Genomic DNA, 55,961 nt, shown 5'->3' with positions numbered 1-55,961 from the left:
GTGGACGCTCGCGGTGGGCGTGCTGCTGGCCTGGTTCAGCCGGCGCCAGCTCATCCTCCTGGCCCGGGAGTACGGCGCCAGCCTCGCCCGGGTGCACGCCCAGGCGGACGCCCTGCGCGCCAGCGAGGCCCGGCTGGAGTCGCGCGTGGCCCAGCGCACCCACGAGCTCACCGTCGCCAACAAGGAGCTGGAGTCCTTCAGCTACTCCGTCTCGCACGACCTGCGCTCCCCGCTGCGCGCCATCGACGGCTTCGCCCAGGCGCTGCTCGAGGACGACGGGCCGCGGCTGTCGCCCGAGGGACTGCGGCTGCTCTCGCGCCTGCAGGGGGCCGCCACGCGCATGGGCCAGCTCATCGACGATCTGTTGCTGCTCTCGCGCGTCACCCGCGCCGAGGTGCAGCGCGAGCCGGTGGACTTGAGCGCGCTCGCCACGAGCGTGCTCCAGGAACTGCGCCAGCGCGAGCCCGCGCGTGACGTGACGTGCTCCCTCCAGCCCGGCCTGGTCGCGCGGGGTGACCCGCGGCTGCTCAGGGTGCTGCTGGAGAACCTGCTGGGCAATGCCTGGAAGTTCACCAGCAAGCGCTCCGGGGCCCACATCGAGTTCTTCTCGGAGATGGTCGACGGCGTGCCCCACTACGTTGTGCGCGACAACGGGGTGGGATTCGACATGGCCTACGCGGGCAAGCTCTTCAGCCCCTTCCAGCGGATGCACAAGCCCTCGGACTTCCCGGGCACGGGCATCGGGTTGGCCACGGTGCAGCGCATCGTCCACCGGCACCGCGGGGACATCTCCGCCCAGGCCACCCGCGGCTCGGGCGCCATCTTGCGCTTCACGCTCCAGGAGGCAGAGGCATGAATGGCTCTCGGTCCATCCTCCTCGTCGAGGACAACCCGGATGACGTCGACCTGACGCGGCGCGCGTTCCAGCGCGCGGGCCTCACCCAGCCGCTCGAGGTGGTGGAGGACGGCGTCGAGGCGCTCGACTACCTCTTCGCGCGCGAGGCCCACGCGCACCGGGCCGGCGCGCCCCTGCCCGCGCTGGTGCTGTTGGATCTCAATCTGCCGCGTCTGGACGGACACGAGGTGCTGCGCCAGATTCGCGCCAACCCGCGCACCCGCTTCCTTCCCGTGGTCATCCTCACCTCCTCGGACGAGGAGAAGGACCTGGTGGAGAGCTACAGCCATGGCTGCAACAGCTACGTGCGCAAGCCGGTGAGCTACAACGAGTTCGTCGAGGCGGCACGTCAGCTCGGCGTCTACTGGCTGATGCTCAACCGCTCGCCGCCCGCGGGGGGGCGTGCATGAGGACACCGCTGCGGGTCCTGATGGTGGAGGACAACCCGGACGACCAGGACCTGGTGGAGCGCGAGCTGCGCCATGGTGGCTACGAGGTGCACACCCACCGGGTGCAGTCGGCCGAGGAGCTGCGCGAGGCGCTCGTGCCCGGGCGCTGGGACATCGTCATCTCCGACTACCGCCTGCCCGGCTTCGATGCGCCCTCCGCGCTCGCCCTCGTGCTCGACAGTGGCCTGGACATCCCCTTCATCGTCGTCTCCGGCAGCGTGGGGGAGAACGAGGGCGTGGAGGTGATGAAGGCCGGCGCGCACGACTACTTCCCCAAGACGAACATCACCCGGCTGCCGGCCGCGGTGGCGCGCGAGGTGGAGCAGGCCCGGTTGCGCCAGGAGCGCGCCTGGGCCGCGAGGGATCGGGATCTGCTGGCTCGCGCCGGCGAGGTGCTGGCGGGCTCGCTGGACTTCCAGTCGACGCTGGATCGGGTGGCGCGCGTGCCGGTGCCAGGACTGGCGGACTGGTGCGCCATCTACCTCCCCGAGGAGGGACGCTACCTGCGCACGGTGGCGCTGGCGCACGAGGATCCCGCGTGGGTGACGCGGGCGTACGAGACGGATCGCCTCTTTCCCATGGACCTGGACGCCCCCTCGGGCCCTCCCCGCGTCTTCCGCACCGGCGAGCCCCTGCTGCTGACGGAGGTGCCCGAGGAGCGCCTGGCCCTGCTGGCGCGCTCTCCGGAGCACCTGCGCCGCATTCTCGCCATGGGGCTGCGCTCCGTCATCCACGTGCCGCTGGTGGGACGCATGGGGACGCTGGGGGTGGTGACGCTCGGCACCACCGGGAGCCGGCCGCGCTTCTGCCAGCGGGACATGCCCGTGGTGCAGGAGCTGGTGCGCCGCGCCGCGCTGACGCTGGAGAACGCGCGCCTGTACCACGAGTCCCAGGAGGCCATCCGCCTGCGTGACGAGTTCCTCGCCGTGGCGTCCCACGAGCTGCGCACCCCGCTCACGTCGCTGGGCCTGCAATTGAGCACGCTGGTGCAGCGGGCGCGGCGCGAGTCCGCCCTGGACATGGTGGAGCGGTTGGAGCGGGGCCTGCGCCAGGTGCGGCGCCTGGGCACGCTGGTGGAGACGCTGCTGGACGTGTCGCGCCTGTCCACCGGCGAGCTGTCCCTGTCGCCCGAGCGGATGGACCTGGGCGAGCTGGTGCGCGAGGTGTTGGAGCGCTTCGAGGCGGAGTCCCAGGCCATGGGCTGCGCGCTGCGGGTGGAGGTGGCCCCGGAGCTCGTCGGCGAGTGGGACCGGATGCGGGTGGATCAGGTGGTGTCCGGACTGCTCGCCAATGCGCTCAAGTTCGGGGCGCGCCATCCGGTGGAGGTGCGGGCGTGGGCGGAGTGCGGGGTGGCGCGAGTGGTGGTGGAGGACCGGGGCATCGGGATTCCGGAGGACCAGCTCGAGCACATCTTCGAGCGCTTCGGACGGGCGGTGTCCTCGCGCTCCTACGGAGGGCTGGGGTTGGGACTGTACGTGGCGCGCCGGGCGGCCGAGGCGCATGGGGGCCGCGTGTGGGCCGAGCGGCGCGAGGGCGGCGGAGCCCGCTTCACCCTGGAGCTGCCCCTGCGGCCCGCCCAGGTGGGTTGAGCTGGGCTCGGGAGGCGCGAGCGGCTTCAAAGCCTGGTGGGCGCGCGGGCCAGAAAGACAACTCAGCCAGCGGTTGCCGCGCCGGGAAAAGCCAATACAGGTGGTTCGCGCTCCTCCCGGTTTTTCTCGTATTTTTGGTTTGACAGAGCAGAGTGCATCGCTCAATGTGTGTCACATCACGGGCATTGTGAGAGCGATGGTTCGGGTCCCCCCACCAGGTCCTTTCGCGAGCCATGACTCCAGCATGAACTCTTCCAATCGTTGCCATCACTCCGGCGACAAGTCACCGGGCGCGTTGCCGCGATGGGGCCTCGCGAACGCCTGTTTCTTCACCGCCGTTTTCGTGGTGAGCAGCGTGATCTTCACCGCGGCCGTGTATGGCATCGACAATGAATTGGCCACCCAGGTGCGCCGGGAGTATCTCCGGGAGCTCGTCTGGGCCAACGTGGCCCTCTTGCCGGGGTACGCGGTGCTCTGCGCCGCGCATACGCTCCTGAGCTGGCCGCTCGAGCGCAGGCGCCTGGCGCGTGGCACGCCTCCTGGAGCGGTCCGCCCGTTCTCCCGCTTCCTCCTCGCGGCGCTCTTCTGGAACCTGGCGCTCTGCTTGTCGAGCTTGGGGCCCATTGCGCTCTCGAGCACGGGCAATCTGGATGCGCTCGTGCGGTCGCTCGACGTCGATCTCTACTGGCTCATCGAGCGTGACCTTCATGTCGCCCTCACGGGCGTCATGCTCCTCCTCGTCCTGCTCACGGCCTACGATGCCGGGTGCTGGGTGGCGCGAAAGGCTTGGCGATGGCCTCGTGCGGCTCTCATGACGGGGGGCCTGGCGGTGGGTCTTCTGGCTTTGGGCACCGCGTGGCCGGCGGGGCGCGGCTCGCCGCTACCCCCCGCGCGGCGGGAGCGGCCCCACATCCTCATCCTGGGCTCGGACGCGCTTCGCGCGGATCACCTCGGCACCTATGGCTATCCCCGCCCCACGTCTCCACATCTCGACCGGCTGGCGCGTGAATCGGTCACCTTCGAACAGCATCATTCCGTGACACCCAGTACCACCGAGTCGTGGACGTCCACCCTGACGGGGCTCTATCCCATCCACACCGGTATCCGTTACATGTTCGTGACCCGCGAGCAGGCGGAGCGCACCTCGGCCCATCCACGCACGCTGCCTCGCATCCTGCGCGAGCGCGGATACAAGACGTTCGTGAGCGGAGACGGTTCCGCGAACAACTTCGCGAGCGTTGACCTCGGCTTCGACCAGACCACCGTCCCCGACGACGAGCGGGTCAGCAGTTTGATCGACGAGCTGCTCGCCACCACGCACCCCCTGCTCACCTACTACCTGGCCAATCCGCTCGGTGCGCGTCTGCTGCCCGCGATGAAGGGCTCCTGCGCGGCGCTCCATCCTGGCCGGATCACCGCGGACTTCCTCGAGGAGTTGGATCGCACGGCGGCCTCGGGCCAGCCCTTCCTGGGGCTGCTCTTCTTGCGCTTCACCCATCCGAACTACGACGTCGGCTACCCCTACAACAAGCGTTTCACCGACGCCGGGTACCGAGGCAAGAGCCGTTTCTCCATGCAGTTCGACCCCGATGATCTCATCCAGGGTCGTCTCGAAGGCTTGTTCCCGCCCGCGGAGCGGCGGCATATCGTCGACCTCTACGACGGCGGAGTCTCCCGGTTCGATGACACCGTGGGGCAGGTCGTCGAGCACCTCGAGCGCACCGGGCTGGCCCATGACACGATCCTCGTCATCACCTCGGATCACGGGGAGGCGCTGTTCCAACCCGACACCGCCCTGGCCGTCGAGAGGAACTTCTTCGGGGGTGATCAGCTCACGCACATCCCCCTCGTGATTCGCATGCCGGACGGGCGCTGGGCGGGAGCGCGGGTCCGAGGGCTCTCTCGCTCCATCGATCTGATGCCGACCCTGCTCGAGCTGAGCGGCGGCCCTGGCCCTTCGCCCGCCGTCGATGGCGTCTCGCTCGTTGGCCTCATCCAGGGCACCCGACCGGGACGTCCCGTCTACGCGGAGACGGGGTTCCAGTTCTATCCGCTCAACCTGCCGGGGGTGGAGCTGCCTCTGCCCGAGCGGGTGGATCGGATGGGATTCTTCGATCCGAGTGACCGTGGCCGGCTCGTGCTGCGGCCCTCGTTCCACGACGCCATCCTCGCGGCGAAGCACCGGATGGTGCGAACGGCGCGATGGAAGCTCATCTACCTGCCCGCGCGACCCGCTCCCGTCTACCAACTGTACGATCTCTCCCGGGATCCCAGTCAGCGCGAGGATCTCTCCGGACGTGGCCTGCCCGTGTTCGGCCGTCTCGCGCGGCACCTCGACCACTGGATGGAGACCGGCGAGGAACTGCCCTGGTCGGATGCCGATGATGCCGCCGGGGCACCGCCCTAGAGTGAGCGCCGCGTTCGCTCCAGACTCCCGGGATGCAGGCTACGCTGCGTCTTCGCCCCAGCGCTGGCGCGCCAGTTCCAGCGTCCGGGCATTCTCGGGAACCTGGCTCAGGAAACGCTCGCGGGCCTCGGGCGCGGAGAGGTCCCCGGCACGTGTGCGCACGGCACGCAGTGCCTCGCGCAGCGCGCTCTCGCCCGCCGTGTCATCCCCCCGCGCGAAGCAGGCTTCCGCCAGCGCCAGGTACATGGGCACCGCATGGACTCCCGAGCCGCCCATCCGCTCCAGTGCTTCCACTCCGAGACTCGCCACCCGCCGGGCCTCCTCCGCCCGCCCCCGCGCGAGCAGGAAGGTGACGAAGTCCCTCCCGGCGAAGAGCAGGTAGGGAGGGAACAGTGCGCAGCCGTTCCTCGACGCCGCAGCCCAGGGCCTCCTGCGTGCACCAGAGTGCCCCCTGCAGGTCGTACTGCTCGAAGAGCCGGGTCGCCGCCTGGGGCAGCACCTGGCGGGCCCCGGCCTCCATTCTCATCAAGCGCGCCTGAAGCACCGCCAGCACCGTCTCCGGGATGGCCTCTCCTCGCCCATCGGCCACCATGCGGATGAGCTCCTCCAGGAAGAGCGCGTTGCCATCGGCCATCTCCACGGTCCGCTGCACGACGGCCTCCGGCACTTGCGAGCCCAACACCTCGCGCACCAACCGCGCCCCCGCCTTGCGGCTCAGGCCCGTGAGCGGCAATCCCTGCAGGCGCCGCGACCACAACCCGGGGAGCTTGACGGTGAGCGCATCGCTCCAATGCAAGTCTTCCAGCACCAGCAGTACCGGCTGGTGCGCACACTCCGCGGAGAGGAAGGCCACCAATGCCCGGCTCACCTGCACGCTCATCAGCATCCCCCCTCCACGATACCGCACAGCCGCCGCAGCGCCTGACCTCGAGGGAGGTCGGCGCGGAGCCTGTGGAGGATGGCCGGCTCGAGCACATCTTCGAGCGCTTCGGACGGGCGGTGTCCTCGCGCTCCTACGGAGGGCTGGGGTTGGGGCTGTACGTGGCGCGCCGGGCGGCCGAGGCACACGGGGGCCGCGTGTGGGCCGAGCGGCGCGAGGGCGGCGGAGCTCGCTTCACGCTGGAGCTGCCCCTGCGGCCTGGAAGGGTGTGATCGCAGTGTGCACGAGGCGGCAGACCCTGGCGCCAGACGTCCGCGTCTGGACAGCAGGCGGCCACGCGCTGACACGGCGGTGACCTGCCAGGAGTACGAACAGGTCATGGAATCCCCCGAGCGCGTCGAGGCCCTCCTTATCGAGGAGGAGGAAGTGAAGCCCCTGCTGCGCGGCGTGTCGCATGCGCTCGCGTTCGTGGCGGCGCTCGCCGGGTGGTTCTTCCTGGCCCAGGCCCCGGCCGAGGGCGCGCGGCACGTGGCCGGCCTGGTGTTCGGCGCCAGCCTGGTGCTGATGTTCGGAGTCAGCGCGACGTACCACTGCCCCAACTGGAGCCCCGTCGTCTACCAGCGCCTCCGACGGTGCGACCATGCGGCCATCTACATGCTCATCGCGGGCACCTTCACGCCCATCGCCGTCCTGGACGAGGCGGGGGGCTGGGGCCCTCGGATGCTCTGGGTGATGTGGAGCGCGGCGCTCACGGGGGCGGGGCTCTCGCTGCTGGGCCACTCCGGGCCGCGAGGGCTGCGCTCCGTGCTCTATATCGTGCTGGGGACGGTGTCGGTCCCGGTGATGCTGCGCCTGCCAGGGGTCATTGGCCCGGTGCGGGTCGGGTGGCTCGTCTTCGGCGCCGTCGTCTATGCCCTGGGCGCCGGGGTCTACGCGCGCAGGTGGCCGGACCCCCGTCCCACCCTCTTTGGCTACCACGAGATCTTCCACCTCATGGTCATCACGGGGGCCTTCGTGCACTACGCCGTCATCCTCGACGTGCTGCGGGGCGGGTGATGACTCCAGACACCAGGTGGTGACTGCCGACACCTCACCGCGCGACGCTCGGGGGCCTGGGGGCCGGAGCGCTCATCCCAGGAGACTCGGTTCCCGAGAGGAGGGGAGCCCGGGCCCTCGCGAGTGGCGGGGGGAGGGACGTTGGCATGCGTCCTGCTTTGTTCGCACGCACTCCCCTTCGGCCCCACGGATTCGTCCATGTCCATCTCGGTCAACCGCTCGCCCTACTCCTCTCCCCTTTGGAGCACCTCCAACAGCAAGCAGGTCTCCTCTCCGGCCGAGAGCGTGGCGCGTCCCCCCGAGCAGCAGCCGGTGAACGACGTGTGGCAGAACTTCCTGTCCGACTCCTTCGAGCAGGGCCCGGGCAACATCGAGCAGCTGACGCAGATGCTGGGCGAGCTCACGCAGTTGCTGAATGAGCTGCAGGGGGGCGACTCATTCGAGGCGCCGCCGGACCTGGCCGCCGGACCCGAAGTGGGTGCCCCCGCGCCCCCCGCGCCCCAGGGGTTCACCGCCTCGAACACGCCCAACAGCCCGGCCAACCCGACGCACCCCACCTACGACAGTGACGCGGGCCCGGGGTTTGGCCCGCCCTCCGCCGGGTCCACCGAGCAGGTGGATCCGAGTACGCCGTGGCTGGCCAAGAACAACGTCGGCTCGCCGTACAACAGCAACATGCAGCTCATCGACCCGGGCCAGAAGGACCAGTTCAAGTACACCAACACGTTCACCAACAACACGAACCAGCCGCAGACCGTCACGCTCTGGAACAAGACAGGCGAGGACGGCGGCCCGAACAGCGGGCAGTACTTCGACAAGAGCACGCCGGTGACGTTCACGCTGCAGCCCGGCCAGTCGCAGACCGTGGCGTTCGACAGCAACAGCAGCGTCGCGTGGTGTGTGTCGAAGGACGGCACGGCGAATCCGGGCGCGAACTCCGGTCAGACCTGGGGCGAGGCGACGTTCGCGAACGCCGGCACGGGCTGGAGCGGTTATGACGTCAGCCAGATTGAACCCGCGGGCCACAATGGCCGCATGTCCATCTCGAACGATGCCACGGGCAAGACGGTGACGGAGGCCAACGCCTGGCAGACGCCCTCGGACAATCCCGCGGGCCTCGACGTGGGCGTCCCCGCCGGCCCGCTGAGCCTGACCACGACCTTCAGCTGAGGAAGCGGCCTCGCGGGGGGAGGGAGGTCTCGGTGGTGAGGTCCGATGGTGTGCCCGTGACCTTCCCAAAAGTGTTGTTACGAGTCCTCGGTTACGAGTCCTCTGACACCTTCCCCGGGACACCTTCCCCGGCAATAACTACTCTGCCCGAATGACATACCGTTTCCTCGTTGGAGTTGTGAATGGAGTCCAGACTGGTATGGAACTGATGTCTCGCCGATAAGAATTCGCCAACGCTAACTATAGGCAAGCGCCGCTCTTCTTGGGCGGTGCTCGCCTGCAAGCGCCGTGATCATCAAGCTATCAAGCACATCAAAAAGCCATCATTCGGCGGCTTGCGGTGTTGTCGAATATGCAGCGGTAACTGGTCAGCACTTCTGGTGAGGAAGTACACGCGCGCCCTACGTCCCGCACTTCAGGTCTCCTCCCCGCCAGGTTCCGTACTCTGGACCCTGGAGCCGTTGCTGTCAGAGCGCCCTTCATACTCCGTACAGTTCCGCCTGGACCCTCCAGGTTCTGAATGGATTGGAGGACGTATTCATGCGTTTTCGAGTGTGCTTCGCACTTCTCTTCTGGGTGTCCGCCTGCGCGAGCGCGCCCGCCTCGCCCTCGATGTCACGCTCCTCCGCCTTCGCCTCGACTCCTCCCTCGCACCCTCGCATCCAGTTCGTCTCCGCGCGGACGGACTCGCGGCAGCCGCCTATTGGAAAGGTGGACCTGGAACAGGCCAGGGCGCTGCTCTTTCAGGCGCGCAATGACCTGGCGCCACGTCAATGGGAATCGTTGAAGGGCAAGCTCACCGCGGCGGAACGGGCCTTCGATCGCTTCTCCCAGACCACGAACGCCAGCGGGCAAGCTGCCGAGGTAGTGAGGGGGGCGGAGAGACTTGCACAGGTGGGCCGCGCCAAGACGTGGGTTGACGTCCTCCCGCGGGTAGGCCCGTTGCTCGTGTTCCTCGTGCTGCTCCACCCCTCCAGCACCGCCGGGCCGGAGATCGACCGTCGCCCGGAGTGGGTTGACGCACAAGGGGAGTACGAGGCCCGTTTGCGGGAACTGGCGGAGGAGTCACGGCGGCTCATGGAGAAACTCGTGCCACAGGATGTAGGGGAGGTCGTGCCTGACTTTGATTCGGACCCGGTTGCGGCGGTCACGGCTCCCACCCCTTGGTGGAAGAAGACCAATCCGGCGACGGGTAGGAACTACACCAGCGCGGAAGAGTACGACCGGGTCCCTCGCCACGCGGCTCAGACCTGCAAGAACAGCCGTCTCGACGAGCTTCAGGAGGAGAAGGATCTGCTCAACCGGTCAGTCCCACTCCTCGCTCCGAGGTCGCCCGGATCATGGAACGAGAAGAAGATGGCCAAGGTGCCGTGCTCTAGGATCCGGCAGCGTCTTGAAGCCCAGAAAAAGCTCCTGGAGAAGCGGTGGCAGATTCAGGAAGAATGCTTTGGAGGCAAGCCCGACCCGAGCCATGAGAACGCAATCACCGAAGTAGAAAAGGCCTTCGCGAATACCAGGAAGCTTGAAGACCAGAATTGCGCCCCTGGTCATCCGATGGCGGAGCTGTGAGCTATGTCGAAAGAACTCTTCGCGGCGATCGAACAGCACGATGCGCCTCGGGTCAAGGCGCTGCTGGCCGGTGGTGCCGATCCGAACGAGCCGCAGGCGCAGTGGCCGGGTTTGCGTCCGCTGCATGTGGCCATCAACGAACTCGCAGAGAGAGGCGGGCTCGACGTGCTCATGGCGCTCCTTGAGCACGGCGCGGACGTCAACGCATGGAACGTCGGGCGGGACGTGACCCCCTTGTTGGTAGCGGTCTTCGAAGGCCAGCAGGCGGCAGTCGAAGCGCTCCTGAAGGCGGGGGCTGATCCCAACGTGCGTAGCAGTGAAGGGGACACGCCGTTGCGGGCGTGCGCGGGCGTGGGCGACCTGGGCATCGCTTCTCTTCTCCTGGGCGCGGGGGCCTCGAGGACGATCAACGAATGGGGCGGGCAGGCCGGATACACTGCGCTCGGGCTTGCGGCATCGCGGCTGGACATCCCGATGATGCGGCGGCTTCTCGACGCGGGCGCCGATCCAGAGGCCCCGGATGAGGACGACCGGCCCGCCCGCGACCGCCTGCCGCCGCGCGATGCATCCGATTCCCAAATATGGGACGTCGCGTTCGAACTGCTCCGGGGATCGTGGGGCCGAAATCCGTAGACTGCCTCGTTGAGTCCGCGAAAAAATGGGTAAGGTCGAAATACGAGTCGTTTGACACCTTCCTCGGTGACACCTTCCTCGGTTCACCGTGAGGTGCGCACGTTGTCGACAATCCATTGCAGGTAGGGCGCGTGGCCGGCCGCCACGTCCAGCCGCAGCACTTCCGGGCACTGGTAGGGGTGCAGCGCCACGACGCGCTCGCGCAGCGCCTCGAAGAGGGGCGCGCGGGACTTGAGCACGAGCAGCGCCTCGGGCTCGTCGTGCACCTTGCCCTCCCAGCGGTAGATGGAGCGCAGGCCGGGCACCACGTTGCCGCACGCCGCCAGCCCCTCCTCCACGAGAGCGCGCGCGAGCTCCGCGGCCTTGTCCGCCGTGGGCGCCGTCACCAGCACGAGGATGGCATCGGTGTGGGTTTCGCTCATGCGCCCCTTCCCGGGCTTACTTGATGCGCTCGAGCGCCAGGTCGAACAGCGTCGACTCCAGGCGCTGCTCTTCCTTCTCCGACAGGCCGAGGATGGAGAACGAGACGCGGTGGGTGCCCAGCTTGCGCTGCGCCGACACCTGCTTCGCGCGGCCCACCACCGGCTCCTGGTTGCCGGGCAGGCGCAGCGTGAACCCGGGCTCCTCGGTCTCGGACGGGGGCTTGTGCATCATCACCGAGAAGCCGCCCACCGACACGTCCAGGGTCACGGCCCGTACGGAGCCCGCGGCGAACGTCAGGTCCACCTGCAGTCCCTGGGCGACGCGGAACATCCGGCGCGCCGAGCGGCTCGCGGGCACGCTCAACCCCTGGGCCGCCGTGAGCGCTCGGGCGAACTGCTCGCGCGCGGCCTGGTAGTGCCGCTGCTCGCTCTCCTCCAGCTGTCCCTGGCGTGCCCGGTGGTGCAGGCGCCGGAAGTGTTCCACCCATTGGTTGGGGCTCATTCCGGGGCTCCGTGGCTTGAGTGGGACAGAGACCGCGAGCCACCGCTCACGGAGGGGTGATACCCACGCGCTCGAGGGCGAAGTCGATGAGGAAGCCCTCGAGCAGATCGCTCTCGCGCTCGGTCAGGTCCAGGAAGGCGAACGAGGCGCGGTGCTTGTCGGCCCGCTGGAACTGGGACACCACGCGCACGGTGCCCGCCAGCGTCGTGCCGTCCGGCAGGTAGAGCAGGGCGCTCGGCCGCTCCTTCACGTCCACCGCGTGCGGCAGCATCACCGAGAAGCCACCCGCCGACAGGTCCAGGGTGTTCGTCCACACGTTGCCGTACGCCATCTGCAATTCCACCGGCAGTTGGTGGGCCACGCGGTAGTGGCGCCGGGCCTCGGCCCCGTCGAGCATCAGGCCCTGCGCGTTGAGCAACGCCCGCGCGAACTGCTCTCGCGCCGCCATGTAGGCGGGCCGCTCCAGCTCCGCGAGCTTTCCCTGCCGCGCCTTGGTGTGGAGTTCGCGGAACTCATCGATGAACTGGATCACGCCCATGGTGTCGCTCCTGTCTCCTCGTTCTTACTGGGATTTTCGCTCTGCCGCCATCAGGGAGTGGGTGTGAGTCCGAGGTGGCGCGCCACGTCGCGAAAGGCTTCCACCGCGGGAGTCGTCTGGCGTGCTTGTCCCCCAGTCCAATCGACCCGGAAAAGGCCGAAGCGGGGCTCGTAGCCCTCGGCCCACTCGAAGTTGTCCAGGAGGCTCCAGTGGAAGTATCCGCGCACCGGCACGCCCTCCGCCACCGCCCGCTCCACCGCGTACAGGTGGCTGCGCAGGAAGTAGGGCCGGCGCTCCCCGGTGCGATCATCCATGCCGTTCTCCGTCACCACCAGCGGCACGCCCAGGTTCGCGTAGCGCTTGAGGAACAGGTAGAGGCCCTCGGGGTAGATCTCCCACCCCAGGTCGTTCGTCTCCCGGCCCTCGGGTACGTATTTGTGGGAGAAGGACGGGGAGAAGTCCTGCCGGATGTGGTCGCGCGTGTAGTAGTTGATGCCGAGGTAGTCGATGGAGCCCTTGAGGCCGGGCACGTCGCGCTCGATGGAGATTTCGCCGGGCACGAGGATGGAGATGTGGCCGGTGCGCAGGGCCTCGGTGACGCTCTGGTTGAAGAAGGAGTCGGTGAGGCCGGTGACCACGGTGTCGGTGGTGGAGCCGGTGGCCGGCTGGAAGACGCGCACGTGGTGGACGAGCCCGATGAGGCTGTTCTTGCCATCGCCGTCGGCGTCCCAGGTGTCGTGCTCGCGCACCTGCTGCGCGGAGCGGGCGTGGGCCTCGAGCAGGCGCGCGAGCACCTCGGCCGCGATGCCCGTGCTCTGCTTGCCCGGGGGCCACACGCCGTCCATGTAGCCGAACACGGCGTAGACGTTGGGCTCGTTGATGGTGCCCCACCAGTCCACGTGCTCGCCGAGTTCCTGGGCCACCTTGCCGGAGAATCGCGCGAAGTCCTCCACGGTGGAGGGGTTTTCCCAGCCGCCCTTGGCCGATACCCAACGCGGCAGGGTGAAGTGGTGGAGTGTCACGTTGGGCTCGATGCCGTTGGCGCGCAGGGCCTGGACCCACTGGCGGTAGCGCGCGAAGGCCGCGTCGTTCCACTTGCCCTCTTCGGGCTCCAGACGGCTCCACTCGACGCCGAAGCGGTAGGCGTTGGCGCCCAGTTGCTTCAAGAGCGCGATGTCCTCGTCGAAGCGGTTCCACGAGTCCGCGGCGGGGCCGGACACGGTGCGATCGCGGATGTGGGGTGAGCCGTCCGGGTAGTGGCCCGTCTCCCAGTCGCTCCAGTCGTTCTGGTTGCCGCCCTCTATCTGGTGGCTGGAGGTGGAGGCGCCCAGGAGGAAGCCACGGGGCAGGCCCTGGCCGATGGGCGCGGCGTTGATGGTGGCGGGATCGAACGAGGGCCGCCCGGAGCAACCCGCGAGGAGGGAGAGGCCCAACAGCAGGGCACGGCGGCTCATGGCAACACTCCAGTGGAGGAAGGGGGACGGGCCGAGAGGCCCACGGTGAGGAAGGCGGACTGGGAACCGGTGAGCTGGAAGAAGAATCCCTCGAGCCGCAGGGCCAGCGTGGAGGTGAGGGGGATGGCGGCCCAGGCGCGCGCGCCCACGGGCAGCACGTAGGCCAGGCCCACCCCCTTCCAGGATGCGCCGAGGTGCGCGGGCACGAGGCCGTGCAGATCCAACAGCCCGGCGTGCAGGTCCACCGGGCCCACGCGGCGCAGGGCTCGAATGGAGGGCAGCACCTGGACGGCGGGCCGCGAGCCGTAGCCGAGGTTCACCACGGGGCCGCCGACGAGGCTCCACAGCTCGCCGGTGTAACCCACACGGGCGGTGAGGGTGAGGCTCGCGCCGGTGCGGCCGGACTGCAGGGGCACGAGAGACAGCAGCGAGCCTTCCAGCGTGAGTCCGCCGAAGAGCACGTGGCCCGAGAGGGCCTGGGCGGTGATCGTGTCCGCCCACGCGTCGCCCGTGCCGATGAGGCCGGAGGAGAGCACGCCCACATCGGCGCGCAGCTGCGAGGGGGCGAGGGCGCGGGGCGCGGGGGCGGTGACGTCATCGCCCGCGGATGCGGAGAAGGGGGCGACGAGCGCCAGGAGCAGGGCAAGCGGGGAGCGCATAGGACGCCCCCACTCTAGCCCGGAGCGCCTAACCCGCCGAATAGACACTCGTGCCGCGGGCGGTGCGGTCGGCCAGGGGCAGGGTGAAGGTGAAGACGCTGCCCTTGCCCCACTCGCTCTGGGCCCAGATGCGGCCGCCATGGGCCTCGACGATGCCCTTGGCGATGTAGAGCCCCAGGCCCGTGCCCCGGCTCTCCGCTTCCTTCGCCTGCCAGTAGCGCTCGAAGATGTGCGGCAGCGCCTCGGGGCGGATGCCGGCGCCGGTGTCGCGCACCCACAGCTGCACCTCTCCGCGCTGCACCCGCGCGCCCACCATCAGCTCGCCCCCCTCCGGGGTGAACTTCACCGCGTTGCCCAACAGGTTGCCGAGCACCTGCAGCACCCGCGTCCGGTCGCAGCGCACCCGCACGTCCTCCTCGGCCAGTTGCATCATGACCTTCAGGCCGCGCGCCTCCGCGAGCGGACGCACGCTCTCGAGCGCCTCGCTCGCCAGCGACGCCACGTCCTGCTCGGACGGCTCCAGCGGCAGCCCGCCCGCCTCGATGCGGCCCCAGTCCAGGAGGTCCGAGATGAGCCGCGCCATGCGCTCGCCCGCCGACTGGATGCGGCTGGCCTGCTTCTGCACCTGCTCGCCACCCGGCTTGCCCTGGGCGCCGCGCATGAGCAGCGCCGAGGCGAGCTGCACCACGCCCAGCGGGTTCTTCAGGTCGTGCGACACCACCGCGAGCAGATCCTCGCGCGCGCGCGTGGCCCGCCGCGACTCGCCCACCAGGCGCGCGTTGTCGATGGCGAGGCTGGCGCGCACGCACAGGTCCTCCACCAGCGCCAGGTCGCTCGGGCCATAGCGGCGCCCCGAGGTGCTGGAGATGAACGTCACCGCGCCCAGCGTGTGCCCGCGCGCCTTGAGCGGGACGATCATGTACGAGCACGCCTGCAGGCGCTGGAGCATCTCCGGGTGCTCGGGCTCGGTGGCGGCCGCGCGTAGGAGCGAGTCCGTCACCGCCGACACCAGCTCCGGCTCGCCCGTGTGCAGCACCCGCAGCACGCCCACCTGCGCCGGCCGACGCTCGAAGCGGGCGCTCATCGCGCGGGCCTGCTCGCCCTGGGTGGGATCCAGGTGGGCCACGGCGGCGCGGGTGACCCACGGGCCCTGCTCCACCGCGTCCACGATGCACCAGTCGGCCAGGTCCGGCACCGCCAGGTGCGCCAGGAGCGTGTACATGCCCTGCGGATCCGGCGCGTGGGAGAAGAGCGTCGTCATCGCCTGGTAGAGGAAGGACTGGCGGCGCTCGGCGGCCTCCACCTCGGCGCGCGCGGCCTGCTCCAGGCCCAGGGCGCGCGCGTACACCGTCTCCGCCTCGGTGAGCGGACGCGCCATCACCAGCAGCCGGGGCGGGGCTCCCTCCTGGCGCATCGCGGTGATGTTGAAGCTGTGGGGCCGGGGACCTCCGGAGGGGCTCGGCCAGACGGCCTGCAGGATGGGCGCGCTGCCTTGCGCCAGGGCGGTGCCGCACGCGGCCTCCAGGCGGGCGCCTTCTTCCAGCAGGGGGGCCAGCCGGGCCCAGGGCTGCCCGAGCAGCAACTCGGGGGGCATGCCGACGACGAGCGCCCCCTTGTCACTGCACGCGAGTACCCGCCCCGTTTCGTCCAGGAGATAGGCCGGATCCGGTTGGGACCTGAATGCCAGTTCGAATCCGGAGGGGGGAGGGCTCATGGTGTCGCCACAACCAGCGAGGGGGGGAGTCTCTTCATTTCACGCCCAAGGAAAGCAGTCCAGGGTGAGAGCGGACTGGCGGGCAGGCGCGCGAAGGTACGTAAGAACGGGGTGTGAAATCCGCAACTCCCCCCGGGCTACTCGCCCTCCGGCATGCCCGCCAGTTCACGGAAGCGGCGGGCGAAGTTGTCCAGGGGCAGCACCTCGTCGGTGACGCCGGCGGACACGGCCACGCCCGGCATGCCGTACACCACGCTGGTGGCCTCGTCCTGGGCCATCACCCAGCCCCCCGTCTCGTGCACCTCGCGCAGGCCATCCAGGCCGTCCTGGCCCATGCCGGTGAGGACGGCGGCGGCGATGCCCGCGCCGTAGACGCGCGAGGCCGAGCGGAACAGCCACGTGCCCGAGGGCCGGAAGCCCCCCACGGGCGCGGCATTGGAGACCTCCACGTGCTTGTCCGGCCGGATGCCCAGGTGGCGATCATCCGGCGCGATGTAGACGACGCCCGGGCGCAGGGGCTCGCCGTCGTCGGCCACCTTCACCTCCAGCTTGCACACGCTGTCGAGCCAGGTGGCCATGCCCTTGCCGAAGCCCAGGGCGATGTGCTGCACCACGAGGATGGGCAGGGGGAAGTGCGAGGGCAGCTCGGAGAGGATGCGGTGCAGCGCCGCGGGGCCCCCGGTGGAGGCGGCGATGACGACCACCTCGGGCTTGCGCCGGCGCGCGGTGACGAGGGGCGCGCGGGTCGTGGGGATGCCATCGCGGCTGGGCCAGTGGCGGATGACCTTCACCTCGGCCATGGCCTTCACCGTGTCGCGCAGCCGCCGCGCCTCGGCCTCGAAGTCCGGCGCCTGGGGTCCCACGAGCTTCTGCAACACCGCGAGCGCCCCGGAGCGCAGCGCCGTCATGGACGTCTGGATGTCGCGCTCCACCAGGGTGCTCACCACCACCACGGGCGTGGGCACCTCCGTCATGATGCGCTTGGTGGCCTCCAGTCCATCCATGTTCGGCATCTGGATGTCCATGGTGACCAGGTCCGGGCGCAGGCGGCGCGTGAGCTCCAGCGCCTCCACGCCATCCTTCGCCTCGCCCACCACGTCGAAGGTGGGGTCCGCGCGCAGGATTTCCACCAGCAGGCGCCGGGCGGTGGGCGAGTCCTCGGCGACGACGACACGGAGCTTGTCGGGCTTCATAGGAGCTGTCTCAGGGTCTCCAGCAGATGGGATTGATCGAACGCGCTCTTGACGAGGTAGGCGCTGGCGCCCACCTGGAGCCCGCGGGTCTTGTCCTCGGGAGAGGAGCGCGCGGTGACGAGTACCACGGGCAGCCGGCCAAAGCGCGGGGAGCCGCGAACCGCCTCGGTGAGGGTGAAGCCGTCCATGCGCGGCATCTCCACGTCGGAGACGAGCGCGTCGGCGCCCTCCGTCTGGAGCCGCTCCCACGCCTCCTGGCCGTCCGAGCACACGAGGACCTCGTAGCCGGCCGCCTCGAGGATGCTCTGCTCCAGGGCGCGCGTGGTCATGGAGTCGTCGGCGAGCAGCACGCGGCGGCGGGCGGTGGGCGCCACGGTGGCGGGGAAGAGGCCCGCGGTGGCGGTGCGGCCCTCGGCGGCGCGCACGAGCGAGGGCGCGTTGAGCAGGGGGGCCAGGCGTCCATCGGGCAGCACGGCGACGCCGGACACGTGGCGCGCGCGGCGGATGCGCGGGCCGAGGCCGCGGATGAGCACCTCCTGCTCGGCCACCACCTCGTCCACGCCCAGCACGGCGTGCACCTCGCCCGAGGAGAGCAGCAGGGCACTGGGGTGCGCGCGCGGCGTGCCCGCGGGCAGGCCCAGCACCTGGGCGAGCGTGGACAGGGGGATGAGCGCCTCGGGTCCGGCCCACAGTTGCCGGCCTTCCACGCGGCGCACGTCCCCGGGCGCCAGGCGCAACAGGCGCTCCACGCTCTCGCCCGCCACGGCGAACGTCTGGCCACTCACCAGCACCAGCAGCACCCGCAGGGTGCTCAGCGTGAGGGGCACGTCCATCACGAAGCGCGTTCCCTGGCCGGGGACGAAGGACACGTCCACGCTGCCGCGCAGCGCCTCCACCTGCGAGCGCACCACGTCCAGTCCCACCCCGCGCCCGGACACCGCCGTCACCGCCTCGGTCGTGGTCAGGCCGGGCATGAAGATGAGCCGCGCGTCGCCCGCGTCGTCCAACACCGGCAGCCCGCGCGCGCGCGCCTTCTCCCGGATGGCGCCCAGGTCCAGTCCCCGCCCGTCGTCCTCCACCACCACCTGCACCCGTCCGCCGCGCAGCCGGGCCGTCAGCTTCACCACGCCTTCCTCGGGCTTGCCCGCCTCGCGCCGCGCGGCCGGGGCTTCCACGCCGTGCGCCACCGCGTTGCGCATCAGGTGCAACAGGGGCTCGCGCAGCCCTTGCAGGAGCGAGCGATCCAGCTCCAGCGCGCCGCCCTGCACCTCCAGCCGCACCTGCTTGCCCGCCGCGCGCGCCAGGTCCCTCGCGCTGCGCTCCAGGCCCGCGCACCCCTCGGCGAAGGGCAGGGTGCGCGCGCGCCGCACCTCCTCGTCCAGTCCACTCGCGGCCTGCATGAGCGTGCGCCGGTCCGCCGCGAGCGCCCGGCCGAGCTGCGCCAGTCGCATCTCCAGCCGCCGCGCCGCCAGGGCCTCCGCGCCGGTGAGGCGCTGGCGCAAATGGGTCAGCTCCTCGCCCACCGCCTCCAGCGTCTCCACCCGGCCCTCGAGCCGCAGGCCCGCCACGCGCAGCTCGCCACTGCGCGCCAGGAGCGCGTCCAGCTTCTGCGCCGACACGCGCACCGGCAGCCCCTCCGCGGCCGGAGCGGAGGACTCCGGCGGGGGTGGCGCCGCGGCGGGGGAAGACGGAGGCGCGGCGGGGGAGGGCGTGGCCGGGGCGGGCGTCGGGAGAGCGGGCTCCGGCGGAGGGGGCACGAGCGCCCGGGCGCGCAGGGACTCGGGGGACTGGGCCGCTGCCTCCAGCCGGGGCAGCAGCTCCTCGAGCGGCGTGCCCTTCAAGTCCTGCTTGGTGGCGAGCCGGCGCCCCGCGTCGTCCAGCGCGTCCGCGGTGGCGAAGCACAGCTCCATCAGCTCCGGGTGGGCCGGGCCCTGGTTGTCCACCGCGGCCAGCACTTCCTCCAGCCGGTGGCACGCCGTCTCGATGAGGCCCACGCTCACCGCGCGCGAGGCGCCCTTCACGCTGTGCACCGTGCGCAACAGGGAGTTCATCAGCTCGCCGGCCCGCGCGGGGGTCGTGGCCTTCTCCAGCGCGAGCAGATCCCGGTTGAGCGCGGCCACGTGCCCCTCGAGCTCCTCGAGGAACGTGGCCATCAGGGCCTGGGCGAGGCGGTCGCGGTCCATCGTCATGCGGCGCGTCCGTACTCGCTCAAGAGGCTCTTGAGCTTCTGGCCCATGGCGTTGAGGTCCTGCATGGCGCGCTCGGTCTGCCGGGTGCTGGTGAGCGTCTGCTGGGTGGCCTGGCTCACGTCGCGCATGGCCTGGCGGATCTGCCCGATGCCGGTGGCCTGCTGGTTGGCGGAGGCGGAGATCTGCGCCGCGGTGAGCGACGCCTGGCCGAGCAGATCGCCCAGCGTCTGGATGGTGCTGCCCGCCTGCGACACCACGCGCGTGGCGGTGGTCACGCTCTTGGTGCCCTCCTCCGTGGTCATCACCGCGCTCTGGGTGGCCTTCTGGATCTGCCCCAATATCTGCCGCACCTGGGCGGTGGCCTTCTTGGACTGGTCCGCGAGCGCCTTCACCTCGGCGGCCACCACGGCGAAGCCCCGGCCGTGTTCACCCGCGCGGCTGGCCTCGATGGAGGCGTTGAGGGCGAGCATGTGCGTCTGCTCGGAGATGTCGTTGACGGTGGTGATGATGTCGCCGATGGCCTGGGCCTGCTCGGCCAGGGCGAGGATGCGCGAGGCGATGGACTCCACCTGCTCGCGCACGGCGACCATGGAGGTGACGGCCTCGTCCACCGCGCGCCGGCCGTTGCGGCCCACCTCCTCGGCGTGGCGCGCCGACTCGCTCACCGTGCGCGCGCGCCCCGCCGCCTCCTCGGACGTCTGGGCGATCTCCTCGACGGTGCTCACCGTCTCGGCCACCGCGCTGCCCTGCTCCTGGGCGCCGGCCACCTGCTCGGTGGTGCTCACCAGGACCTCCGCCGTGGTGCCCGCGAGCTGGTTGACGAACTCGGCCACCGTCCGCAGGGTGTGCTCGCGCTCCGCGGCCTGTTTGGCCAGCTGCGCCTCGGCCTGCTGGCGCCGCTCGGCCATGGCGTTGAAGGCGGTGGCGAGCTCCCCCGTCTCGTCGTCGTTCACCACGTCGATGCGGTGGGCGAAGTTGCCCCGGCCGATCTGATCCGCGCCCGCCACCAGCTTGTCCATGGGGCCGGTGATGCTCCGGGTGATGAACCAGCTGCCCAGGCTGACGACGAGGAAGCCGAGCAGCGTGCCCACCGCCAGCACCCAGATGCTGCGCTGGGCGCTCTCCTTCGCCTGCCGCTCGTTGTTCTCCCAGCGCTGATCCTCGATGCGCAGCATCTCGTTGAGGAGATCCCGGATGCGGTCCATGTTCTCCTTGCCCTGGCCGGAGCGCACGATCGCGAGCACCGCGTCGGTCTGGCCCTGCTGGCGCAGGGTGATCGTCTTCGCCAGCTCCGTGAGCTTGTCGCCCACCAGGGGCTCGAGCCGGTCGAGCTGGGTCTGCTGGGCGGGCTCGTCGCGCAGGTAGTCGCGCAGTTTGGAGATGTTGGCGTCCAGGTTCCTGCGCGCCTGGTTGTAGGGCTCCAGGTAGCTGGTGTCGCCGGTGAGGATGAAGCCGCGCTGGCCCGTCTCGGCGTCCACCAGGTTGGCGATGACCTCGCGCATGAGGCGGGCCTGTTCGCGGCTCTCGAGCAACAGGGTCGTCGTCTGGGTGATCTGCTGCGCGCCCTGGTAGGCCACCGAGGCCACGGCGAGCAGCGCCAGCAGCGACAGGCCGAAGCCGAGGGCGATCTTCTTCCCGATGCTCATGGAACCCTTTCCTCGGAGAGGTCGAAGAAGAGGCGACCATCCCCCAAGAGCGCCTCCCCCTCCAGTACGATGATCCCCTCGCGGGTGATGCCCGACACGAGCGTTCGCTCCTGTCCATTCAGCGCCGCGGGAGGCGGCAGGAGCGAGTCGCGGGTGAGCGAGAGCACCTCCTGCACGTGATCGACGCGCAGGCCCAGCTCCGCGCGGTTCAGGCCCAGCACCAGCACGGGGCCGTGTTGGGTGGGGGCGGGCCGGCCGAACAGGGGCGCCAGCTCCACCACCGCGAGCACCTCGCCGTGCAGCAGGGTGACCCCGCGCAGCTGCGGGGGCGCGCCGGGCAGGAGCACGCGTTGCTCCGAGGTGCGCAACACCTCGCGCACGAAGCGCGTCTCCAGCGCGTAGTCCTGCTCGTCCACGTGGAAGAGGACGAGCTCGAGCTGGTGGCCCGGCGCGGCCGTGGGCTCGGCGGTGCGGGACAGCCGCCGCGCGCGCTCGTCGAGCACCGCCTGCTCCTGCTCGGGATCGGACTGGAGCGAGGCCTCGGTCGAGGCGGCGAGCCGCGCCAGCCTCCGGTAGGCGGCGCTCCAGTCCAGCCCGCGCTGCTTCATGTCCTCGTCGTCAGGCATCAGCCCTTCTCCTGGGAGTCATCCAGCCGCTGGAGTTCCTCGCGTGCCACGCGCATGAGCCGCTCGGCGCGCTCGCCATCGGCCAGGGGCACGGGCTGCTCGGGAGGCAGTGCCGCGCACAGGCCGGCGGCGGTGGAGAAGGCACGTCGTGCTCCCTCCAGCTCGCCCTGGCGCCGCAGGATGTGGCCCAACATGAGGTGCGCCACCGCGAGACCCGGCTCCAGGTAGAGCGCCTGGCGCGCGGCGCGCTCGGACTCGCGCAGCCTTCCCTGACCCAGCAGCACCAGGGACTCGAGGTAGCGCGGCTCCACGGCCAGCGGGTGGCGCTCGCTCGCCTCGGCACAGGCGCGCAGGGCGGCCGGCGCGTCGAAGTTGGCCAGGGCGCGGATCGCCACCCCCGCGGCCTCCTCGTCGCCCGGCACCGCCGCGGCCAGTCGCGCCGCCTCGCGCCAGTCCCCCCGGGCCAGCGCCTGTCGGGCCTCGTCCAGGCCGCTCACCACGGACGTCGCGGGCGGGGGCGGCGCGGGAAGGGAGGGCGGCGCGAGGGCCGGCGCGGGGAGTGGGGGAGGGGCGCGGTGGGAGGTGGGGCGTGAGGGAGCTCGGACGAGGGCGGCACCACCTGGAGCGGGGTGTGGCGGAAGGAGCGCAGCCGGGTGGGCCGGGTCGCGTCCGGGCGGTGGTAGACGATGCCCCACTCGGTGACGATCGTCTCGAAGGGGGCGAGCCCGTTGAGCGGGGGATCCGAGGGGCCGGTGATGAGGAAGCCGCCGTCGGCGAGCGTGGCGTGGAGCCGCCGGGCCACGCCCTCGATGGTGGGGCGGTTGAAGTAGATGAGGACGTTGCGGCAGAAGATGATGTCCATGCCCCACACGCCCAGGGGGGTGGAGGGCCAGGAGTCCTCGGCGAGGTTGAGGTAGTCGAAGCGCACGTGGGAGCGCACCTCGGGGGAGAGCCGGTAGCGCTTGCCGTCCGGGCGCAGGTAGGGCCGCATGTGCTCGGTCCACGGGCCGCGCAGGGACCACTCGCCGTAGCTCGCCTCCTCGCAGCGCGCGAGCGCCGCGCGCGACACGTCCGTGCCCAGCACCTCCATGCGCCCGTGGCCCTCCTTCATCAGGAGCACCGCCAGCGAGTAGGGCTCCTCGCCCGAGGAACAGCCCGCGCTCCACCCTCGCACCACGTGCCCCTCGCCCCGGTGCTGGCGCAGGTCCGGCAGCACCTCCTGGCGCAGGAAGTCGAAGTGCTCGGGGTTGCGGAAGAAGTACGTCTCCCCCACGGTCAGCTCGACGAGGAGATCATCCAGGGCGGCGCGGTCCGTCTCCAGCAGGGGCAGGTAGGCGGTGAAGTCCTCGGCGAGTCCCGCGCGGGCCATGGCCCGGTCGATGCCCTCCATGGCGGCCGCGAGGCAGCTGGGCGCGAGCAGGCCGGCGCGCGCGGCGACGAACTCGAGCACCGCGGTGTAGCCCCAATGCCGCCAGGGGGGCGTGGAGTCGCTCACCGCGCGCTACCCTCGTGCGTGAGCGCGTCCTCCAGCTCGAGCGCCTCCGCCTCCGACAGGAAGGTGCGCAGGTCATGCAGGAGCACGAGCCCGTCGGGCAGCTTCACCACCCCGGCCACGTAGCCCACGCCGGGCAGCTCCCGGGGCGTCGTGTCCAGGGCGTGCGGCTCGAGCGGTTGAATGCCCTCGGCGCGATCGACGCGCAGCGCCATGACGCGGCGCCCCGCCTGGGTGATGATGAAGTGGTCGGAGGGGAGGAGTCGGCGGGCGGGCAATCGGAAGCGGCGGCGCATGTCCAGCACGGGGATGAGTTCTCCGCGCAGGTTGAACAGGCCTTCCACGACGGAGGGCGCCCGGGGCAGGGGGGTGAGGCGGACGGCCCGGACCAGCTCGCGCACGTCCTCCAGCGGCAGGGCGTAGCGCTGCGACTCCAGTATGAAGAGTAGGATTTCGCGAGCGGGGGGCGGCGCCATCGGCGGTTCATCCTATGCAGTCCGGCGCCGGAGTGCCTACCTCGATGGCTCGGGGGGAAGCGGGCGCAGGCACGAAGATGGCATGTGGGCGTTCAGTGGTTGATGCTGGGTAATGTCTCCAGAGCCGCCATCGCGGGGCTCGAAACGTTGGCTTTTCGACACGTGCTGTTGCACGCTTGCCGTACTGTCCTACCTTCCCGCGTTTTCCGCTGAAAGTGAGCGGTCCCCATGCTTCCTCCCTGCGCATCCGTGCTCGTGGTCGAAGCCCAGCTCGACGTGCTCGAGGCCATTCAGGCGGCCTTGGAGTTCGACGGGTATCGGGTGGCCGCGGTGCTGGGCTCGAAGGGCGCGCTCGAGGCCCTGGAGCGGATGGGGCGGCCGGGGCTCGTGCTGTTGGACGAGACGCTGCCGGAGATGGAGCGCGCGCGGCTCATCCGGTTCATCCGCCAGGAGCCGACGCTGCGCTCGGTGCCCATCGTCCTGCTCTCCGTGGACGAGCACATCCGCCTTCCCGAGGTGCAGGCGGTGCTGCGCAAGCCCTTCAACCTCGACCGGCTCTACACCGTCGTGAGGACGTACTGCGAGCCGCGGCGGGAGGAGGAGGGCCCCGTGCATTCCGCGTCCGCCGAGGCCTCGAGGTCAGAGGACGAGGCGGGGGGGGCGCAGCGGGCGCGGGGCCTGTCGCGGTCGTAGGGGCGCTGGCTTTCAGCGCAGGGATTCCAGCTCCGCCAGCCGTGTCTGCACCTGGGAGGGCTGCTCCGCGTCGGAGAGCCGCCCGGCCAGGCCATGGCTCGCCAGCCTCGCCACGTGGGCGAGCCGCATGAGCCGGTGCGTGCGCGGCTCCCCGTCCACGAGCACCACGAGCAGCCGCAGGGGGATGCCGTCCGGGGTCTCGTCGGGCAGGGGCTGGGCCAGGCTCACCAGGGCGGCGAGCGGTGGGGTGTTCTCCACGAAGGCATGGGGCACCGCCACCCCGTTGCCCACGGCGTTGGAGGACTCGGCCTCGCGCCGCCGCAGCTCCGCCACCAGTTGGGACGCGCTCACCCCGGGCAGGTCCGCGGCGAGCCGCCCCGCCGCCACGTCCAGCGCGTCCTCCAGCGCGGAGCACGTCAGGCGCAGCACCATGCGGCCGGGGGTGAGCACCGGGCCCAGCCCCGGCGTGGGCGCGTCCGGCCAGGGCGTGGGGGCGGGAAACTCCGCGTCCAGGAAGGCCCGGACGCGCAGCAGTTGCTCGGAGGTGAGGCGCCGGCGGGAGATGTCCATCAGGAGCGCGGTGGCGCCGGGCACCTCCTCCAGGTAGTTGGCCACGAAGGGGCTCTGCCGGTGCGCCACGTCCATGAGCAGCGTGGGGGGGACGTTCAGCTCACGGGCGATGGCGGCGAGCCGCTCGGGCGTGGGCACCGCGTCCACGCCGTTCTCCACGCGGCTCAGGTAGGCGCTGGACACGCCGATGCGGCGCGCCAGGTCCCGCAGGCTCAGGCCCGCGTCCACTCGCAACAAACGGAGGGTGGCTCCTGGGTGCATGGTGTCGGGGGGGCTCCGTTTTCGGGTGCTGGGGGTCAGGAGGCACCGCCGCCAGCCCGCAGGGGCTCGGCCGGCGGGGCATTGGTGCCGGCCAGGGGGGTGGTCTCGGCGGCGGGCTTCTCGGCGGGCTTCGGCTGACGCACGACGAGCATCGACAGGTTGGAGTCACGCACGAGCCGCTCGCGCTGCAGACCGAAGAGGTGGCCCTCCAGGCCCCACTCCGCGCCCACGCCCACCACCATCAAGTCGTAGCCACCCTGGGCGGCCTCGGCGAGCACCGCGTCCTCGGGCGAGGCGTGCGCCACCACCTTGAGGTGCACCTGGCTGGAGGCCCCGGGGAAGAGCTCGTCGACGAGCAGCCGCGCCGGCGTGCGGCCCGGCTGCGGCGTGGGCGACGTCACGTGGAGGATGGTCACCTCCGCGCCCACTCCCTTGAGCAGCCGCCGCGCCAGTCCCAGCGCGGCCCGGTCATGCCGGCTGCCGCTGTAGGGCACCAACACCCGGCGCACGTTCTCCAGGCCCCGGTCCACCAGCACGGCCACGTCCGCGGCCGCCTCGCTCATCACCTCGTGCACGGTGCCGCCGAGCACCGTCTGGCCGAAGAGCGGCTTGTGCCAGCCGAGCACGATGAGGTCCGCCCGCTTGGCCTCGGCGGTGCGGCAGATGTCGAGCCCGGGCTCGGCGGACACGAAGGACAGCGGACGCACCTCCAGGCCCGTGCGCTGCGCGCGCGTGAGCAGCGCCGCCATGGGGCCGTCCTCTCCCGCGCGCTGCTCCACCTGGAGCGCCGGCGTGTGCTTCAGGTGGAAGGAGGCGCGCTCGGTGGGGGGAATGAGGTGCAGGGCATAGAGCGAGCTGGGCGTCTCGGTGCCTCCGGTGAGTGCCCGCCCGAGCGTCACCATGCCCGCGCCCGCCTGACCATGCGACACGCACATGAGCAGGGTGAAGGGCTGCACGGTGGGCAGCGTCAGCGGCGGAGGCGTGACGGCGCGCTCCAGGGCGAGCTGCTCCGGCGGGTAGATGACGCGCAACAGCGGCGTGGTGAGGAACGTGGTCACCAGGGCCATCACCACCATCATCGTGAAGAGCGTGGGCGAGATGACGCCCAGGTCCAGGCCGAGGTTGAGCACGATGAGCTCCATCAGCCCGCGCGTGTTCATCAGGATGCCGATGGCACCCGCCTCGCGCCAGCTCGAGCCCGTCAGCCGGGCCGCCACCGCGCTGCCGCCGAACTTGCCCAGGCACGCCAGGAGGATGATGAGGCCGCACATGAGCCAGTGGTCGGTGCTGTTGAGCAGGCCGATCTGCGTGCGCAGGCCGCTGAAGGCGAAGAAGAGCGGCAGCAGCAGCACCACCGCCACGTCCTCCAGCTTCTCCGCGAGCGCCTCGGCGAGGCCGCCCTCCTTGGGGATGATGGCGCCGAAGAGGAAGGCGCCGAAGAGCGCGTGGATGCCGATGAGCTCCGTGGCGAAGCTCGAGGCGAGCAGCATGATCAACGTGAGCGCCATCACGTTCTGGTTGAGCCCCTCGCGGCTGGCCACGCGCGCGCCCAGCCGGGCGAGGAAGGGCCGCACCGCGCCCATCATGAAGGCGATGTAGCCCAGCGCGACGAGGGTGGTGATCGCCGCCTCGGCCAGGTTGGTGGCCCGCACGATGGAGACGACGAAGGCGAGCAGGCACCACGCCGTCACGTCGTCCACCGCCGCGCAGGTGATGGCCAGCGCGCCCACCTTCGATTGCATCAGCCGCCGCTCGGTGAGGATGCGCGCGAGCACCGGAAACGCCGTGATGCTCATCGCCACGCCCATGAAGAGCACGAACGAGCTGAAGGGCACCGACGGGTCGCTCAGTCGCGGGTAGAACCACAGCGCCGCCCCCGCGCCCAGCGCGAAGGGGACGACGATGCTCGTGTGGCTGATGACCACCGAGGCGTGGCCCCGCCCCTTGAGCAGTCGTGGATCCAACTCCAGTCCGATGAGGAACATGAAGAGGATGAGCCCGACCTGGCTGAGCATCTTGAGCACCGGCATCGAGCTCGCCGGAAACAGCGTCTCCATGGCCGAGGGCCACAGCCATCCGAGCAGCGAGGGGCCCAGGAGGATGCCGGCCAGCACTTCGGCGATCACCAGCGGTTGGCCCAGTCCCCGCACTCCCCGTCCCAGCAGCCGTGACAGGCCGATGATGACGATGAACTGGGCGATGAGCAGACTGACCGCGCTGAGGGAAAAGGCGTGCACTCGGATCCTCCTGGCGGGTTAGGTGTTAAGTGAGCACTTACCAGCCACTGGCCGGACGCGTCAACCCAAGGGGGGTGGGGGCAGGTGGGGCTGGATGCGGGGCAGCCGGACGGTGAAGGTCGTTCCCTTGCCCGCGCTGGAGCTCACGTCGAGCTGGCCCCCGTGGGCGAGCACGATCTGCCGCACGATGTAGAGCCCGAGCCCGAGCCCATCCCGGTTGGAGGGACCGGTGCCGGGGCCGCGGCGGAAGGGGTCGAAGAGCACGGGCAGCAGCTCCGGGGGGATGGGGGGCCCGAGGTTGTGGACGGTGAGCACCACGTCCTCCACGCTCTCTCCCCGCAGGGTGACGCGCACGGGCCTGCCCTGGGGGCTGTAGTGGACGGCGTTGCTCACCAGGTTGGAGATGACCTGGTTCAGCCGTCCCGCGTCCCACTCGCCCGTGCCGTGCCCGAGCACGCGCAGGCACACGCGCGCTCCGGGCAGGGACATGCGCACCTCGTCCAGCGCCTCGCGGCAGATGGCGGTGAGGTCGCCCACCTGGGGATGCACGGGCATGCCGCCGCCCAGCCGGCTGCGGGTGAAGTCGAGCAGCTCGCCGATCATCCGCGCCATGCGCTCGGTGCTGGCGCGGATGCGCCCCACCATGCGGTGCTCGTTCTCGTCCAGGTGGTCGGAGCGGTCGAGCACGCGAGCCGACAGGTCGATGGCGCCCAGGGGGTTGCGCAGATCGTGCCCGACGATGCCGAGGAAGCGCTCGCGGAACTCGGCCGTCCGGCGCAGCCGCTCGAGCGACTCGGCGCAGCGGTGCTCCATCTCCAGGCGCTCGGTCTCATCGCGCGCGATGAGCACGGCGCCCGCGGACGAGCCATCCGGGTGGTACAGGGGAATGGCGGTGCCGTTGAGGATGCGCAGGGTGCCGTCCGGGCGGCGCACCCGCCAGCGCGCGTTCCTCACGTGCTCGCCCCGGAGGGCGCGGTAGAGCGGCATGCCCTCCAGGGGCAGGGGGCGGCCGTCCAGGGTGAGCAGGCCGAAGGTGGTCCAGTCCCGCTCGGCCACCGCCAGGTGCGAGACGCCATGCAGACGCCTGGCCTCCGCGTTGAAGATGCGCAGCACCCCCTGCGCGTCCGCCATGATGATGGCATCACCACTCTGCTCCACGAGCAGCTCCAGCACCGATGCCCACTCTCCTCCGACGCGGGACGGGGGGGACTCTTCTCGGGGGGGCGAGTGCTCCGGCTCCGAGCGGGCCCGCGCTCGCGGCCGGGGCGGGTGGACGAGCCAGGCGCCGAGGGCTTCGGTGAGGCTGTTCATCGCCAGGTATCCCTGGGAGAGCACGGTGAGCAGCCGTTCCATGCGCGAGCCTGCCTCCTGCCCCGGGTCTTCCTGGCGCGAGGGCCGCTCGGCGCCGGCCCCCGGGCCCGCTCCATGCGTTATCACTCTCCGTGCGGGAAGCACCGGGGGAGCGGTGCTCCAGGGCCCCGGCCGCGCCAATACCGGCTGGGGGATGGCGAGAGAGCCACCGCCCATCCGGAGGGCCCTGAGAGCCTGGAGAATGACACCCGCGACGGCCTTTTTCATTCGTGCGGGACAACGTTCGGAGCGCCGGAATCCGTACCCTGGGTGTCAGGTGGAGGGCAGCGATGGAGCTCGCCCGTCAGGAGGGCTGGATCTCTGCTGGGTTCCAGGCATCGTGTGGGACATGGTTCGTCACGTCATCGTCGTGGGAGCGGGGCCCGGGGGTTTGTCGGCGGCAATCAACCTCGCGGGCCTGGGCTTGAAGGTCACCGTGGTGGAGAAGGACGCGGTGCCCGGAGGCCGGATGAAGGGGCTCACCCTCGGGGATGCGGGCGAGTACGCGCTGGACACGGGGCCCTCCATCCTCCAGCTCCCCGGGGTGCTCGAGAGCATCTTCACGCGCGCGGGCAAGCGCATCTCCGACTACGTGAAGCTGGTGCCGCTGGACACCAACACCCGGGTGCACTTCTGGGACGGCACCCACCTGGACACCACGCGCGACGCGGCGCGCATGGAGCGTGAGGTCTCCAAGTTCGGCCCCGACAAGGCGCCCGCGCTGCGTCGCTGGCTGGAGGAGGGGCGCGAGAAGTACCCGCTCGCCTACGAGAAGTTCATGGCCACCGCGGCCGACAGCCTCGGCTACTACGCGCCCTGGCGCCTGTTCCCCACGCTGCGCTTCAAACCCTGGCAGACGCTCTACAAGCACCTGGACGGCTTCTTCCACGACGATCGCATCACCTACGCGCTGGCCTACCCCTCCAAGTACCTGGGGCTGCACCCCACCAACTGCTCCTCGGTGTTCGGCGTCATCCCCTATCTGGAGCTGGCCTTTGGCGTGTGGCACGTGGAGGGGGGCTTCCGCGCCCTGGCGCGCGGGATGATGAAGTGCGCCGAGGACCTGGGCGCCACCTTCCGCCTGGGCACGCCGGTGGAGCAGGTGCTGGTGGAGTACGGCCGCGCGGCGGGCGTGCGGCTTCAGGGCGGCGAGCGGCTGGAGGCGGACGCGGTGGTGGTCAACGCGGACCTGCCCTACGCGGCCCAGCAGCTCGTGCCCTCCGAGTCTCGCGCGGGCACCCGGCTGACGGACGCCGCGCTGCAGAAGGCGAAGTACTCGTGCAGCACCTTCATGGCCTACTACGGCCTGGACCGCGTCTACGACGAGCTGCCCCACCACCTCATCTACCTCTCCGAGAGCGCGCGGCGCACCGACGCGGACGCGCTGGAGGACCGCCAGGTGGACGTGGACGACCCTCCCTTCTACGTGTGCAACCCGTGCGTGACGGACAAGAGCGGGGCGCCCGCGGGCCACTCCACGCTCTACGTGCTGGTGCCCACGCCCAACACCTCGCGCCCCGTGGACTGGGCCGCCACCGAGCGCACGCTGCGCGAGCGCCTGCCCACGATGTTGGAAAAGGTGGGCATGAAGGGGGTGCGCGAGCACATCCGCGCCGAGCGCTACTTCACCGCGGAGACGTGGCGGGATGACTTCAATGTCTTCCGGGGCGCGGTGTTCAACCTGTCCCACACCTGGATGCAGCTCGGGCCGCTGCGCCCCCATGTGAAGAGCCCCAACGTGGAGTCCCTCTACTGGGTGGGGGGGGGCACGCACCCGGGGAGTGGCTTGCTCACCATCATGGAGAGCGCCAATATCGCCGCGGACTACCTCTCACGGGAGGCGGGCAGGGGACCGCTGGCTGACTGGCCGTACGTCCCGCCCATCGAGGGAGCGTCCGAAGGGGCCCGAGCACGAGTGGGCTGAGCCTCCCGGAAAGACGTGATAGAACCCAGGGACCTTCGCCGCGAAAACGAATGAACGAAGCGCTCCAAGTCCTGCTGACCGATGGTGTGATTGACGAAGTGGTGGGCCGCCTCAAGAGTGGCAAGGAGGCGGACGTGTACCTTGTGCGTCACGGTGGCGAGGTGGTGGCCGCCAAGATCTACAAGGAGCGCGAGCACCGCAACTTCCGCAACAATTCGGGCTACCGCGAGGGGCGACAGGTGCGCAACAGCCGCACCGCGCGCGCCATCGCCAAGGGCAGCCGCTTCGGCGTGGCGGCGGCGGAGGAGGCATGGAAGACCGCCGAGGTGGAGGCGCTCTTCAAGCTGCACGCGGCGGGCGTGTGCGTGCCCCGGCCGGTGATGTTCTACGAGGGCGTGCTCCTCATGGAGCTGGTGCTGGACCTGGAGGGCCACCCGGCGCCGCGGCTGGAGGAGGCGCAGCTCACGCCGGAGGAGGCCTCGGCGCTCTACTTCGACCTGCGCAACCAGGCCATCCGGATGCTGTGCTGTGACTTGATCCACGGCGACCTGTCCGCGTTCAACATCCTCCTGGGCAACCGGGGCGCCACCATCATCGACTTTCCCCAGGTGGTGGGCGCGGCGGCCAACAGCCAGGCCGAGCATTTCTTCAGGCGCGACATCGAGAACCTGCGCCGTTACTTCGAGACGGTGGACCCGAGCCTGCGCGCGCGCGCGGGAGACGCGGCGGAGATCTGGCGGGCCTACGTCAAGCGCGAGCTGACGCCGGACTTCGAGCCCACCGGGCGCTTCCAGGGAGAGCCCTCGCGCGAGCGGCGCTTCTCGGGCGGTCCGCGCGCGCAGGATGGGCGGGGCCCTCGCCCCCCGGGTGATCGCCCGCCGCGCCGGGACGCGGACGCTCCCCGGCCCTTGCGCGACCAGGGGCCACGGGAGCAGCAGCAGGGCCCCCGGGAGCAGCAGGGGCCTCGGGAGCAGCGGCCACCGCGTGATGCGCGGTCCTTCCAGCAGCAACAGGGTCCCCGGGAGCAGCGGCCGCCGCGCGAGGGGCAGCCCTTCCAGCAGCAGCAACAGGGTCCCCGGGAGCAGCGGCCGCCGCGCGAGGGGCAGCCCTTCCGGGAGCAGCGGCCTCCACGAGGCGATCGCCCTCCACGTGGCAACGCGGATGCTCAGCGTCAGGCGGGGCTTTCGGGTCCGCGCTCCTCGCAGCCACCGGGCCCGCGGGGGCGTCCGATGGACCGTCGGGGCGATCGGCCCGAGCGCGGTGGGCCGCATCCGGGCCGCGGCGGGTCGGGTCCCCAGGTCTCCTACGTCCAGAAGAACCCGGTGCTTCCCCCGTCCCCCGCCAAGCCGGACGACGAGTCCTAGAAGTAGCGGGTCTGCTTGAGGCTGGGTTGGCACGCCACCTCGAGGAAGGTGGTACTGCGACCCCGGGCGAGGACCCAGAGACATCGCACGACACAGGCTGCTCCGAACTCCCGGTAGATGATGCCGAGGTTCTCGAGCACCTCACGCCCAGTGATGACTCCGCGCATGGCACGCTCCTTCGGTGTGATGCGCTCCTCTGCAAAGGGTTTGCCGAGTCCCTCGGGGGACGTGGAACCGGCCTGTCCGGCCGTGAACGTCTCAAGGGTCCCGTCCGCCGTTGGCCCGTGCGCGTGAATCTGCGTCCGAGTGGGATTGCCGGTCTGGAACACTGAAGTTCCTACAACCCGTCGTCCGCTGTCCCCACCTCAGGAGGTTTCCATGCGCCGCACCGTCCTCGCCGCCCTCGTCGCTTTTTTCCTCGGTGGCTTCACGCAGCACGCCCTCGCCGAGGGGCAGCCCAAGCTGGACGAGGCCCTCGTCCACCTGCGTTATGCGCTGGCCGCGCTCAACGCCGCGCCCGATGACAAGGGGGGCCACAAGGCCAAGGCCATCGAACTCACCCAGAAGGCCCTGGAGCAGGTGAACCAGGGCATCGCCGCGGGCGGCAAGCGCTGATCCTCCCGGCGCAACTCCCGGCTCTCGAGATTCGATAATCTCCCATCTCGGTATTTTGGATACATCCCCGCCGCCGGCCTGACCGGTGGGCGCTCCCAGCTTTTCGCGAGGTTGCATCATGGCGATCGACAAGGCCGGTGGTTCCAAGCCCCAAGCCCCTTCCAGGTCCTCCGAGGCGAAGCCCGCCCAGGGCCCGGCGCGGCCCGTGGCGGCTCCGGCGGTGCCGGCACGCAACCAGGTGAAGCCGCAGCAGCCCAAGGGGCGAGATGGTTTCGAGCGGGGCATGACGCCCGCCCAGCAGCAGCAGCGGTTGGGGTCCACCCCGGCGGTGGCGCCGACGCAGGCGCCGGCGGCTGCGGACCGCAAGGTGCTGGAGAAGCTGGGCCTGACGGCGGAGGACGTGCAGAAGGCGGGCCCGGCGCTGCCGCACCTGCAGAAGGCGGCGGAGTCGGTGCTGCAGGGACACCCGGAGCAGGCGTTGGGGCACCTGCGTGATGCGGCGTTCGCCGCGCCCGAGGTGGCCACGAAGGCGCTCAAGGGGCTGGCGCAGAACCTTCCGCCCGGGCTGGGCCGGACGCTGCTGACGGATGACCGGGTGGCCCGCGAGCTCATCACCAACGCGGGGCTGCACGACTCGTTCGGCAAGCTCATGCGCAACCCGACGGACACGGGGGCGCTGCGCGAGCTGCTCTCCAACAACTCGGCGCGCGACGCGGTGCTGGGCGCGGTGGGCAATGATCCGGCGGTGAAGGGCCAGTTGGAGCGCATTGGCCTGACGCCGCAGGATCTGGTGGACGCCGGAGCGGCGGCGCCCAAGCTGCTGGAGGCGTTCGAGAAGATCCAGCAGGGGGACGTGAAGGGCGGGCTGGAGTCGGTGCAGGCCGCGGTGCAGGCAGCGCCCCAGTTGGCGGCGAAGATTGGCGAGAAGGTCGTCAATGCCTTGCCCCAGAGCGTGAAGGCGCAATTCCAGAAGCTGGGCATCACCGAGCAGCAGTTGCGCTCGGCGGGCCCGGCACTGCCGCACCTGTACGAGGCGGCGGATGCGGCTTCCAAGGGCGACTGGGGCAAGGCGTTCAACGGCTTGCGCGAAGCGGCCATCTCGGCGCCGGACCTGACCACCCAGGCGATGAAGGGACTGGCGCAGCAGTTGCCCGCGCAGCTTGGCGCGGCGAAGTCGCTGCTGACGGACGATGCCTTCCTGCGCCAGGTGGTGACCAACCGCGACCTGCACTCGCAGGTGGGCAAGCTCTTCAACGAGCAGACGCGCATGGAGGGCCTGCGCGGCCTGCTGGGCAACGATGCCGCGCGCAACGCGGCGCTCTCGGCCATCGGCAAGGATCCGGGCGTGCAGGGCATGCTCGCGAAGGCGGGCCTGGAGCCCAAGGATCTGGTCGAGGCAGGGGCCGCCGCGCCGCACCTGTTCGACGCGGCGCGGTCGTTCGCCGACGGGAAGATCAACGAGGGCATCGACGCGCTGAGCAAGGCGGCCGAGGCGGCGCCGGAGCTGCTGAACAAGCTGGGCGAGCGGCTCGTGAGCAAGCTGCCCGAGGGCCTGCGTAACAACATCACCGCCCTGGGCATCACCCCGTCCGAGCTGATCCAGGCGGGCAAGGGACTGCCGGATCTGCTCAAGGCGGGTCAGGCGCTGGGCCAGGGGGACTTCCAGGCCGCGATCACCAACCTGCGCAACGCGGCGGGGAAGATTCCGCCGTCCATCGTCGAGAAGGCCATCACCACGACGGCGGCGAAGCTGCCGGACAACGCCTTCTCGGGCATCGCGCGCTCGCTGCTCACCGACCCGAACCTGGTCCACCAGCTCGTCACCAACCCCGAGCTGCACGCCTCGTTCAACAAGATGATGTCGGGCGACCTGGTGCAGGGAGCCCGGGAGATCCTCGGCAACGCGACGGTGCGGGACGCGGCGGCCCATGCGCTCGCCCAGAACGCGGGCTTCATGGAGAAGCTCAAGCCGTTCGGCATCCAGAACGGCGCGGACCTGGCGGCGTTGGGCGGCACGGCCTTCGACGTGATGGAGGCGGGAGCCCAGTTCGCCCAGGGCAAGCCGGGCGAGGCGCTGCGCTCGCTGGGCAAGGCGCTGGGGGACATCCCGCCGGACCTGCGCGGACGCATGGTGGGCGCGCTGGCCGACAAGCTCCACGTGCCCGAGTGGGCCGGAGACACGCTCGCCGCGGCGGCGAGCCTGCTGGGCAACGAGCAGGTGGGCAAGGCGCTGGGGGATGCGTTCGGCGCGCTCCAGCGTGGCGACGTGGGCGGCTTCCTCTCCGGCATCGCCACCACGGGCAAGACCATCGCCCAGACGGCCCCCGAGGCTGCCAAGGCGTTCCTCAACTCGCTGTCCAAGATTCCGGGCAGCATCGGCCGGCTGTTCGAGGATCACGAGCTCAACGCGGCCATGGTGGACTCGGGCGCGGTGACCAACATCTTCGAGGCGGCCGAGAAGCTCGGGCGCGGCGACGTTGGCGGGGCGCTCGCGGAGATCGCCGAGACGGGCACCGCGCTGCTGGGCCAGGGAGAGCACTTCAAGGTGGCGGGCCAGGAACTGCCCTTCGGGAGCCAGGGCATCGAGAACCTCACGCGCATGTTCGGCCGCTTCGTGGACGCGCTGCCCGAGGAACTCAAGGAGCGCATCGCCACGGAGGCCGCGAGGTTCGGCGCCAAGGCGGGCCTCAAGTCGGTGCCCATCCTCGGCAACATCGTCAACGGGGTGAGCGCCATCGGCAGCGCCAAGGACCTGGTCGACGCCATCCGCGCCGAGCCCAAGGACGCGCTCAACATCGCCCTGGCGGCCGGTCAGCTCGGCCTGGACGTGGCGGGCGTGGTGCCCGGACTCAACAGCATCACGGGTCCGCTCCAGGCCATCCTCGGCACGGCCAAGGTCGTCAAGGGAGCGGCGGACTTGATCGGAGACGTCCGCGAATTCCAGCGCGGGCTCGTCGGATTCTGACGCACTGCGCAGGGCGCTCCTCCCCACGCGGTGGAGCGCCCCTTGTCGCGATGCGTCGTCACGCCGGAATGGAGAGCTGTCTGGATGGAACTGACATCGCTCGGCCGGTCGGGTTTCGCTCTGTCGATTTTGGTAACCCGAGACCCGTTGTGCACGCCTCTAAGACGGAATGGCGAATTTCACCCATCGTCTGAGCAAGGCGTCATTCATGGACAATTTCAAACATTCAAGGCGACTGTTTCATGTCGCATGTGCGATTCCATTCCTCACGGGCGCGTGCACCCCGGCGGGTGGTTCGTCTGACAGACAAGACATCACGCCGTTGAGCGTGGCGGTCGTCGCGCGGAGCGCGTCCCTGGCTTCGACCGTGCTCTCCGCGGGCAAGCCCGCCTCCGCCAGCAGTAGCAACGCCCCCTACACGGCGAACAACCTCACCGACGGCAACCAGGGCTCCTACTGGGAATCGACCAACGGTGCCTTTCCCCAGTGGGCCCAGATCGACCTGGGCTCGGCCGCGACCGTCGAGGACATCGTCCTGCGGCTCCCGGCCGACTGGGGGGCTCGTGACGAGACCCTGTCCATCCAGTCCTCCACCGACGGCTCCTCGTTCACCACCCTCAAGGCGAGTGCGTCCTATACGTTCAGCCCGTCCACGGGCAACGCCGTGACGATCGACGTCCCGGACACGTCCGCGCGCTACGTGCGCGTCACCCTCACCGCCAACACCGGCTGGAACGCCGGCCAGCTCTCCGAGTTCGAGGTCCGCGGCACCGCCAGCACCCCGACCGACCCGCCGCCGAATCCGCCCACCGGCAGCAATCTCGCGCTCGGCAAGCCCATCGTGGGCTCCTCGACGGAGTGGCAGTTCGTGGCCACCAACGCCAATGACGGCAACGCCGACACCTATTGGGAGGGCGCGGGCGGCCAGTACCCGAGCCACCTGACGGTCTCGCTCGGCACGAGCGTCGACCTCTCGGGCGTCGTCCTCAAGCTTCCTCCGGCCGCCGCCTGGTCGACCCGCACCCAGACCTTCGAGATCCAGGGCCGCGCTCAGGCTGGCGGGTCGTGGACCTCGCTCAAGGCCTCCGCGGCGTACACGTTCAACCCGGCGACCGGCAACACGGTCACCGTGCCGTTCACCGGCACCGCCGCCGACGTCCGGGTCGTCTTCACGAGCAACACCGGGTCCGGCAACGGCCAGGTCTCCGAGCTCCAGGTCTACGGCACCCCCACGGCCAACCCCGACCTCACGGTCACCGGGGTCACCGCGACGCCGGCCTCGCCGATCGAGTCCGACGCGATCACGCTGACGGCCACGGTGAAGAACATCGGCACCCGGTCGTCGGCGGCAACGACCGTCAACCTCACCGTCGACGGCACCGCGGTCGCCACGGCCTCCGTCGCCGGTCTCGCGGCCGGTACTTCCACGACCGTGTCGGCGTCGATCGGGAAGAAGGCCGCCGGGTCCTACACGATCGGCGCCGTCGTCGACCCGGAGGGCTCCGTCATCGAGCAGAACGAGGGCAACAACGCGTTCAGCAACCCGACCCGGCTCACGGTGTCGGAGGCTCCCGGGCCCGACCTGCAGGTGTTGAGCATCAGCCCGAATCCGGCGAACCCGGCCGTTGGGGCGCCGGTCACGTTCAGCGTGGCGGTGAAGAACCGCGGGACCACGGCGGTCGGGGTGGCCACGGTCACCCGGGTCGGGGTGGGGGGCCGCACGCTCGATGCCACCACTCCAGCCATCGCCGCCGGTGCGACCGTCACCGTGACCACCAGCGGTAGCTGGACCGCCACGAGCGGGGGCGCCACCGTCACGGCCACGGCCGACGCGACTGGAGTCGTCGCCGAGACCAACGAGAACAACAACACGTTCTCGCAGTCGATCGTGGTCGGGCGTGGGGCGGCGGTCCCGTGGGTCACCTACGAGGCCGAGGCCGGCCGCTACCAGGGCACCCTGCTGGAGACGGACGCGCTGCGGACCTTCGGGCACACCAACTTCGCCACCGAGTCCTCGGGTCGCAAGTCCGTGCGCCTGAGCAGCACCGGTCACTACGTCGAGTTCACCTCGACCAACCAGGCGAACGCGATCGTCGTGCGCAACTCCATCCCCGACGCGCCGAACGGAGGTGGCCAGGAGGCCACGATCAGCCTGTACGCCAACGGCACTTTCGTGCAGAAGCTGACGCTCTCGTCGCGGCATAGCTGGCTGTATGGGAACACCGACGGTCCGGAGGCGCTGACCAACGCGCCCCAGGCCGACGCTCGGCGGCTGTTCGATGAGTCGCACGCGCTGCTCGCGCAGTCCTACCCGGCTGGCACCACGTTCCGTCTGCAGCGCGACGCGACGGACACGGCGTCGTTCTACATCATCGACCTGATCGACCTCGAGCAGGTGGCACCCGCGGCGAGCAAGCCCGCCGAGTGCACCTCGATCACGAACTACGGCGCGGTGCCGAACGATGGGATCGACGACACGGAGGCCATCCAGCGGGCGGTGACGGACGACCAGAACGGCGTCATCAGCTGCGTGTGGATTCCCGCGGGGCAGTGGCGGCAGGAGAAGAAGATCCTCACCGACGATCCGCTCAACCGCGGGATGTACAACCAGGTGGGCATCCGGAACGTCACGATCCGCGGCGCGGGCATGTGGCACTCGCAGCTCTACACCACGATTGAGCCGCACAACCAGACGGCCAGCATCAACCATCCCCACGAGGGCAACTTCGGCTTCGACATCGACGACAACGTGCAGATCTCCGACATCGCGATCTTCGGCTCTGGCCGGATCCGTGGTGGAGACGGCAACGCCGAGGGCGGCGTTGGTCTGAATGGCCGGTTCGGCAAGAACACGAAGATCACCAACGTGTGGATCGAGCACGCCAACGTGGCGGTCTGGGTGGGCCGCGACTACGACAACATCCCCGAGCTGTGGGGTCCGGCCGACGGCCTGCAATTCAGTGGCATGCGCATCCGCAACACCTACGCGGACGGCATCAACTTCAGCAACGGCACGCGCAACTCGCAGGTGTTCAACTCGTCGTTCCGCACCACCGGTGACGACTCCCTGGCGGTCTGGGCCAACCCCTACGTCAAGGACCGCGCGGTGGACATCGCCCACGACAACCACTTCATCAACAACACCATCCAACTGCCCTGGCGGGCCAACGGCATCGCGATCTACGGCGGTTATGGCAACACGATCGAGAACAACCTCGTCTACGACACGATGAACTACCCCGGCATCATGTTGGCCACCGACCACGACCCGCTGCCCTTCTCGGGGACGACGCTGATCGCCAACAACGGGCTCTACCGGACCGGTGGCGCGTTCTGGAACGAGGACCAGGAGTTCGGGGCGATCACGCTGTTCCCGTCGACCCGCGACATCGTCGGCGTCACCATCCAGGACACCGACATCGACGACTCGACCTACGACGGCATCCAGTTCAAGAATGGTGGCGGCAACATGCCGAACGTCGTGATCAGCAACGTGCGGATCAGCAACTCGCGCAATGGTGCCGGCATCCTGGCCATGAGCGGCGCCCGCGGCAACGCGACGCTGACGAATGTCACCATCACCGGTTCGGCCGATGGCGACATCGCCAAGGAGCCGGGGTCGCAGTTCGTCATCAGCGGTCCATGAGGTGACGCGTCCGTGACGCGAACGAGGACCTCCGGCGCGTGGCGACGTCTCCACGCTCCGGGGGAGCCTCGCCGCTCACGGATGGACGGTCCCTAGCCGAGCTTCTGGATGAAGGCGGCGGCGAGCTCCGCCTTGCGCGCGGCCTTCTCCTTGGCGGGCAGTACGAGGATGCGCTCGGGGGGGAGCACCTTGCGCGCCTTGTCCTGGAGCAGGGTGCTGTACTTGGTGACGTAGTCGTCGGCGATCTTCTGGGCCATGCCCGTGGCGAGCCCCAGCATGCGCTGCTCCTCCAGCCCCGTGAAGTCGAGCACACAGGCATCGGCCTGGCCGAGGTAGAGCAACCAACTGGTGCTGTAGAGCCCCACGCGCGGCTGGTCCCCGGCGATCTTGTCGAGCGCGGCCTTGTAGAAGGGGGCGAGCTGGGGGTTCTCCTTGGTGTTGCCGCTGAGCAGGGGCCGGGCGTCCTTGTTCTTCGCCAGCTCGTTGATGATGGCCTCGTTGTCCACGAAGGAGAGCCGGGACGAGGCACAGGCACTGGCGATCCAGGGGGCGGAATCCGCGGGCTCGTTGTCGAAGACGATGACGAAGCGCTTCATCGGGACGGCTCCAGGAGGAGAGGGGCCGCGCCATCATAGCCCTGGAACACGGCGGGCGGATTGTCCAAGTCCGTTCGGGGAGCAGGCGGGCATGCGGCATATGACGGAGAGACGCGTTAGAGAGGGAACGTGCCTCCTCCGCGTCCGAAGCCTCCTCCTCCCTCGCTCAAGATCCGGTTGAAGAACGCGGGCAGCCTCTTCCGGCAACTGCCCGGCACCTTCCGTCTGTTCTGGGAGGCGAGTCCCCGGAGCGCGGTGGCGCTCGCGGTGCTCACGCTCGTGGCGGCGATGATGCCGGCGGCGATCGCCTGGGTGGGCAAGCTCATCGTGGACGGGGTGGTGGCGCGCGAGGGGGTGTTGCACCTGGTGGCGCTGGAGTTCGGGTTGATGGTGGGCTCGACGGCGTTGGAGCGCTCCCTGGCGCTGGTGCGCGAGCTGGGGCGGGCCAACCTCGGCAACCTGCTCAACGAGCGCATCCTCCACAAGGCGCTGGAGCTGGAGCTGCGCCACTTCGAGGACTCGGAGACCTACGACAAGATGCAGAACGCCCGGCGCGAGGCCAGCAGCCGGCCGCTCTCGCTGGTGATGGATGCCTTCTCCATCGTGCGCAACCTGGTCACGCTGTCCACGTACGCGGTGCTGCTCGTGTCGTTGTCCCCGTGGAGCGTGGCGGTGCTGGTGGCGGCGAGCATCCCGGCGTTCATCGCCGAGGCGCGGCTCGCGGAAGAGGGTTTCCGGCTCTACTCGTGGCGCGCGCCCGAGGGCCGCAAGCTCAACTACCTGGAGTGGATCCTCACGCGCGACAGCCACGTGAAGGAGGTGAAGGTGTTCGGCCTGGGGCCGCTGGTGCTCGGCCGCTACCGCACGCTGTTCCAGAAGTTCTTCCAGGAGGACCGCTCCCTGGCGCTGCGGCGCATGGGCTGGGGGTTGAGTCTGGGGCTCGTGTCACTGGGGGCCTTCTATGGCTGCTACGCGTTCGTGGCGAACCGGGCGTCGCTGGGGGCTATCACCGTGGGTGACATGGTGCTCTATCTGGGGGTGTTCCGGCAGGGCCAGGGCGCCTTCCAGGGCATCCTGTCGAGCGTGGGCAGCATGTACGAGGGGGCGCTCTTCATGAGCAACCTCTTCGCCTATCTGGACATCCCCACCGGCCAGGAGGCACCCCGGATGCTGCCGGCCCGCTCTCCGCCCCGGGGGCACCACAACGCCATCGAGCTGCGTGACGTGTCGTTCCGCTACCCGGGCAAGGAGGCCTGGGCGCTGCGCCACCTGTCGTTGCGGCTGGAGCCCGGCGAGAAGCTCGCGCTGGTGGGGGAGAACGGCGCGGGCAAGAGCACCCTCGTGAAGCTGCTCCTGCGGCTGTACGAGCCCACCGAGGGGGACATCTTCTACGGGGGCGTCAACCTCAAGGACATGGATCCGAAGGACCTGCGCTCGCGCTTCGGCGCGGTGTTCCAGGACTTCGTGCGCTACCAGTTCAACGTGTCGGAGAACATCGGCCTGGGTCACGTGGAGGCGCTGGAGGACCGGCCGCGCATCATCCGGGCGGCGGAGCAGGGCGGGGCGAGCACCGTCATCGAGGCGTTGCCGAACCAGTACGACACGATGCTGGGCGGCTGGTTCGACAATGGGCTCGAGTTGAGCGGAGGGCAGTGGCAGAAGCTGGGCGTGGCGCGTGCTTTCATGCGCGAGGACGCCGAGGTGCTCATCCTCGACGAGCCCACGGCGAGCATCGACGCGGAGTCCGAGCACGCCCTCTTCGAGCGCTTCCAGCAACTGGCGGCGGACCGCATCGCGCTCGTCATCTCGCACCGCTTCTCCACGGTGCGCATGGCGGACCGGATCGCCGTGCTCCACGGCGGACAGGTGGAGGAGCTGGGCAGCCACGCGGAGCTGATGGCGCGCGGCGGCCGCTACGCGCACCTGTTCAACCTCCAGGCCCGCGGCTACCGGGACTGAAGCGTCATTCACGAGCGGTGCGGGGTTCCCCGCGTGGGGCCTACCCGCGGATGACTTGCGATGGGGCGCTCAGGAGATAAGAGGTCGGGCATGCGCTACACGCCCATCATCGGAACGCTTGGCTACGTGATGTCTCCGGACGGCACGAAGGTGTTGCTCGTCCACCGCAACGCGCGCCCGGACGACGCGCACCTGGGCAAGTACAACGGCCTGGGGGGAAAGATGCAGGCGAACGAGGACGTCGTCGCGTGCATGCGGCGGGAGATCCGCGAGGAGGCGGGCATCGAGTGCACGCACCTCACGCTGCGCGGCACCATCAACTGGCCGGGCTTTGGTCCCAAGGGGGAGGACTGGCTGGGGTTCGTCTTCCGCATCGACCGCTTCGAGGGGACGCCAGCCGAGCGCAACGTGGAGGGCGAGCTGTCGTGGGTGCCGGTGAAGGACATCTTCCGCCTGCCCTTGTGGGATGGGGATCGGCACTTCCTGCCGCTGGTGTTCGACGAGGATCCGCGGGCGTTCCACGGGGTCATGCCGTATGAGAATGGACACGCGGTGGGTTGGTCCTTCTCCCGCATCTGAAGGTGTTGTTGGAATGTCGGGCATGAAAAGACTCGTGCTGCCGTGTCTGTGGGCGTGGGTGTCCGTGCTGGGGGGATGTGGAGACCGCCCCGTGGACGAGGAGCCCGTGTGTAGGGAGGGAAGGACGTTCGCGCGCCCGGCGGCGGGAGGGAACTGCGAGAACTACGCGTCCTCCTGCGATGTGCCCGCGGGCGCCGTGCTGTGCTGTGGGGGGTTCGTCTTTGGGGGCTGCCCCACGTCGAAGCGGTGTGTGGACGATCCCCTCGACGCGTGCGATCCGGGCCAGACGAGCGACTGTCCGGGGATCTGCCAGTAGGTTAGCCTCCGGGCCCCCATGGCCCGGCCCGTCATTCCGCCCTTCGAGTCCTCCCCCACTGGTATTCCCCAGGCACCGCCGTCGCTCCAACGTCCGCGCTACGGGTGGCTTCCACCTCCGGGCTCTTGGAAGTTCCACCTGCTGCTCAGCGCGGTGGCCATCTTCGTGCTGGGGCCGCTGGGAGGGATCGCCGCCTCGTACATGAACTTCAGCCTGGGCATCTTCGTGGGCGGGCAGGTGCTGGCGGGCATCCTCGGCAGCGCCGTCACCTACGGCTATGGCCCCGAGGGCAAGCACGGCGCCAACTACATCCAGACCATGGCGGCGTCGGTGGCCTCCATGTGCGCCATGGCGGTGCTCATCCAGGCCATGGTGTGGCTGGGCATGCCGCAGCCACCCGCCTGGCACCTGATGCTCTTCATGGGGTGTGTGGGCATGTTCGGCGTGGGCGTGGGGATGCTCTACACGCCGCTGCTCGTGGACCGGCTGCAACTGGACTTTCCGTCGGGCCACGCGGTGGCCAACATCCTGCGGGCGCTCACCGACAAGCGGCTGTTGAAGCGCTCCATCGCCAAGCTGGGGGGAGGCGCGGGCGCGGGCTCGTTGGTGGCCTGGCTCACCGAGCACGTGGCCGCGCTGGGAGCGGCCGGGCTGAGCGCGTCCACGGTGGGGGTGGGCCTGGTGGTGGGCAGCCGCATCACGGTGCCCGCCATGGTGGGGGGTCTCCTGGGCGCGGCCGCGACGCCGTGGCTGCGCGAGCATGGTTGGCTCAAGCCGGACGAGCCCTTCCGCAAGATTGGCTTCCTCGTGGGCCTGGCGATGATCTGCGGTGCGGCGGTGGTGGACCTGTCGCTGCTGGCGGTGCAGGCGGTGGAGCGGGTGCGCAACCGGGCGCGGCTGCCCGCGGACGAGGTGCCCGCGTGGAAGCAGGTGAACCTGCCCCGGCTGCTCGCGTGGGTCGCCTTCTGGGGCGTGGCGCTGGTCCTGGTGGCCACGCGGCTGCTCGGCCAGCCCCTGGGCTTCATCCTCTTCGGCATGGCGCTGTCGCTGCTCTTCGTGCTCATCAACGGCATCGCCTATGGCATGACGGATCAGAACCCCATCTCCAGCGCCTTCGTGGTGTCGGTGCTGCTCATGTCGCTCCTGGGGTTGAAGGAGCCGCTGGTGGGCCTGATGTCCGCGAGCATCCTGCTCATCTGCACCTCGGTGGGCAGTGACATGCAGCAGGACCGCTCCACGGGCTGGCGCCTGGGCACGGACCGCACCGTGCAGTTCCGCTACCAGGTGGTGGGCATCGTGATGGGCGCGGTGCTGTGCGTGGGGCTGGCGCGCGTGTTCATGAGCGCCTATCCGGTGCTCGCCATCAACCAGCTCGATGACCCGACGGCGCCCGTGGGGCAGTGGGGCTCGGCCATGACGTACAAGATCGTGGGCGCCATTCGCAGCCTGGGCACGCTGTCGGACTACACGGTGAAGGCGCTGCTGCTCGGCCTCGGAGTGGGCTTCCTCATCGAGGTGGCGCGCAAGCTGCTCAAGCGCAACGCGCGCTACACGCGCTTCGTCCAGGGTTCGCGCACGGGCTTCGCGGTGGGGTGGGTGATGGAAGCAGTGCTGCTGTCCAGCCCCTATGCCTCGTCCTTCGGAGGCTTCGTCAACCTGTCGGTGGCGCTGTGGTTCGGCGTGGGCGGCATCCTGTCCTCGCTCTGGAACACGCTGTCGCGGCGGACTGCGCCCAAGTCGTCCGGCGCTCCGGGCGAGGGCGAGGTGCTGCCCGAGGACATGAGCACGACGTCGCTGGTGGGCGGAGGCCTCATCGCCGGCGAGTCGCTCTACTTCCTCGTCCTCGGGCTCGCCGGCCTGGTGGCGCTGCTGGGCTGAGCCGGACGGAGGGGGCCCGCTCGGGGCCCCCGGCGCACCTGGGGACTCAGGCGTGCTTCTTGATGACCTCGCACTCCTTGGACATCTCGTAGACGAGCGGCACGCCGGTGGCGAGCTCCAGGCCGATCACCTGCTCACCGGTGAGCTTGTCGAGCTTCATCACGAGCGAGCGGTTGGAGTTGCCGTGGGCGACCACGAGCACGTTCTTGCCCAGGCGCAGGTCGCCGCTGATGCCGCGATCATAGAAGGGGAGCACGCGCTTGGCGGTCATCTCGAGGGACTCGCCATTGGGGGGCGGCACGTCGTAGGAGCGGCGCCAGATCTTGATCTGATCGTCGCCCCAGCGCTTGGCGGCGTCTTCCTTGTTGAGGCCCTGGAGGTCGCCGTAGTGGCGCTCGTTGAGGGCGGCGTCGCGGATGACGGGGACGCGCTGGCCGAGCGACTCCAGGATGATGGCGAGCGTCTCCTGGGCGCGGGTGAGGGCGGAGGTGTAGGCGACGTCGAACTTGATCCCCAGGCCCTGGAGGGACTGGGCGGCCTGCCGGGCCTCGGCGCGGCCCTTTTCGGTCAGGGGCACGTCCACGAAGCCGGTGAAGCGGTTCTCATGGTTCCACAGGGACTGTCCGTGTCGGACGAGGGCGAGGATGGGCATGTCCGCCCCCTACTTCAGGCGGGCCCGGCTGTAAACACCCCCTGGAGGGGCTGCTACGCTCGACTGAGGGCTGCTCATGGAGCGGCCGTGGCACCAGGTTGCGAGAGCTCCTCCAGGGCCGTGCGCCCGCCGCGGAACACCGGCCAACCATCGCCCACCAGCACCGCGTCGATGCGCGGCCCTCGTGCGAGCAGCTCGCGCACCGAAGCGCGGGCCTGGACGGGGTCCTTCAGCTTCGCTTCCGGCAGGAGGTTGAGCCGTCCGCCCATGTGGCCGCGAATCAGGTCCCCTGTCACCAACGTCGTGTCCTCGAGGAGCAGGGCCAGCTCGCCGGGGGTCTTGGAGCCGTGCAGCTCCACCGCCACCAGCCCGGGGACGAGCTCCTCGCCCGTGGACAGCCACCGGCCGCACGGGAGAGGAAAGGTCTCCGCTTCGGCTCGGGGGCCGGCCACCTTCGCGCCGAAGGCGGAGACCAGCTCGCGCGTGGTGCGGACGTGGTCCGAGTTGGTCACCACCACCCAGGCCACGCCTCCGAGCGAGCGCAGGTGCGCGGCATCGTGCGTGGACAGGGGGAGCGGGTCGATGACCACGTTGCCCTCGGGGCGTACCCACAGGACGCTGTGGAAGTCCAGGTTGCGCGCTTCGTCGAAGACGGACCAGCCGTAGAGCGCTTTGCGGTGCAGGGCTTTCATGGCGCTCGAGTCTACTCGGATGTGAGCACTCCACTGGAATATGAAGATGTAATTCGAGTAAAACAAGTATGAAATGATTTACATGTTGAGGATTGGGTTGTAGGGAAACGCTTTGTCTTGGGAGGTACGGCATGCATCACTCGCGACTTCTCCGTGGCGGTGGGGGTTCGAGCCCCTGGATGGCGGCGGTCTTGTGTCTCATCACGAGCGGAGGCTGTGGCGAGTCTCCACGGCCCGAGACCGAGGCCCACCTCGGCGGCGCTTCGCTCCTGATGGCCGAAGGGGAGCCGCCCGTGTTCGGCTCGGCCGATGCGCCCTCTGGCTACAGCCTGGTGTGGGGTGATGAGTTTGAAAACAGCACGGTGGACTCGTCCAAGTGGAACACGTTCGAGAACTCCAACTACGGCAGCGGCAACAAAGAAGATCAGTGCTACTTCGCTCGCAACGTGAGCGTCGGGGGGGGCACCCTGAAGATCACCGCGCGCCGCGAGACGGTGACCTGCGGCGCGACCAATCCCGATACCGGGACCCGGACCTACTACTTCACGTCCGGCTTCCTCACGACCCGGAACCAGGGGGGGCCGCTGAAGTTCAAGTTCCGGTATGGGTACACGGAGGCGCGCATCAAGATGCCCAAGGGAAACCCCTACTGGGGGGCCTTCTGGCTGGTCGGACCCGGCGACGACTCGACCCCGGGGGGGTGGCCTGCCTACGGTGAGTTCGACGTCACCGAGCTGCTCGGCGCGCGCCCAGACCTGACGCATGGGACCTTCCACTACGCGTGCACCGGTCGAGCGTCGTGCAACACGTCGTCCGCCGCGATGTACAACGTGCGGACGGGAGACTCCTACCAGGGCTCGAGCAACTTCGGCCCTCAGCTGACTCCGAGCAACTTCGTGGACGGTGAGACCAGCACGCGGTTCGTGCGCTACGGCTTCCTCTGGCAGCCCGATCGAATCACCTGGTACGTCGATGGAAGGCCGATGCGGTACCTGGATGCCGACGGGAATCTCTATCGCTACCGCCCGGACGGCTCCAAGGTGTTCGATCGGAGCTTGACCAGTGTCTTCCCGAACAACCCGCCCACGAGCCCGCTCTCGACTGTCTTTGCCTACGAGCACTCGATTCATCTCAACCTGGCCTTCGGCGGTGGCTTCCCTCGCTACTCCACGTATGGCTACACGGGCATCGAGACGGCGACCGGCTACAGCGACGGCAATCTGGCCGCGACGATCCCCGCGGCCATGGAGGTGGACTACGTGCGCGTGTTCCAGCTCCCAGGACAGTGACGCGCGGCCCTGAAGCGCTCACCGAAGGGCCAGTTGAACGGACACCCGGTCTTCCAGCTAAGCTGCCTCCTGTCCTGCCCCGGACGCGTGGCCGCGAGGGTGGGGCAGGTCACACGTCCACGCAGGAGGATGTCGACATGAAGAAGGAACTGGTGAGCTTCAATGCGGTGGTGAGGGACATCTCGTCGCTGCCGGAGCTGAGCGACGAGACGTTGGAGACGGTGGTGGGTGGGGCGGTCATTTCCCCCAACACCCCCAGCCTCCCCGGCACCTGTGCCACCGACAACGCGTGTGAGCCCAACTGCCGCTGCAACTACCTGGCCTGACGGACCCGAGGCAGGTGCGGCATCCCAGGCGCCGAGGCGTGGGCGGGTGCTCCCCTCGGCGCCTTTTTCTTCATACCGCGTGCGCGCGGAGGAACCCCCCATGTCGACTGATCAGCCAAGAACTGGAGCGCGAGGACTCGAGGACATGGTGAAGCTCGAGCCCTTCGAGGTGCCCTCCGCTCCCTTCCTGCCCGCGGGGCTCGCGCCCCTGCGGCTCACGGCCCGGGAACTCGAGGGCCGCGGGACGCTGCGCACCAGCAGCTACACCATCTACGTGGACCTGCCTGGCAACGCCGACGAGATGCTGCTCGTCCAGGCCTATACCGGGGCCTATGATCTGGCCTCCAAGCGGGTGGCCACCTACCTGCGCTCGCTCGAGGCCCGCCAGGCGCCCAATCCGCTCTACGGCACCTGGACGCCCGAGCCCGTCATCGAGGGAGAGGTGAGCCGGCCCTCGGACGAGACGATCGAGGCGCTCAAGAAGCGCGGCTACCTCGTCACGCTCACGCCCGAGGAGGAGGAGTCGCTCTTCGCCCGGCTGAGCGCCAAGCATCATCTGGCCACCCTGCGCAACGCGCCCAACTACGTCGTGATGCCGACGTACGAGTGCAACCTGCGCTGTCCCTATTGCTTCCAGGATCACATGCGCACGGACGCGCGCAACTCGCACCTGCTGCGGGTCATGGACCGTTCCATGGTGGACCGCATCCTGGCGGGCATGAGCACCATCGAGGCGGCCCACGGGCTCAAGGCGGACGCGGACCTGACGCGCACCCTCACCTTCTTCGGTGGCGAGCCGTTGCTGGCCCGGAGCCGGCCCATCATCCAATACTTCATGGAGCGCATGCGTGCCCGGGGCCGGGTGCGCCTCAATGCCATCACCAACGCCACGGAGCTGGATGCCTACGCGGACCTGCTGGGAGCGGAGGGAATCGCCTCCATCCAGGTGACGCTGGATGGGATTCCAGAGGAGCACGACCGCCGGCGCATCTACCCGGATGGCTCCGGCTCGTTCGCGCGCATCGCGCGCAACATCACCCTGGCGCTCGAGCGGGGCGTGGCGGTGAGCGTGCGGATGAACATCGACCGCGGCAACATCGAACAACTGCCCGCGCTCGCCGAGGTGTTCGAGGCCCACGGCTGGAGCCGCGAGGCGCGCTTCTCGCCCTATGTCGCGCCCATCCACGAGGGCAATGCCAGCGTGGACGCCAAGAGTACCTTCACGAGCTGGCAGCTCACCCAGGCCATGGAGGAGTTGCGCCAGCGTCACCCGGCCGTGAGCGCGATTGGCCTCATGGACGACTCGCTCCAGTTCAAGGCGCGGCAGATCTTCGATCAAAAGGCCCAGAGCACGGGCTTCAGCACGGCGTTCTGTGGGGCCCACACGACCATGTATGTCTTCGATGCCTTCGGGGACATCTATGCCTGTTGGGAGCGCACCGGGGACACCCGCCAGCGCATCGGCCATGTTACCCCAGCGGGAGAGGTGCTCATGAGCCGCCTGCACCTGCATGCCTGGCGGGGGCGCAACGTGGTGTCCAACCCCGTGTGCCGCAAGTGCCGCTACGCCACCTCCTGTGGCGGAGGCTGCGCGGTGATGGCCGAGGGCGCCACCGGCACGCTCTACAAGAACTTCTGTGATGGCTATGCCCAGCGCTTCCGGGCGAAGGTGGCCCAGGCCTACCAGGAGCACGTGAGTGGCTCCGGGCCGGGGCTCGACGTCTCTCGCCTGTGCGAGACCTGAGCGGCACCTCGGTGGGTCACACGCCCGCGCTCCCGGCGTCCTCTACGAATTGCCTGACACACCTTCCCCCGGACACCGCGCCGCCGGCCGTGTGAGCCGCGCTGCGCCTCTACACGCAGGCGGTCACTGTCCCGGCAGTCGATCGGCCCAGCCGCTAGTCGTCGTAGAAATACCCTCCGCGGCCACCCCGGCCACCTCGTCCACCCCGGCCACCTCGTCCACCCCGGCCACCTCGTCCACCCCGGCCACCTCGGCCACCTCGTCCACCCCCCCACGAGCCACCGGCGACCTGTTCCAGGGCCTCATCCGAGAGGCTTTGGATTGTCTCCGTGTTCGGGTCGAGCTTCTTCGGGTCCATCTCGTTCTCGTTCATGATCCTGCTCCTTTCAGAGGACGCCGCCGAAATTGGCTGCACTTCAGATCTAGAAACCGCGAACAAGACAATCCAGTGAGGGGTCAACTGGTAAGGGCTTGTTCGAGGGGAAAGCCGGGATGGGAACGAGGAGGGGAAAGGGGTGAAGCGCGCAGGGGGAAGGGGTGAAGCAGGGCAAGAACAAGAGGGGAAGGAGCCGACGTCCTGATGGCGGCCCGGACACACGCATACCCGGAGAGATTCCCCTACGAGTTGTCCCCTACGAGTTGTCTGACACTTCTCCCGCCAGGAGCGGTCCGACGAGCAACCCCTCCGCTGTCTGGGGTTCGCCGAGGCTTCGGCTCTGCCCGGTTCCCTTGTAGGGGTACACGAGGAACAGCGAGGCGGAGTGGGTCTCGACCTGGACGCCCATGCCGGACTGGCTTCCGGATTCGAGCGTGGTGACGAGCGCGATCGCCCCGATGTCGCCCGAGCCGATGCGGCGCTCGAGATGCGCGAGGGTGGCATCGAGCAGCTCGTCCCAGGAGGCGCGTGGCAGTTGGTCCCGGGGAAAATAGGTTCTTGGATTGTCGCCCGCCGGGTCGAGGGTCAGCCCGAATGGGAGCACGGTGCCCTGCTTGCGAAGCAGGAGCATTCCCGCTTCCCTGGCCACGTACAGCGTCTTCTCCAGTAGCTCCTGGTCGTTCATCGTCCAGGAAGGATGCCTTCGAGCCGTGTCAGGGCGCCATCCGGAAACACATCGGGATGGTCGGTATTGGAGAACACGCGGGAGTCGGGCTCCCGCGGCTCGGCGCGGCGCGGACTCGTTCTAGTGCTTGGTGCTCTTGGCGGAGTGCTGAGCGGGCGGGGGGGTGGTGCCCGTCTCGGTGCCCTCCGCTGGCTTGTTCTCGCTCTTGGGGGCCTTCTTGGCGTGCGCGGCGTGCTTGGCCGGCTGCGCGGCGGGAGCATCCGCGGCCATCACGGCGCTGCCCATCATCAACGTTCCCACCACCATCAGCTTCGAGATCGCGTTCTTCATGGCTGCTGCTCCTCCATCCCGGCGAGGTTGCCGGGGTGATGCCTGGAGACAGAGCATGGGCCATGCCAACGCGCTTCCCTCGGAGGAGCACGGGGCGGCGGGAGCGGATGGGGGCGAGATGCCCTGTCGCGGGGCGGAATGCCCCCAGGTTGGCGCCCAAAGAAACCGGCTCCGCGCTAGGGCCGTCCTCCGCTCGCGTGCGCGAGTCCTCCGGGGACCGTCGTCGCGCGCGCCGCGGGCCGCAGGCGCTCCCACGCGAAGGCGAGCAGCAGGAACATCGCACCCACCGCGCAGACGCCACGCCACGCGAAATGCTCCCATGCGGCCGTGCTGAGCCAGGAGCCGCACGCTCCGCCGACGTAATAGAAGACTTTGTAGATGGTATTGAGCCGTGTCTGTGCTGCCGGGTGGATGCGGTAGAGGTCGGTCTGATTCGAGACCGTCGCCGTCTGCGCGCCGAGATCCAGCAGGAGCACGCCGGCGATGAGCCCCGTCCACGTGGCGCCCAGGCCCGCGAACACCATCCAGGCGAGCAGCATCAGCAGGATGCTTCCCCGCACGAGCCGCCGGGCACCGATGCGCTCCACGTTGCGGCCGGTCAGGTTGGCGGCGAGCGCCCCGGCCGCGCCGATCAGGCCGAACATGCCCGCTGTCTCCGGGCCCATCCGGAAGGTATCGCTTTCCAGGTAGAAGGCGAGCGAGGCCCAGAACGCCGAGAGCGCGGCGTACATCAGCGCGCCGGTCAGGGCGATCGCGCGCAGCTCGGGCAGGTCGCGAAAGAGACCCCACACCGAGTGGAGCAGTCGCGGATACGACAGGCGCGTGGGCGACTCGTAGCGTGGCAGCCCGAGCCGCAGCAGCACCGCGAGTGCGAACATGGTACCGGAGGCCACGAAGAACACGCCGCGCCAACCCAGGTGCGCGCCCACGAAGCCCGAGAGGGTGCGCGACACGAGCACGCCGATCAGCGCCGCGCTCAGGACCGTGCCGAGGTTGCGGCCGCGTTCCGCGGGAGGGCTCAACACCGCCACGAAGGGGATCAGGATCTGCACCAGCACCGCGGTGAGGCCGATTCCGAGGCACGCCGCGAGAAAGAGCGGGAACGTGGGGGCGAGGCCCGCGGCGAGCAGCGCGAGTCCGGCGGAAACGAGCAGCACCACCAGCAGCCCGCGCTTCTCGAGCACGTCGCCGAGCGGGGTGAGGAAGAGCAGGCCGGCCACGTAGCCGAGCTGACTGAGCATCGGGATGGTGCCGGTGCTCGACGCCGACTGCTGGAAGGACTGGGCGATCTCCCCGAGCAGCGGCTGGGAGTAGTAGATGTTGCCCACCGCGAAGACGGTCGCCGCGGTGAGCGTCCAGAGCAGCCGACGGCTCATGTCGGCCGGAACGGTGCTCGTTCCGACGGCAGTGGAGGCGGTGGCGGTCGTGTCCATGCGGAAGAGGTAGCGGTTCTCCGCGCATATTTCCAATATATGCTTTGTCTGCGATCCGTCTCGTACAGCGCGTTCCACGAGCGCTGCCGGCAGGCCGATGTCGAGCTCGTGGTGCGTCAATACACGCGCAATGTCGCCACGCAGGTGTGGCTGGTCTCCGCGGGCCTCGGTATCGCCCCTCTGCCCAACGTGCCCGATCTCGAGAACCACCCGGGTGTCACGCTCGTCGGCCTGCCGCGTGATGCACCGGTGGGAGAGATTGTCCTCGCCTGGCGTCGCTCGGACACCTCTCCCGCCTTGCAGCGCTTCATCGCCGTCGCGAAGGCGTCATTCGGGCCGCCACGGGGCGACCCGGGGAACTGACGCTCACCGCGCTCCTCGGCTCAGTGCGTATAGGTGTAGTGGGGCGAGTCGTACTGGGGGCCGGACTTCTCGTAGGTGAACCAGTACTCGAGCCGGCTGCCCGTGCTCAGGCCCGCCACGTCCTGCGTCCAGGTTCCGTTGGCGAGCGCCATCCGGAGGTTCTGCTGGCCGCCGCCATTGAGCGTGTAGTGCACGTCCACGTAGAGGGCGGAGGTGGTGGGCTTGAAGGAGATTCTCGCCTGGGTGCTGGAGGTCCGGGTGACGTTGGCGGTGTAGTCGGCCGTCGTGTGGCCGCCATCGTTGCCCGCGGCGCTGGTGGTGGCGCTGACGGTGTTGCTCGCCGCGGAGGTGTTGCCGGCGGCGTCGCGCGCCTTGATGGAGAAGGAGTACGTGGTGCTGGCCGACAGGCCGCTCACGGTGAAGGTGGTGGCCGAGCTGGAGCCCACCAGCGTCGAGCCCCGATAGATGTCGTAGCCCGCGACGCCGACGTTGTCCGTGGACGCCGTCCAGGACAGCGTCACGCTGCTGCTCGTCGTGGACGAGACCTTCAGGGAGGACGGCGTGGAGGGGGCCTGGGTGTCCGTCGGGTTCGTGCCGCCATTCACCACGGAGCCGGTGAAGGGATTGAAGCGGTGGATGGCGAGGATGAGCCAGCCGGTGCTCGACACGCAGTTCTCCTGCGCCATGCGCCAGTAGTTGTTGCTGGTGCCCTTGAGGGAGTAGGGGACGCCGCCGAGCAGCGAGCCGCTCGTGCCCTGCTTCTTGATGATCTCGTCGATGATGGAGTCGGCCTTGGTCGTGTTGCCATTCATGTGGTGGGCGACCGACATGAAGGCCGAGCCCTCGAACCAGATGTCCGCGCACCGGTCGCCGTTGTAGTTGCCGTTCTGATCATTGGCCCGGGCGCAGTCGTACTGCCAGTCGAAGTCGTAGGCGGTGATGGTGGTGTTCTCGTACGGCAGGGTGTGCACGTACCGGGGATCCGCGACGGTGCCAACGCCCCGGGCGTTGTCGACGGAGGCGAGCGAGGCCTTGTAGTCCCGGGTGCCCGACAAGCCGAGCGCGAGGATGCCCCAGGGATTGACGTCCAGGGGAACGTTCGTGTCCAGCAGGCCGGTGTTGTTCTTCCACCCGCCGTAGAAGCGCTTCGTGGTGTCGTTCCACATCACGTTGTCGAGGAACTGCTTCACGCCCTGGGCGGCGTCGTTGTACGCCGAGGTGCGGTCGGAGAACTTGCCCGCGTAGTAGCGGTAGAGGTTGTAGACGTCCTCGTTGTGCTCGGTGGAGCTCCAGACCTCGTCCGTCCAGACGCCCTGGATGTCCCAGGTGGTGCGTCCGCCGGAGATGGCGCCGTTGGGCTTCTTGAACGTGAGCATCCATTCCAACGCCTTCCGGGCGGGGGTCCGGTAGGTGGTGGAGCCGTAGAGCTTCTCGTGGGTCATGAAGGCCATGGTGACCCAGGCCACCGGGCCCACGTGCTTGCGCAGCTCCTCGCCGTAGCCATTCCACCAGTAGGAGTTGATCCACGAGCCATCCGGATCCTGGATGGCGACGAGCTTGTCGAGCACCTTCTCGGCGCGTACGCGGTCGCCCTTGGCCATGAAGGCGATGGCGGCCACGGCCTGATCGTAGGTGTAGACGATCTGCTTGCGCTCGGTGGTGTTCCACCAGTCATCGAAGCTGTCGACGAGACCGCTCAGGGCGCTCCCGTTCGTCAGATCCTGCTGTGCCTTGAGCCACTGATACGCTCGGTCGGAGGCCAGCGCACGCTCCGTTGCACCCAGCCCCTGGGTGGACTCGGTGGCTGAGCCGGTCTCCTCCTCCATGCCGGGGCTGGGGCCCACTCCACAGCCGAGGGAAAACGCCAGCGTGCCCGCGATCAACTTCCGGACGGGGACGAGATTTCGAAACATGGACACCCTCACCTTGGATGGGGCTGGCTGGAGCCGACCCGTTCATGATGACAGAGAGCCGAGCCAGAAATAACGGGTTAAATGGCGATGGCGGATTTTTCTATTTTTTCTCGGAGGGAAATCTTCTAGACACCGGCGCAGGTCGCACTGGGCCCCATCGAGTCGTCCGCCGCATTCTGGACCTTCTGGATCAAGGTCGAGGTGCTCGCATCGGCACCTCCGCCACGGTGTGGATGCCCGGGATGGGGGTCAGTTTTGCTGTCACTCTACAAGCCTGGAGGCGCTACGTTCACCGGCAACTCTCCCCATGAATAAACGTATGTATACGATTCAAGTCAGTATGGTCGGTGGAGGAGCGGGAAGCAGTGGTACTGCCCGGAGGCATGCATGAAGCAACTCGCCTTGCGCAGGCGGAGACCAGTCCTGTGCGATTCGAAGCCATGGACACCGCGGTTGATTGGGTCAGGCGACATCGAACCAAGATCCTGGCCGGTACAGTCATCATCATTGCCGGCGTCGCCTTCATCGCCGTGGTCGGCGCTTCAGGTGGGGCTGCGCTCGTCTTCGTACCGGTCGTGCTGGTGGCTTCCTCGGACAACCCCTTGGGGTTCGAGCTGATGCCGGAGACACCGTGACGATCTCCAAGCTGCTCTCCGCATCGGACGCACTGGTTGCCGACCAATGGCAGAAGCTCCAGCCGCCCGGCGACTCCACGGCATACCGTCTCCTGAAAGAGGCGGGCTTCTTCATCTGGCGAACAGGCCAGCTCTATCGTTTCGAGGACTATCTCGTACGCCCCTCAGCGGACCGTGCTGTCGATGTGAGAACCTCCTGGCGTGGCGAGAATGGCGAGGAGGCCAGCGAGGCCTGGCAGACGCTCGCTCGAATTCGAGACACCTTGCAATCCGCGGAGAAGAAGAATCTCATCCAGGTCGCCAGGGCTCAGCTCGAATTCATTGCTTCAACAGGCCAATGCGAGGAATTTCACGACTACCTGAAGACCTTCTACCGTAATCCTCCTCCAGTCATCGCCCGATTCGACACGCGTGACGAGGCGGAGACCTGGTTGAGGAACCTCCCCGAGCCGCCCAGCAGCGCATATATCCTGGTGGGGAATGAATATCTGGAGGTCTTCTATTCTCGCGAGAGGGGCGTGCGTGCCCTCCGGCGCGATTACGCTCTAGAACGATTCATCGAGGCTGTCGCGTCACGCGGGTTGCCTGCCCCGGCGGCTTCGTTCGACACCCATGCGGAGGCAGCGGCCTGGTGGAAGAATCATCCTGCTCCACCTTTGTCGGTCTTCGTGCGGATCGCGGGCGAACTCCACTTCGCGGTGTTTCACAAGAAGATCGATTACCGTTCGCTACACCCCATCTCCATCTTGGAAGACTGGCGGAGAGAGCAGGAGAGAATCGCAGAGCAAGAGAAGACGCGGAGCAGGTGATTGTCCATACTGGAAAGTCTTGGAAGGTCATGGGTCTGCCTCGTTGACGAGGCAGGCACGTCGTTTTTCATTTCCGGAAAACGGTTGTCCGGCATTCGCCGCTGTTTTGCGTGCGTCGCCCGACCATGATTCCGTCATGTCCTCCCCAGCTGCTTCGTTCTCCTCTCCCTCCTCGCCGCCATCGTCGACGACGGCACGGCCG

Annotated in this window: 51 protein-coding genes (1 of these 51 cut by a window edge); 25 read left to right on the top strand and 26 right to left on the bottom strand. The window is 69.2% G+C overall.

Features of this window, described 5'->3' with window-relative positions; genetic code table 11:
* The 4 genes from CYFUS_RS51490 to CYFUS_RS48295 form a co-directional block, all read left to right on the top strand.
* On the top strand, positions 1-856 hold the 3' portion of the coding sequence (locus CYFUS_RS51490) for a sensor histidine kinase (protein ID WP_157759081.1). It extends 569 nt beyond the left edge of the window; only the last 856 of its 1,425 coding nucleotides appear in the window; its start codon lies beyond the left edge, outside the window; the stop codon is at positions 854-856.
* The gene (locus tag CYFUS_RS48305; protein ID WP_095991392.1) at positions 853-1,305 is read left to right on the top strand and encodes a response regulator; all 453 of its coding nucleotides are present in this window, start codon (positions 853-855) and stop codon (positions 1,303-1,305) included. Before CYFUS_RS51490 ends, CYFUS_RS48305 begins: the two co-directional genes overlap by 4 nt.
* A complete protein-coding gene (locus CYFUS_RS48300) occupies positions 1,302-2,933 on the top strand; it encodes an ATP-binding protein (protein WP_269770188.1) in 1,632 nt (543 codons plus the stop codon). Before CYFUS_RS48305 ends, CYFUS_RS48300 begins: the two co-directional genes overlap by 4 nt.
* Before the next feature lie 244 nt (positions 2,934-3,177).
* On the top strand, positions 3,178-5,340 hold the full coding sequence (locus tag CYFUS_RS48295; RefSeq protein WP_157759080.1) for a sulfatase: 2,163 nt from the start codon (positions 3,178-3,180) through the stop codon (positions 5,338-5,340).
* Positions 5,341-5,379: 39 nt separating this feature from the next.
* Here CYFUS_RS48295 and CYFUS_RS48290 read toward each other — a convergent pair whose 3' ends face one another.
* The gene (locus CYFUS_RS48290; protein WP_157759079.1) at positions 5,380-5,592 is read right to left on the bottom strand and encodes a hypothetical protein; all 213 of its coding nucleotides are present in this window, start codon (positions 5,590-5,592) and stop codon (positions 5,380-5,382) included.
* Positions 5,543-6,226 (bottom strand): hypothetical protein, encoded by a 684-nt coding sequence (locus CYFUS_RS52115; protein WP_198316388.1) that lies wholly within the window; start codon positions 6,224-6,226, stop codon positions 5,543-5,545. The genes CYFUS_RS48290 and CYFUS_RS52115 overlap by 50 nt, the downstream gene beginning before the upstream one ends.
* 65 nt (positions 6,227-6,291) lie before the next feature.
* On the opposite strand from CYFUS_RS52115, the gene CYFUS_RS51485 reads away from it, so the two are divergent.
* The 5 genes from CYFUS_RS51485 (at position 6,292) to CYFUS_RS48260 (ending at position 10,648) form a co-directional block, all read left to right on the top strand.
* The gene (locus CYFUS_RS51485) at positions 6,292-6,492 is read left to right on the top strand and encodes a sensor histidine kinase (protein WP_420042671.1); all 201 of its coding nucleotides are present in this window, start codon (positions 6,292-6,294) and stop codon (positions 6,490-6,492) included.
* Between the two features lie 106 nt (positions 6,493-6,598).
* Entirely contained in the window at positions 6,599-7,276 is a 678-nt protein-coding gene (gene trhA, locus CYFUS_RS48275; protein WP_198316387.1) for a PAQR family membrane homeostasis protein TrhA, read from the top strand.
* 198 nt (positions 7,277-7,474) lie between these two features.
* Entirely contained in the window at positions 7,475-8,446 is a 972-nt protein-coding gene (locus CYFUS_RS48270; protein ID WP_095991388.1) for a hypothetical protein, read from the top strand.
* Positions 8,447-9,229: 783 nt separating this feature from the next.
* Complete coding sequence (locus tag CYFUS_RS48265) at positions 9,230-10,015, top strand: hypothetical protein (RefSeq protein ID WP_157759078.1); 786 nt, start codon at positions 9,230-9,232, stop codon at positions 10,013-10,015.
* Positions 10,016-10,018: 3 nt separating this feature from the next.
* Positions 10,019-10,648: an ankyrin repeat domain-containing protein gene (locus tag CYFUS_RS48260; RefSeq protein ID WP_095991386.1), complete on the top strand. Its 630-nt coding sequence runs from the start codon at positions 10,019-10,021 to the stop codon at positions 10,646-10,648.
* Between the two features lie 83 nt (positions 10,649-10,731).
* Here the strand turns inward: CYFUS_RS48260 and cutA are convergent, their stop codons facing one another.
* The 13 genes from cutA to CYFUS_RS48200 all read right to left on the bottom strand — a co-directional run bounded on the left by cutA (position 10,732) and on the right by CYFUS_RS48200 (position 23,559).
* Positions 10,732-11,070 carry a divalent-cation tolerance protein CutA gene (gene cutA, locus CYFUS_RS48255; protein WP_095991385.1) on the bottom strand — a complete coding sequence of 113 codons (339 nt, stop codon included), beginning with the start codon at positions 11,068-11,070 and terminating at the stop codon, positions 10,732-10,734.
* 16 nt (positions 11,071-11,086) lie between these two features.
* Positions 11,087-11,572: a PilZ domain-containing protein gene (locus CYFUS_RS48250; protein ID WP_095991384.1), complete on the bottom strand. Its 486-nt coding sequence runs from the start codon at positions 11,570-11,572 to the stop codon at positions 11,087-11,089.
* A 46-nt stretch (positions 11,573-11,618) separates the two neighbouring features.
* On the bottom strand, positions 11,619-12,110 hold the full coding sequence (locus tag CYFUS_RS48245; protein ID WP_095991383.1) for a PilZ domain-containing protein: 492 nt from the start codon (positions 12,108-12,110) through the stop codon (positions 11,619-11,621).
* A gap of 50 nt (positions 12,111-12,160) precedes the next feature.
* The gene (locus CYFUS_RS48240; RefSeq protein WP_095991382.1) at positions 12,161-13,564 is read right to left on the bottom strand and encodes a glycoside hydrolase family 1 protein; all 1,404 of its coding nucleotides are present in this window, start codon (positions 13,562-13,564) and stop codon (positions 12,161-12,163) included.
* Entirely contained in the window at positions 13,561-14,223 is a 663-nt protein-coding gene (locus CYFUS_RS48235) for a hypothetical protein (protein ID WP_095991381.1), read from the bottom strand. The genes CYFUS_RS48240 and CYFUS_RS48235 overlap by 4 nt, the downstream gene beginning before the upstream one ends.
* 28 nt (positions 14,224-14,251) lie before the next feature.
* Positions 14,252-15,937: an ATP-binding protein gene (locus CYFUS_RS48230; protein WP_095991380.1), complete on the bottom strand. Its 1,686-nt coding sequence runs from the start codon at positions 15,935-15,937 to the stop codon at positions 14,252-14,254.
* A gap of 137 nt (positions 15,938-16,074) precedes the next feature.
* A complete protein-coding gene (gene cheB / locus CYFUS_RS48225; protein ID WP_095991379.1) occupies positions 16,075-17,130 on the bottom strand; it encodes a chemotaxis-specific protein-glutamate methyltransferase CheB in 1,056 nt (351 codons plus the stop codon).
* On the bottom strand, positions 17,127-19,313 hold the full coding sequence (locus CYFUS_RS48220) for a hybrid sensor histidine kinase/response regulator (RefSeq protein ID WP_095991378.1): 2,187 nt from the start codon (positions 19,311-19,313) through the stop codon (positions 17,127-17,129). The genes cheB and CYFUS_RS48220 overlap by 4 nt, the downstream gene beginning before the upstream one ends.
* Before the next feature lie 2 nt (positions 19,314-19,315).
* Positions 19,316-20,965: a methyl-accepting chemotaxis protein gene (locus tag CYFUS_RS48215; RefSeq protein ID WP_095991377.1), complete on the bottom strand. Its 1,650-nt coding sequence runs from the start codon at positions 20,963-20,965 to the stop codon at positions 19,316-19,318.
* Positions 20,962-21,591 carry a chemotaxis protein CheW gene (locus tag CYFUS_RS48210; RefSeq protein ID WP_095991376.1) on the bottom strand — a complete coding sequence of 210 codons (630 nt, stop codon included), beginning with the start codon at positions 21,589-21,591 and terminating at the stop codon, positions 20,962-20,964. The genes CYFUS_RS48215 and CYFUS_RS48210 overlap by 4 nt, the downstream gene beginning before the upstream one ends.
* Complete coding sequence (locus CYFUS_RS53640; protein ID WP_232537245.1) at positions 21,591-22,088, bottom strand: hypothetical protein; 498 nt, start codon at positions 22,086-22,088, stop codon at positions 21,591-21,593. The genes CYFUS_RS48210 and CYFUS_RS53640 overlap by 1 nt, the downstream gene beginning before the upstream one ends.
* A complete protein-coding gene (locus CYFUS_RS53635) occupies positions 22,085-23,086 on the bottom strand; it encodes a CheR family methyltransferase (protein ID WP_232537244.1) in 1,002 nt (333 codons plus the stop codon). Before CYFUS_RS53635 ends, CYFUS_RS53640 begins: the two co-directional genes overlap by 4 nt.
* Positions 23,083-23,559 (bottom strand): chemotaxis protein CheW, encoded by a 477-nt coding sequence (locus CYFUS_RS48200; RefSeq protein WP_095991375.1) that lies wholly within the window; start codon positions 23,557-23,559, stop codon positions 23,083-23,085. The genes CYFUS_RS53635 and CYFUS_RS48200 overlap by 4 nt, the downstream gene beginning before the upstream one ends.
* A gap of 228 nt (positions 23,560-23,787) precedes the next feature.
* On the opposite strand from CYFUS_RS48200, the gene CYFUS_RS48195 reads away from it, so the two are divergent.
* Positions 23,788-24,252: a response regulator gene (locus CYFUS_RS48195; protein WP_095991374.1), complete on the top strand. Its 465-nt coding sequence runs from the start codon at positions 23,788-23,790 to the stop codon at positions 24,250-24,252.
* A gap of 12 nt (positions 24,253-24,264) precedes the next feature.
* Here CYFUS_RS48195 and CYFUS_RS48190 read toward each other — a convergent pair whose 3' ends face one another.
* The 3 genes from CYFUS_RS48190 to CYFUS_RS48180 are packed head-to-tail and all read right to left on the bottom strand — an operon-like array spanning position 24,265 to position 28,673.
* Positions 24,265-25,083 (bottom strand): helix-turn-helix domain-containing protein, encoded by an 819-nt coding sequence (locus tag CYFUS_RS48190; protein WP_095991373.1) that lies wholly within the window; start codon positions 25,081-25,083, stop codon positions 24,265-24,267.
* A gap of 35 nt (positions 25,084-25,118) precedes the next feature.
* Entirely contained in the window at positions 25,119-27,320 is a 2,202-nt protein-coding gene (locus tag CYFUS_RS48185; RefSeq protein WP_095991372.1) for a cation:proton antiporter, read from the bottom strand.
* Positions 27,321-27,380: 60 nt separating this feature from the next.
* Positions 27,381-28,673: a PAS domain-containing sensor histidine kinase gene (locus tag CYFUS_RS48180; protein ID WP_198316386.1), complete on the bottom strand. Its 1,293-nt coding sequence runs from the start codon at positions 28,671-28,673 to the stop codon at positions 27,381-27,383.
* Positions 28,674-29,019: 346 nt separating this feature from the next.
* Here CYFUS_RS48180 and CYFUS_RS48175 point away from each other — a divergent pair, with 346 nt between their 5' ends.
* Positions 29,020-30,594 carry a phytoene desaturase family protein gene (locus tag CYFUS_RS48175; RefSeq protein WP_095992667.1) on the top strand — a complete coding sequence of 525 codons (1,575 nt, stop codon included), beginning with the start codon at positions 29,020-29,022 and terminating at the stop codon, positions 30,592-30,594.
* Between the two features lie 50 nt (positions 30,595-30,644).
* On the top strand, positions 30,645-31,958 hold the full coding sequence (locus CYFUS_RS53630; protein WP_095991370.1) for an RIO1 family regulatory kinase/ATPase: 1,314 nt from the start codon (positions 30,645-30,647) through the stop codon (positions 31,956-31,958).
* Here CYFUS_RS53630 and CYFUS_RS52105 read toward each other — a convergent pair.
* Entirely contained in the window at positions 31,955-32,125 is a 171-nt protein-coding gene (locus CYFUS_RS52105; RefSeq protein WP_198316385.1) for a hypothetical protein, read from the bottom strand. The genes CYFUS_RS53630 and CYFUS_RS52105 overlap by 4 nt on opposite strands.
* A gap of 211 nt (positions 32,126-32,336) precedes the next feature.
* Between CYFUS_RS52105 and CYFUS_RS48160 the strand changes: the two genes are divergently transcribed.
* The 3 genes from CYFUS_RS48160 (at position 32,337) to CYFUS_RS48150 (ending at position 39,184) form a co-directional block, all read left to right on the top strand.
* A complete protein-coding gene (locus CYFUS_RS48160; protein WP_095991368.1) occupies positions 32,337-32,573 on the top strand; it encodes a hypothetical protein in 237 nt (78 codons plus the stop codon).
* 118 nt (positions 32,574-32,691) lie between these two features.
* Positions 32,692-35,538: a hypothetical protein gene (locus CYFUS_RS48155; RefSeq protein ID WP_095991367.1), complete on the top strand. Its 2,847-nt coding sequence runs from the start codon at positions 32,692-32,694 to the stop codon at positions 35,536-35,538.
* Between the two features lie 328 nt (positions 35,539-35,866).
* Positions 35,867-39,184: a CARDB domain-containing protein gene (locus CYFUS_RS48150; protein WP_232537896.1), complete on the top strand. Its 3,318-nt coding sequence runs from the start codon at positions 35,867-35,869 to the stop codon at positions 39,182-39,184.
* A gap of 92 nt (positions 39,185-39,276) precedes the next feature.
* Here CYFUS_RS48150 and CYFUS_RS48145 read toward each other — a convergent pair whose 3' ends face one another.
* Complete coding sequence (locus CYFUS_RS48145; RefSeq protein ID WP_095991366.1) at positions 39,277-39,780, bottom strand: hypothetical protein; 504 nt, start codon at positions 39,778-39,780, stop codon at positions 39,277-39,279.
* A 129-nt stretch (positions 39,781-39,909) separates the two neighbouring features.
* Here CYFUS_RS48145 and CYFUS_RS48140 point away from each other — a divergent pair, with 129 nt between their 5' ends.
* From CYFUS_RS48140 to CYFUS_RS48125, 4 genes are all read left to right on the top strand, one after another.
* Entirely contained in the window at positions 39,910-41,739 is a 1,830-nt protein-coding gene (locus tag CYFUS_RS48140; RefSeq protein ID WP_095991365.1) for an ABC transporter ATP-binding protein, read from the top strand.
* 90 nt (positions 41,740-41,829) lie between these two features.
* Positions 41,830-42,318 (top strand): NUDIX hydrolase, encoded by a 489-nt coding sequence (locus CYFUS_RS48135; protein ID WP_095991364.1) that lies wholly within the window; start codon positions 41,830-41,832, stop codon positions 42,316-42,318.
* 22 nt (positions 42,319-42,340) lie between these two features.
* Positions 42,341-42,634, top strand: a complete 294-nt coding sequence (locus CYFUS_RS48130; protein WP_157759077.1) for a hypothetical protein — start codon at positions 42,341-42,343, stop codon at positions 42,632-42,634.
* 18 nt (positions 42,635-42,652) lie between these two features.
* Entirely contained in the window at positions 42,653-44,512 is a 1,860-nt protein-coding gene (locus tag CYFUS_RS48125) for an OPT/YSL family transporter (RefSeq protein ID WP_198316384.1), read from the top strand.
* A gap of 46 nt (positions 44,513-44,558) precedes the next feature.
* On the opposite strand, the gene CYFUS_RS48120 is transcribed toward CYFUS_RS48125, so the two are convergent.
* Both CYFUS_RS48120 and CYFUS_RS48115 read right to left on the bottom strand, forming a co-directional pair.
* A complete protein-coding gene (locus CYFUS_RS48120) occupies positions 44,559-45,164 on the bottom strand; it encodes a 2,3-bisphosphoglycerate-dependent phosphoglycerate mutase (RefSeq protein ID WP_002631760.1) in 606 nt (201 codons plus the stop codon).
* A gap of 74 nt (positions 45,165-45,238) precedes the next feature.
* Positions 45,239-45,856 carry an MBL fold metallo-hydrolase gene (locus tag CYFUS_RS48115; protein ID WP_095991362.1) on the bottom strand — a complete coding sequence of 206 codons (618 nt, stop codon included), beginning with the start codon at positions 45,854-45,856 and terminating at the stop codon, positions 45,239-45,241.
* A gap of 179 nt (positions 45,857-46,035) precedes the next feature.
* On the opposite strand from CYFUS_RS48115, the gene CYFUS_RS48110 reads away from it, so the two are divergent.
* The 3 genes from CYFUS_RS48110 (at position 46,036) to CYFUS_RS48100 (ending at position 49,215) form a co-directional block, all read left to right on the top strand.
* Positions 46,036-47,145 carry a glycoside hydrolase family 16 protein gene (locus CYFUS_RS48110; protein ID WP_157759076.1) on the top strand — a complete coding sequence of 370 codons (1,110 nt, stop codon included), beginning with the start codon at positions 46,036-46,038 and terminating at the stop codon, positions 47,143-47,145.
* Between the two features lie 137 nt (positions 47,146-47,282).
* A complete protein-coding gene (locus CYFUS_RS48105; RefSeq protein ID WP_095991360.1) occupies positions 47,283-47,471 on the top strand; it encodes a hypothetical protein in 189 nt (62 codons plus the stop codon).
* Positions 47,472-47,571: 100 nt separating this feature from the next.
* A complete protein-coding gene (locus CYFUS_RS48100) occupies positions 47,572-49,215 on the top strand; it encodes a radical SAM/SPASM domain-containing protein (RefSeq protein ID WP_232537243.1) in 1,644 nt (547 codons plus the stop codon).
* A gap of 632 nt (positions 49,216-49,847) precedes the next feature.
* Here the strand turns inward: CYFUS_RS48100 and CYFUS_RS48090 are convergent.
* The 3 genes from CYFUS_RS48090 to CYFUS_RS48080 all read right to left on the bottom strand — a co-directional run bounded on the left by CYFUS_RS48090 (position 49,848) and on the right by CYFUS_RS48080 (position 52,039).
* The gene (locus tag CYFUS_RS48090; protein ID WP_095991357.1) at positions 49,848-50,276 is read right to left on the bottom strand and encodes a hypothetical protein; all 429 of its coding nucleotides are present in this window, start codon (positions 50,274-50,276) and stop codon (positions 49,848-49,850) included.
* 120 nt (positions 50,277-50,396) lie between these two features.
* Positions 50,397-50,606, bottom strand: a complete 210-nt coding sequence (locus CYFUS_RS48085; RefSeq protein ID WP_095991356.1) for a hypothetical protein — start codon at positions 50,604-50,606, stop codon at positions 50,397-50,399.
* A 176-nt stretch (positions 50,607-50,782) separates the two neighbouring features.
* Positions 50,783-52,039 (bottom strand): MFS transporter, encoded by a 1,257-nt coding sequence (locus CYFUS_RS48080; RefSeq protein ID WP_232537242.1) that lies wholly within the window; start codon positions 52,037-52,039, stop codon positions 50,783-50,785.
* Between the two features lie 39 nt (positions 52,040-52,078).
* Between CYFUS_RS48080 and CYFUS_RS48075 the strand changes: the two genes are divergently transcribed.
* Positions 52,079-52,402, top strand: a complete 324-nt coding sequence (locus CYFUS_RS48075; protein ID WP_095991355.1) for a LysR substrate-binding domain-containing protein — start codon at positions 52,079-52,081, stop codon at positions 52,400-52,402.
* Between the two features lie 20 nt (positions 52,403-52,422).
* Here CYFUS_RS48075 and CYFUS_RS48070 read toward each other — a convergent pair whose 3' ends face one another.
* The gene (locus CYFUS_RS48070; RefSeq protein ID WP_095991354.1) at positions 52,423-54,315 is read right to left on the bottom strand and encodes a fibronectin type III domain-containing protein; all 1,893 of its coding nucleotides are present in this window, start codon (positions 54,313-54,315) and stop codon (positions 52,423-52,425) included.
* A gap of 425 nt (positions 54,316-54,740) precedes the next feature.
* Between CYFUS_RS48070 and CYFUS_RS48065 the strand changes: the two genes are divergently transcribed.
* Positions 54,741-54,950: a hypothetical protein gene (locus CYFUS_RS48065; protein WP_095992663.1), complete on the top strand. Its 210-nt coding sequence runs from the start codon at positions 54,741-54,743 to the stop codon at positions 54,948-54,950.
* Positions 54,947-55,759, top strand: coding sequence for a hypothetical protein (locus CYFUS_RS48060; RefSeq protein ID WP_095991353.1), 813 nt, complete (start codon positions 54,947-54,949; stop codon positions 55,757-55,759). Before CYFUS_RS48065 ends, CYFUS_RS48060 begins: the two co-directional genes overlap by 4 nt.
* Positions 55,760-55,961: the final 202 nt, after the last annotated feature.

The organism is Cystobacter fuscus (genome assembly GCF_002305875.1).
Classification (GTDB): Bacteria; Myxococcota; Myxococcia; order Myxococcales; family Myxococcaceae; genus Cystobacter; species Cystobacter fuscus_A.
The sequence above is the reverse complement of the archived record's forward strand: the minus strand, read 5'-3'. Positions and strand labels throughout refer to the sequence as shown.

Excerpts from the sequence above, each read along its gene's own strand:
- CYFUS_RS48090 (WP_095991357.1), bottom strand. The coding sequence starts at position 50,276 with ATGAACGACCAGGAGCTACTGGAGAAGACGCTGTACGTGGCCAGGGAA.
- CYFUS_RS48195 (WP_095991374.1), top strand. The coding sequence starts at position 23,788 with ATGCTTCCTCCCTGCGCATCCGTGCTCGTGGTCGAAGCCCAGCTCGAC.
- CYFUS_RS48135 (WP_095991364.1), top strand. The coding sequence starts at position 41,830 with ATGCGCTACACGCCCATCATCGGAACGCTTGGCTACGTGATGTCTCCG.
- CYFUS_RS48115 (WP_095991362.1), bottom strand. The coding sequence starts at position 45,856 with ATGAAAGCCCTGCACCGCAAAGCGCTCTACGGCTGGTCCGTCTTCGAC.
- cutA (WP_095991385.1), bottom strand. The coding sequence starts at position 11,070 with ATGAGCGAAACCCACACCGATGCCATCCTCGTGCTGGTGACGGCGCCC.
- CYFUS_RS48080 (WP_232537242.1), bottom strand. The coding sequence starts at position 52,039 with ATGGACACGACCGCCACCGCCTCCACTGCCGTCGGAACGAGCACCGTT.
- CYFUS_RS48175 (WP_095992667.1), top strand. The coding sequence starts at position 29,020 with ATGGTTCGTCACGTCATCGTCGTGGGAGCGGGGCCCGGGGGTTTGTCG.
- CYFUS_RS48200 (WP_095991375.1), bottom strand. The coding sequence starts at position 23,559 with ATGGCGCCGCCCCCCGCTCGCGAAATCCTACTCTTCATACTGGAGTCG.
- CYFUS_RS48180 (WP_198316386.1), bottom strand. The coding sequence starts at position 28,673 with ATGGAACGGCTGCTCACCGTGCTCTCCCAGGGATACCTGGCGATGAAC.
- CYFUS_RS48260 (WP_095991386.1), top strand. The coding sequence starts at position 10,019 with ATGTCGAAAGAACTCTTCGCGGCGATCGAACAGCACGATGCGCCTCGG.
- CYFUS_RS48190 (WP_095991373.1), bottom strand. The coding sequence starts at position 25,083 with ATGCACCCAGGAGCCACCCTCCGTTTGTTGCGAGTGGACGCGGGCCTG.
- CYFUS_RS48160 (WP_095991368.1), top strand. The coding sequence starts at position 32,337 with ATGCGCCGCACCGTCCTCGCCGCCCTCGTCGCTTTTTTCCTCGGTGGC.
- cheB (WP_095991379.1), bottom strand. The coding sequence starts at position 17,130 with ATGAAGCCCGACAAGCTCCGTGTCGTCGTCGCCGAGGACTCGCCCACC.
- CYFUS_RS48300 (WP_269770188.1), top strand. The coding sequence starts at position 1,302 with ATGAGGACACCGCTGCGGGTCCTGATGGTGGAGGACAACCCGGACGAC.
- CYFUS_RS48155 (WP_095991367.1), top strand. The coding sequence starts at position 32,692 with ATGGCGATCGACAAGGCCGGTGGTTCCAAGCCCCAAGCCCCTTCCAGG.
- CYFUS_RS52115 (WP_198316388.1), bottom strand. The coding sequence starts at position 6,226 with ATGCTGATGAGCGTGCAGGTGAGCCGGGCATTGGTGGCCTTCCTCTCC.
- CYFUS_RS52105 (WP_198316385.1), bottom strand. The coding sequence starts at position 32,125 with ATGCGCGGAGTCATCACTGGGCGTGAGGTGCTCGAGAACCTCGGCATC.
- CYFUS_RS48305 (WP_095991392.1), top strand. The coding sequence starts at position 853 with ATGAATGGCTCTCGGTCCATCCTCCTCGTCGAGGACAACCCGGATGAC.
- CYFUS_RS48130 (WP_157759077.1), top strand. The coding sequence starts at position 42,341 with ATGAAAAGACTCGTGCTGCCGTGTCTGTGGGCGTGGGTGTCCGTGCTG.
- CYFUS_RS48120 (WP_002631760.1), bottom strand. The coding sequence starts at position 45,164 with ATGCCCATCCTCGCCCTCGTCCGACACGGACAGTCCCTGTGGAACCAT.
- CYFUS_RS48240 (WP_095991382.1), bottom strand. The coding sequence starts at position 13,564 with ATGAGCCGCCGTGCCCTGCTGTTGGGCCTCTCCCTCCTCGCGGGTTGC.
- CYFUS_RS48075 (WP_095991355.1), top strand. The coding sequence starts at position 52,079 with ATGCTTTGTCTGCGATCCGTCTCGTACAGCGCGTTCCACGAGCGCTGC.
- CYFUS_RS48085 (WP_095991356.1), bottom strand. The coding sequence starts at position 50,606 with ATGAAGAACGCGATCTCGAAGCTGATGGTGGTGGGAACGTTGATGATG.
- CYFUS_RS48220 (WP_095991378.1), bottom strand. The coding sequence starts at position 19,313 with ATGGACCGCGACCGCCTCGCCCAGGCCCTGATGGCCACGTTCCTCGAG.
- CYFUS_RS48145 (WP_095991366.1), bottom strand. The coding sequence starts at position 39,780 with ATGAAGCGCTTCGTCATCGTCTTCGACAACGAGCCCGCGGATTCCGCC.
- CYFUS_RS48100 (WP_232537243.1), top strand. The coding sequence starts at position 47,572 with ATGTCGACTGATCAGCCAAGAACTGGAGCGCGAGGACTCGAGGACATG.
- CYFUS_RS48250 (WP_095991384.1), bottom strand. The coding sequence starts at position 11,572 with ATGAGCCCCAACCAATGGGTGGAACACTTCCGGCGCCTGCACCACCGG.
- CYFUS_RS48270 (WP_095991388.1), top strand. The coding sequence starts at position 7,475 with ATGTCCATCTCGGTCAACCGCTCGCCCTACTCCTCTCCCCTTTGGAGC.
- CYFUS_RS48295 (WP_157759080.1), top strand. The coding sequence starts at position 3,178 with ATGAACTCTTCCAATCGTTGCCATCACTCCGGCGACAAGTCACCGGGC.
- CYFUS_RS53630 (WP_095991370.1), top strand. The coding sequence starts at position 30,645 with ATGAACGAAGCGCTCCAAGTCCTGCTGACCGATGGTGTGATTGACGAA.
- CYFUS_RS48110 (WP_157759076.1), top strand. The coding sequence starts at position 46,036 with ATGGCGGCGGTCTTGTGTCTCATCACGAGCGGAGGCTGTGGCGAGTCT.
- CYFUS_RS48070 (WP_095991354.1), bottom strand. The coding sequence starts at position 54,315 with ATGTTTCGAAATCTCGTCCCCGTCCGGAAGTTGATCGCGGGCACGCTG.
- CYFUS_RS48215 (WP_095991377.1), bottom strand. The coding sequence starts at position 20,965 with ATGAGCATCGGGAAGAAGATCGCCCTCGGCTTCGGCCTGTCGCTGCTG.
- CYFUS_RS48210 (WP_095991376.1), bottom strand. The coding sequence starts at position 21,591 with ATGCCTGACGACGAGGACATGAAGCAGCGCGGGCTGGACTGGAGCGCC.
- CYFUS_RS48235 (WP_095991381.1), bottom strand. The coding sequence starts at position 14,223 with ATGCGCTCCCCGCTTGCCCTGCTCCTGGCGCTCGTCGCCCCCTTCTCC.
- trhA (WP_198316387.1), top strand. The coding sequence starts at position 6,599 with ATGGAATCCCCCGAGCGCGTCGAGGCCCTCCTTATCGAGGAGGAGGAA.
- CYFUS_RS48105 (WP_095991360.1), top strand. The coding sequence starts at position 47,283 with ATGAAGAAGGAACTGGTGAGCTTCAATGCGGTGGTGAGGGACATCTCG.
- CYFUS_RS48230 (WP_095991380.1), bottom strand. The coding sequence starts at position 15,937 with ATGAGCCCTCCCCCCTCCGGATTCGAACTGGCATTCAGGTCCCAACCG.
- CYFUS_RS48245 (WP_095991383.1), bottom strand. The coding sequence starts at position 12,110 with ATGGGCGTGATCCAGTTCATCGATGAGTTCCGCGAACTCCACACCAAG.
- CYFUS_RS48125 (WP_198316384.1), top strand. The coding sequence starts at position 42,653 with ATGGCCCGGCCCGTCATTCCGCCCTTCGAGTCCTCCCCCACTGGTATT.